Genomic DNA, 56,856 nt, shown 5'->3' with positions numbered 1-56,856 from the left:
AACTTACACAGGTTAATCGTTTATGATATGAAAGGCTGCAAACTCTAACCGGTTTTTTGATTAAAAGTAATTTTTTAGAACCTTTTATTTCTAAATAAGCCTTAGTCCCTTTTTTCTGAAAATTTTTTAGTTTTCTTCCTTTTTTAGTAGTCCCATCTCCTCCATGACAGGTTTGGCACTCGATTTCTAAAGCCTCATGCAAACTGTAGTAAAAATTCCCATCTCCCATCACCTCTTCTTTAGTATGGCAGTCTACGCAGTTTAACCCTTTTTGGAAATGAATGTCAGGAGAAACCCGATCTAACCATCTTCCGTCAACCCAAACTTCATCTCCTACCCCTCCTTGCTCATTTTCATAAAGTCCTTGGTAGGTAAAACCTATCCTCCCACTTCGGTTATGGCATCTTACACAGTTTTCCATCGGAGGATATCTAACCAGTTTAGGATGGGTTTTTCGAGAAGAATTGAGGCCCTCATCTTCCTCTTTTACCAAATGACAGGCAGTACATCCCCCTCCTTTTTCTTTCAGAAAATAGGGGAGTTTTCCCTTTTCTAACCAAAGATGACAACTGCCACAAAGTTTTCGGTAATAGTCTAAACCTAAGCTGTTTCGGGTTTTATGATAAACCTCACTCTGATAAAGTTGAGACACACTCAACTTAGGATATAAAGATAAAACCTCTTTTTCTTCAAAAACTTCAACCACTCTTTTTATCATTCCATGGTTGGTAGCCATAAGAGAATTTTTTACCTTCGATATCTCAGTAGGATGACAGCCTGGTTGTCCACAGGTAAGATTAACATATCTCAGATCCCCGGGGTTTTTTACTATGTTTTTATGGGCCTCTTTAAGGTCTAACGTATAGGGATTCCCTAAATGACAAGAAGAACAACCAACGACCTTTTTGTCGTGCACCTTTTCAGGAACTACCTCCTGATGACAAGTAATACATAACTCTACTTCACCTGAGGTTAACTTAGCAACCTCCCGTCTATCTTTTTTAGCTTCAGAATAGAACAAACAGAGTAAGATAACTAATCCTAATAAAATCCAAAATGACTTAGTCTTAGCTAAACGTTTAAGTGTGGGCATCTCTGTAGATGATAAGACTAAAAATAACATAAACTAACAACCATAATATTAAAATACCACCTACCCAGGAGCTGAACTTTCTTGCAGGCTTAAAACCTAAAAGAATAAGCCAAACAACCGCTAAAAAAAGTAAAAAAAGCACTCCCAAAGGGGGTAAAAACTTTAAAAGTCCCTGAGCTCCCCAAAAAAACCATGGACCAGTAACTATCGTTTTCCCTTTCTCTGACTCAAGAGGAACATAAAAGATGAGAGGCAAAATCAGGTTTAGGTAAAGATAAGGGGCATATTTAAGGCTTAAAACCCGTTTAATCGAGGCATGCCAAACAAAAAGCCCTATGGCTAATAAAAAAGAACCATAAATATGGGCTAAATAAACTCTATAAAGACCTCCTTTAGAGATTGGGAACAAAAGGTCTCTTAAGACTCCTCCTACATAAGGTATGCTTAAACAAAGATTTTCAGCTATGGTTCCTGCAAGCTTCCCTACCTCATCAAACCTTATCACATAACCGGTAAAGGTAATAAAAATAAGGACGATAAAGCTTAACACCAAAAACAACCAGGCAACAAAATTCTTTTTATGATGCCATCCTTTGTAAAGGCTATCTATCAGATGGAAAAAAGTTGAGATTAAAGCAAGTTGAGAAGAAAAGTAGTGAAGGCTTCTAAAAAACCTGCCAAAAGGCACCGATGACTCTAACCGAATTACGCTGTAGAGAGGTTCGGTATAAAAGTAATGATAACTAACCACCATCCCAGATAAAATGGAGATTATAAGGCTTATCAAACAGAGATTGGCTATAAACAAGTTGAGCTTAGGAGAGGTGGGAAAGCTAAAAAACCTCAACCTCTAAACCCTGAGAAGTAAGTCTGTAATTGTATGTAGTAAGGTCCTTTTTTGCAGGTCCAGAGATAAACTTTCCAGAAAGATTAAACTTACTTTGATGACAGGGGCAGACGATCAGATCCTCTTCAGGAGAATAGTTAAGCAAACAGCCTAAATGAGGACACTTCCTGGAAAAGACTTTAAAATTAGAGCCTGTTTTTATCACAATAAAGTTTTCTTTAAAAAGTATATCTTTAGCTTTTTCTATCTCCTCAAAAAGAACGATAACCTTTTTAGGTGGGGGAGAAGATAAACTAGTTAGGTTTTTAAAAGCTCCATAGGTTAAAAAACCCAAAACACCTAAAGAAAAAAGCCTTAAAAAGTTTCGTCTCTTTTTATCCATTTTTATTTAAAATAAACCGATAATTTTTTAAACTCTTCGGTTCCTGCTTTTTGTAAAAGTTGAAAAGTGATGGTTTCGGTATCAACAGGCAAAGCCCCTGCAAGTATGCTAAGCTGAAGGCCTGTCTTCCAGTTTTCCTCTTTACGGCTACATACAGCATCCTTAGGTAAAAACACAAAATATCCTTTCGAAAGAAGGCTTAAGGCAGTTTGATAGATACAAATGTGGGTTTCCATCCCTGTCAGAATTACTTTATTACGTCCATAAGATTTCAAACTCTCTAAAAATTTCTCTTCGGCACAACAATCAAAGGTTATCTTCTCAATAGGATGATATTCCGGAAGAATCTGTTTTAAATCTTCTATGGTTTGTCCTAACCCTTTAGGATATTGTTCGGTAAGGATAACAGGTATTCCTAAGACTTTAGCTACCTCAACCAAGATGGTTATGTTTTTTATTATCTTAGAAACTATCTTTTCTTCCATCGCTCTCACCAACTTTTCCTGTACATCTACCACAATCAGAATTGCCTCTTCGGGCTTGATAAAATACCTTTCCCAGTCCATCTTAATACCCCCTGTAGTTTTTAGTCAAACCTTTCTTCTTTAACACTTGGTGCAAGTTCCTTTAAAGCCCTTTTTATCAGTTCGTCTAAGGTAACCCCTTCTTCAAAAACGTTATACAAAACAGAGTCTATCTCTTTAGAACTAAATCCTAAGGATAAAAGACAGCTTTTAGCCTCTTCAAGGATCATTTCTTTTTCTGGAGGTAAGGTTATCCCTTTGAGGCTGGGTTTTAAAAATAGGTTCTTTAGTTCTAAAAACAGTTTTTCTGCCCTTTTTGGGCCAATACCTGGCACTTTTGCAAGTTCCTTCCAACGTGCTTCAAGGATTACTTGTCTTAGCTCTTCAGGAGAAAAGACAGAAAGTATGTTTAAGGCAAGTTTAGGACCAACCTTAGAAAGGGTGTTCAGTTTTATAAAAAGCTCTCTGGTTTCTTTGTCTAAAAACCCATAAAGCTCTAAAAATTCGTTTTTTCTTATAAAACTAACCAAATACATGGTTATCGGTTTATCAATAAACTTAGTTTTAAGCGGCTCTACCAAGTTTAAAGGCACAAAAACCTCTATGGAAAAAACCTGTAAAATTTCTATGATTGCCTTATTAGGAGGATTTACGGTTTTTAGAACTCCTGAGACTGCAAAAAACAAAATTAACCTCCCAATTCAAAACCAAGTAAAAGAGCCACTGCTAAGGCATCCACCTTATGAGAGTCTAACGAATCTTCCTCAAAATCTTCCACAAAAGATAAAACCCCGTGTTTTCTCAACCACTGAATTTGAGAAACCATATCCTGTTTTTCAGCATTTCCATTCTGGGTCAGAAACTTTTTTATTTCCTTAGGATTAAAAACTTTAAACCTAAGGTTATAAAGCCCACAGAGAAGCAAAACCAAGGCCTGAGCCTGCGAAAGCTTTAGGGTCGCATTTCCAACCCCTCGGGTATAAACCTCTTCTAACGCCAAATAATCTGGGGAAATTTTATTTATGATTTCTTTAAGGTTCTCAAAGATAAAAACCAGCTTTTGAGGAAGGGTTAAATGTTGAGGGGGACTGATGGTCCCCCAGGTTAACACCCTAAATCCTTGCTGAAATTTTTCCACATAGGCATAACCTAAATGATTGAGCCCAGGGTCTATCCCCAAAATTTTCATCTATTAAGTTTTTCCATGATATTTTCAGGGATATCAAAGTTAGCATATACCTGCTGAACATCGTCGTTATCATCCAGTGCTTCGATAAGTTTTAAGAGGGTGTTTGCGGTTTGTTCATCTGAGATAGGAACAAAAGTTTTTGGTACCAAAGTAAGCTTGGCAGAAAGGATTTCAATCCCAGCCTCTTCTAAGGCTTTCTTAACCTCTTCAAACTGAGAAGGCTCGGTGATGATTTCGACCTCACTTTCATACTCTTTGGTATCCTCTGCCCCTTTTTCTATAGCTATCTCTAAAACCTTCTCTTCATCCTTTTTAGGTACAACGATCAATCCTTTGTGTTCAAAGATCCAAGAAACTGCCCCTGGCTCTGCCAAATTACCCCCATGTTTACTAAAAATGTGTCTTACCTCAGAAACAGTCCTTCTCCTATTATCGGTGATAGCATGGACCAAGATGGCAACCCCGCCAGGACCATACCCTTCAAACACCGCCTCTTCATAATTAGTCCCTTCTTCTTGCCCTAAGGCTTTTTTTATGGCCCTTTCGATGTTTTCTTTGGGCATGTTAGCTGCTCTTGCCGCCTGGATAGCTGCCCTCAACCTTGGATTTAACTCAGGATCTCCGCTTCCCCCTGCCCTTACAGCAATAACGATTTCTCTTATCAGTTTAGTAAATATTTGACCTCTTTTAGCATCTTGAACAGCTTTTTTTCTCTTTATCTGTGCCCAATGGGAATGTCCAGCCATAATACCACCCCTTAAAAAAATTTTTTAATAAGTATAATAGGTCTTGCCAAAAATTCAAACTCTATTAAAATAAGTTTTGATAAATTTTTCCGCCGGGGTGGCGGAATTGGCAGACGCGGTGGACTCAAAATCCACTGGGGTTCACCCCCGTGCGGGTTCGACTCCCGCCCCCGGCATTTTCTCCTATACATAAACTATCTTTTTCCACATAAATAAACCTCTGTATAGAGCCCACAGACTGCGATATCAAGAGATTGAAATCTAAAGACCTCTACATCAAATCCTGTTCTCTTTTGAATAAGGTATGGTAAGTCATACCCGTATTTCCAGGTAACTAAGGATCCATTTTTGGGATCCTGAGGATTACCATGATATTCGGGATCACCTATTACCTTTATGGTTCCATCTGGCATTTTAAAAGCCACCTGTTTGCTCTCTAATAAACCTGGTTGGGTAGGTTAAGCAACTGCCCTCCCTCGAGTGACACAACGATTAAGAGGACAGTCAGGTGAAAACAAAACATCTCTACAAGAATAATAATCATTTTAGGTCTTCTCTAAACCGATCGACTACCCCCTCAGTTACAGGTTCTTCCGTCAATCAAAACTATCGCCTCAACCCTTTCCTCTGGCCTTTCTTCGTTAAAAACCCAACCGACTACTTTTAAAATCTATAATACCATCCAGATTCCCGTATACTTTTTTCTTAACATTCTTACCCATAAAACCTTCCCTGTGAGAGTTTATATTTAATTCCATCTTTTAGGGCATAGTCTCTTACCTTAAGAATAAAATAATCTCTAAGAAAAGCCAATATTTAAGCTACATAAATCTCCTTTAACACTTAAAAATTTATACCACTCTGTTCTCATGTCTTTTATATCCTAAAATAGAGGCTGCATTTCCCTTTTTCTAAAATTATAGTAAAATTAATAATATAAGCTTTAAGTTTATCAAGGAGGGAAACGATGGGGCTTCAAAAAATAATAACTCAATATCTTCCGCAAGGCGTTTTTATCGTTACCTCTAAAGCTAACGATAAGATAAACGGGATGACAGCAGCCTGGGTGTCTCAAGTATCTTTCAGACCAAGACTCATAGCCGTCTCGATTGCTCCTCAAAGGTATACCTATGAACTTATCAAAGAATCTGGATTTTTTTGCATCAACGTCTTAGGTAAAGGGCAACAGGACCTTGCTAAACACTTTGGGTTTAAAAGCGGAAAAACCTATAATAAGTTCGAAAACATACCTTATACCTTTTCGTTAAACGGGATGCCTGTGTTAAAAGACGCCATAGCCTACTTTGAGTGTGAGATCTACGGAGAATGTAAAGCAGGAGACCACATCATAGTAATCGGAGAAGTTGGAGATTATCAGATTTTAAAAGAAGGGCAAGAGCCTCTTATTTTTAACTGGGATGATTATTTTGGTGGACTTGAGGGATAGACCATGAACTTAGGAGACAAACTTTTATACTATACAGAACGATTGCAACATTTTTTTGACCGCTATCTAAGGCTTATCTTAGCCTGTGTGGTAATTCTTATAGGTATAGGAATTTTATGGGGTGGGGTTAAATACTATTTTGCTAAAAAAGAAAAGGAAGCTACTTTTGAACTTTTAAAAGCTGTAAGCAGCCCTAACTTGATAGCCTCATTAGAAGAGGTAACCAAAAAACATAAAAACACCTCAGCTGGATTAATATCTGCTATAATCCTCTCAGACTATTATTACCAACAAAAGAATTTTAACAAAACCCAGGAACTTTTACCTGTTTTAGAGAAAAAATATCCTGAAAAAATAAAAGGACTTGTTTGGTACTATCAAGCTAAGATATCAGAATCTCAAGGCAACTGGAACCAGGCCTTTGAACTTTACCAAAAAATCAACCAGAAATATCCTGACCTTCAAAATTTAATACTATTAGACTTAGGCCGCGCAGCAGAAAAAATCGGTAAAACTCAGATAGCAAAAGAGTCCTATCAAAAAGTTCTAAATCAAACCCAAGATGAGATTTTAAAAGGCATTGCCGAAACCAAAATAAAAAACCTAAACTAAACCATGAGCCTTCTTATTTTTAAAAAGTTGGCCGAAGAAAAAATAAGAGAAGCCATGGAAAACGGAGAGTTTGACCATCTTGAGCTTAAAGGGAAACCCCTTAAACTTGAAGAAAATCCTTTTGTTCCTGAAGACCTAAAGATAGTCTATAAAATACTTCAAAACGCAGGCTTTCTCCCTAAGGAAGTAGAGCTTCGAAAAGAGATCGCTAAATTAGAAGAACTTTTAGAAGAAGACTTGCAAGATGCTTATTCAAAGGTTAAAAAACTTTCAACCCTTCTTTTTCATCTAAACCAGATAAGAAAAGGCCCTATAAACATTCCTGACGAATATTTTTGCAAAGTAGCTGAAAAAATCAAGCTGGCTAAAGAAAGTAGCAAAGAACCTGCAGAAAAGAAAGAGATCGACTGGATGAAACTTCAAACTTTTCTATACATTTCTTCTTTAAAGCCAAGAAAAAAATAAACGATGGAAAAATTGTCTGACGAATTTTTCATGAAACTTGCTATCAAAGAGGCAGAAAAAGGGTTAGGCTACACTTCTCCTAATCCGGTGGTAGGGGCAGTTCTGGTAGATCCTGTTACTCAAGCAGTAATCTCCAAAGGTTATCATAAGCACTACGGAGGACCTCATGCAGAAGTAGTAGCCATAGAAAAAGCAAAGGGGAGAACCCAAGGGGCTATCCTTTATGTTACCTTAGAGCCTTGCAACCATCATGGGAAAACCCCTCCGTGCACTGAAAAAATTTTAGCAAGTGGTATCCAAAAGGTGGTCTGTGGAATAAGGGACCCAAACCCTGTAGCTAAAGGAGGCCTTGAGTTTCTTGCTTCAAAAGGAATAGAAGTCAACGCCGGGGTATTAGAAAGGGAAGTAAAAGTTTTAACCCGTTTTTTTCTTAGCAGAATCCTAAGAAAAAGACCCTGGGTTTTACTAAAAGTTGCGGCAAGCTTAGACGGTAAGATTGCTACTTCTACCGGTGATTCAAAATGGATAACCGGGAAAAAAGCAAGAGCATACGCCCATAAGCTAAGAGGAATGTTTGATGCCATCCTGGTTGGAAAAAACACGGTAGTTAAAGACAACCCCCTTCTTACCTGCAGGTTAAAAAAAGGAAAAAACCCTATAAGGATTATTCTTGATACCAATCTAAGTCTTGGCTTGGATTATAAGGTCTTTCAAACCTTAGATGAAGCTCAAACGATTATAGTATGCCAGGAAAAAGTGCCCGAAGAAAAAGAAAAAGCCTTTCAAAACGCAGGGGTTCTCGTTTGGAAACTTCCGTTAAAAAACAGCAAAGTAGACCTGAACTTTTTGATGGAAAAATGTTTAGAACATGGTATCAACTCTATAATGGTTGAAGGAGGCGCCAAAGTTCATGGTAGTTTTTTAGAAGAAGGTTTGGTAGATGAGGTCTGTTACATGATCGGTCCTATGATTATTGGAGATAAAAAAGGAATTTCTGCGATAGAGAGAGATCCAATACCAACTCTTAAAGAGGCTGTACGCCTTCATGAGCTAAATGTTAAAAAATTAGGAGACTCTTATATGTTTCATGGGTACACAGAGCAAGGGATTAGTCTTATCGAAACTCCTTTAAAATAGTCTTAATTTCTTCTTTAAGAACCTCTAAAGGTTTTTCTGAAGAAAAAACTCTATGAGCCCTTTTAGCTTTTTCTTCTAAGGGAAGTTGTAAGCTTGCCAGTTTTAACACCAACTCAGGACAGGTTGACCTTGTCTTAATCCTTTCTTGCTGGGTTTTTGAGGAACAAACAACCACCCAAACCTCATCAAACATCTCCTCCCATCCACATTCAAACAAAAGCGGGACCTCAACAAAAACCACCTTTTCTCCTTTTTGCCTACAGGTTTCAAAAAAGCTTTTTAATTCAGCCCTGACCGCTGGATGCAAAACCTCCTCTAAAGACTTTTTTGCCTTTTCATCTGATATGATTTTTTCTAAAATCTTTTTTTTATCCAAAGTCCCAAACAACTGGTAAATTTTTTCTCTAATCTCAGGTTGCTCATAGAGTTTTTTTACTACTTCATCACAAGAAAAGACAGGACAGCTTAATTCCCGTAAAAGGTTCAATAAGGAAGTCTTACCTGTAGCAACTCCTCCAGTAATGGCTATTTTCTTCATTTTTTAACCAGGTTTAAATAGACTTGAAAATCCTCAGGAATAGGGGCCTCAAATTCCATCTCTATGTTCGAGATAGGATGGAAAATTTTTAACCGAAAGGCATGAAGCATCAACCTTGGTGGTTTAGGAACATCAGGTTTTAACCCTCCATAGATAGGGTCTCCCAGGATTGGGTGCCCTAAAAAAGAAAAATGAACCCTTAGTTGATGAGTTCTTCCGGTAACAGGTTTGGCAACAACCAGGGACGCTTTGTTAAGATACTCTTTTATTTCATATAAAGTAATAGCCAGCCTTCCTTCTTTCAGAACTGCCATCTTTTTTCTGTGGGTAGGATGGCGTCCGATAAAGGTTTCTATTTTACCTTGCTGGGGTTTAAGATGTTTGTAGAGAATAGCTAAATAGTTTTTCTCTATCAATCTTTGTTTAAAAGCCTCTACCAGCAACTTATGAGACATGTCATTTTTGGCAACCAGCATAAGACCTGAGGTATCCTTGTCTAAACGGTGTACTATCCCAGGACGTATTTTCCCTCCGATGGCTGAGAGATTTTTAAGTCTTTTTAATAAGCCATGGACCAAAGTATCGTCCAAATGCCCTGGGGCAGGATGAACGACAATCCCGGCAGGTTTGTTGATAATAGCTATATGTTCATCCTCGTAAATTATGTCAAAAGGAACATCCTTAGGATTAAGCTCTAAAGGTTTAGGCTCAGGGATTTTAACCTGAATAAAGTCTTGTATTTTGATTTTATAACTTGGTTTTGCCGGGCTACCGTTTACTAAAACCAAAGACGTTTCGATCAGCTCTTGGACTCTGCTACGGCTTAGGTCCGAAATTCTTTCTTTTAAAAAAACATCTAACCTTTTTCCTCTATCATGTTCTTCTACCTTAAGTTCTAACACCTTTTCTTCCATAGCCACTTAACCTTAAATCTCCCAAAGTCCTTTAAAAGAAAACAAATCCTTGATTTTTCTAAAAAGCTCTAAGGCATAAGTGGAAGGGGAAACCTCATAAGAAGAATATTTTGTTTCTTCTTCTACCAGTTTTTTGATTATGGTAACCATCCCTTCTGAAAGATTGTTAAGGTCATACCCTCCTTCTAAAGAAAACAAAATTTTACCATCACAAAAATTATAGGCTATCTCTTTAAAGATCTCGGTAATCCTGAAGATTCCTTTAACAGTGACCTCGAGATCTCCTAAAGGGTCACCTACCATACAATCAAAACCTGCAGAGATAAGTATTAACTGAGGTTTATATTGAAACGCTATAGGTTTAAGAAGGTTTTGATAAAAGAAAATAAAGTCGTCGTCTCCACATCCATGCTTCAAGGGAACATTTATCGTATAGCCTCTTCCATAACCTGTTCCTATTTCATCATAGTTTCCAGTTCCTGGATAATAAGGATATTGATGGGTAGAGAAAAATAAAACTTCATCAGTATGATAAAAAGACTTTTGGGTCCCATTTCCATGATGAAGGTCAAAGTCTACTATTAAAATCCTTTTAATTCCGTAATAATTTCTTGCATAATAAGCTGCAAGAGCTATGTTGTTAAAAAGGCAAAAACCCATGGCCCGATCTCTTTCTGCATGATGTCCAGGTGGTCTAACTAAGGCCAACACGTAATTTAATCCCTCTTCAAAAAGAAGCCTTAATCCTGTTTTTTGAGCACCGACTGCATAACAAGCAGCCTCAAAAGAATGTTCATTTACCGCTGTATCTCCATCTATCTGAAAAAAAACCTTTTCTGAAGAGGTCTTTATTAAATTATACAAACCTTCTGTATGGTTCCAAAGTATTTCTTCCTTAGTGGCTCTATCAGGAGGAAAAATCTCTATCATGTGGTTTACATCTCTCTCCTTTAGTCTCTTCACTATAAATCTAAGCCTTTCAGGACTTTCAGGATGAAAATTATCAGCCCTATGTTTTAAAAAAATTTCATCAAAAATAACAGCTACCTTCTTTAACATCGTAACTCTCTACATTTTTAATTTTACTCAATTTAGTATAAAACTAATTATCTTTAAAGCAACACTCCCTATAAATTTGTGCCCTTTTTTTCATAAAAGTGCTTAAGAGGAGAGCAGCAGGCATTTTTACACCTTCTATGGATTCATTTCTTGAGTTTTCATCAAGTACTTTTTTCAGTTTTAGTTTTATGTTTTTTATTTCTAAAATATTAGCTACACTAAATATTAATATATACAATTTCTATCATAACTTTCCCTTTTAAAAAGTATCTATTTTCTGGTTGTTTTCTTTACGATTTATAGTATAATTGTATAATATAACAAAATCCTACCAGGGAGATGTAAGATGAAAAAAAGAAGCAGATTTGTTACCATAGATGATGTAAAATTTGTGTATGAAAATTATGCCAAGATGAGTGCATCTGAAATAGCGGAAAAATTAGGGATTAGTAAATTTCAAGTAAACAAAATAGTAAATGAACTGAGAAAAAGAGGTATTAATATTCCTAAAAAAATCGGTAAAAAGATGAATGTTTATGATCAGTTTGTAGAAATGTTAAAAGAAGAAAAATAAAGATTAATCGTTTAAGATTGTTTCTATCAATTCACAATCTTTACTAATTTGGGTCTTAAGTTCTTCTATAGAGCCAAATTTCCTTTCTGGTCTGATTTTTTTGACAAATTCTATCTTAAGTTGTTTTCCGTACAATTCCTGGTTAAATCCTAACAGGTGGACTTCTACAGAGAGTTCTTTTTGTTCAAAGGTAGGTTTAAAGCCGATGTTCATAGCTCCTTTAAACCTTTGATTTTGGTAGTAAACCCACACCGCGTAAACCCCTGAGGGAGGCAAAAGTTTGTTTTTAGGGGTTTCTATGTTAGCCGTAGGAAATCCAAGTTTTTTCCCTATCCCTTGACCTTTTATCACCTTTCCTATCAGAAAGTAGCGATGTCCAAGGAAAAGGTTGGCCTTTTCTATATCTCCTTTTTCGATGGTTTGTCTTATCAAAGTACTTGAAACAGTTGTATGGTCAACGGTAACAGGATTTACCATCTTTACCACAAAACCAAACCTTTCTCCTAATCTTTTTAAAAATTCTGGGTCACCCTCTCTTTTTCTGCCAAATCTAAAGTTAAAACCTATGACTATCCCTTTAGCCTTAAAGTTATCTACTAAGTATTCTTCTACAAAAAGATCTGGGGTAAGTTGAGCTACGCTAACTGAAAAAGGTATTATAGCGATATTTTCTATGTTTAGACGAAAAAAAAGGTCAAGTTTTTCTTCAAAGGTGGTTAAAAGTTTAAAGTTGGCCTCAGGGAACAAAACAGTTCGAGGATGGGGGTCAAAAGAAACTAACAAAGGGGTTACCCCTAATTCTTTACTAAGGGCAAAAGTTTCTCTAAAAAGGTTTTTGTGTCCTAAATGAATACCATCAAAACTTCCTATGGTAACAGCGGTTTCGAAAGGCAAAGGGAAATCCTTAGGGGTATATATTTTCAACCTTCCCCTCCACCAACTTTAAAAAGCTGTCAAAAAGATAGACTGAATCATGGGGCCCCGGGGCGTTTTCAGGATGGTATTGGACTGACATTGCCCTAAGGTCTGGCACAAAAATTCCTTCAAGGGTATCATCGTTAAGATTTACATGTGTAACCACCGTATCCTTAGGAAGCTCTTCTTTTTTAACGCAAAAACCGTGGTTTTGAGAGGTAATTTCTACCTTTTTGTTTATAAGGTTTAAAACAGGATGGTTTATGCCTCTATGTCCAAACTTTAGTTTATAAGTAGTAGCTCCTAAGGCTTGTCCTAAAATCTGATGACCTAAACATATACCGAAAAGGGGTTTTTTACCTAAGAGTTGTTTTACCGTTTTTACGATATGCTGTAAAGGTGCAGGGTCTCCTGGACCGTTAGAAAGGAAAATTCCGTCAGGGTTATGGGCAAGGATCTCTTCAGCTGAGGTATAGCACGGAAACACCAAACACTCGGCATCTCTTTCTACAAACAACCTTAATTGATTAAACTTTAAACCACAGTCTAACACCGCTATTTTGTACTTAGCTTCCCCCTTAAAAGTGGTTATCCTTTCCTTCCCCTGTTTTCCGTAATAATAAGGCTCTTTACAAGTAACATATTGGACTAAATCCCTACCTACATAATCAGGACTTTCTTTTATCTTTTCTAAAAATTTTTTAGGATCCAAAGTCTCGGTGGTTATTCCTCCCTTCATAGAACCGTAAAGTCTAAGGTGCCTGGTTAAAGCCCTGGTATCTATTCCCTCTACCGCCAAAATGTTATTTTCAGTCAACCACTCTCCTAAGGACTTTTCAGCCCTCCAGTTGCTGTAAAAAGGTTGATATTCTCTTACGATAAAACCTGCTACTTGAATACTTTCGCTTTCCATATCCTCAAAATTGATGCCATAGTTTCCGATAAGAGGGTAAGACATGGTTACTATCTGACCATAATAAGAGGGATCGGTGAGTATTTCTTGATAACCAGTCATCCCAGTGTTAAACACTATCTCACCATAGGTTTCCCCGGTTATGGTAAAAGACCTTCCCCAAAAGTAGGTTCCGTCTTCTAACATTACCAAGGCCTTGTGTTTATCCATAAGGCACCTCTTATTTTTAATTTTTATGGTTAAGCCTTTGTTTTGCATCCCAAAGTAAATATTCTCGGATAAAGTCGTCTATCTCTCCGTCTAAAACATCTTCTACCTTAAAAACCTCTAACTGGGTACGATGGTCTTTAATCACCCTGTAGGGATGTAAGATATAACTTCTTATTTGATTGCCCCAACCTATCTCTTTTTTCTCTCCGATCAGGCTTTCTTTTTTCTGTTCAAGTTTCTGCTTTTCTAATTGATATAACCTTGATTTTAATATCTTCAAAGCTATGGCCTTGTTAAGATGTTGGCTTCTCTCATTTTGGCAAGTAACAACTATCCCTGTAGGGATGTGAGTAATTCTAACCGCACTTTCTGTTTTGTTTACATGCTGACCTCCATGACCTCCTGCCCTCATGGTTTCGATCCTCAAGTCTTCGGGCCTTATTTCCACTTCTATGTTTTCCTCTATTTCAGGAATCACCGTTACCGAAGCAAAAGAGGTATGTCTCCTTGCGTTGGCGTCAAAAGGCGAAATCCTTACCAACCTATGAACACCTTTTTCTCCTTTAAGATATCCGTAAGCCCAAGGACCCTCTACTAAAACTACCGCGTTTTTTATACCTGCCTCTTCTCCAGGAAGGCTGTCTACCAATTTTACCGAAAATCCTTTTTTTTCAGCCCACTTAACATACATCTTTAGCAACATATAAGCCCAGTCCTGCGCGTCTGTCCCTCCTGTACCAGCATGGATGCTTAAAATAGCAGAAGAATAGTCATACTCATCGGAAAGAAGGAGCTTGCTTTCTTCTTTTTTTAGTTTTTTTTCAAACTGTTCTATCTCTTCAAAAAGGATTTCTAAGTAATCTGGACTTTTTTCCTCTTTGTAGAGTTCATACCACTCAGAAAGATTTCGAAAATCTTTTTCTAAATCTTCAAAAAGGTTTAATCTTTCTATCAGGCTTGCACGCTCTTTAAGAAGATTCTTAATAGAAGGTGATTCCCAATCGATGTCGTTATTTTGAAAAATTTCTTCTATCTGAGAAAGGCGTATTTTGATGGAATCAGGGTCAAAGGCACCCCCTTAAATCTTGAAGTTGTTCAGAAAAGTAGTTTAGCATTTTTTCTAAGTCTATGTTTTTATAAACTTGAGCTGCTGTTTTCATAGCGAGATAAATATAAAACAATTTTTAAAAAATTAAACCCTAAAAACCAAATTTTCTGAATCTTTATAACGGATATCTTGACCATCAAACATAAGAAACTGGAATCCCTCTTTCTTAAAACCTTCTAACCGTTGTTTTATTGGAGTTGGGTCTAAGTTAAGGAGAGATAAATCAGGAGAAATCTGAGAAAGAGACCATAAACTTAAAAAGCTTACCACCTTATCTGTAGATAAGATGTGATCATATAAATAAACATGTGCCTTTCTTTCTATAAGGTCTTCGGTCTTAGCTTGAGCTAATCTCCCTATCCCCCAGATTACCCCTCTCTGAGCCGGAGGGAACTCCAAGTAATTATCTGCCTTATATTTTCTTTCATCCTTTGGGTCCCAGATGTAGGAAACATAAATCGAAAGATATTCTTTTCTCAAAACCTCTGAATAAAACATCGCCTCAGCAAATCCTTCAGGAACCCCCCAAGCCATACTTCCTGACTCTTCGTTTAACATCCACATAAGTCTTCTGATTACCACCCTTGCCTTCTCTATCTCCTGATCTGCTATTTTCTTTACAACCACTCCAAAACAAGCTATAGCCTTCCATCGTACCATTTCATCTTTATGCAAAAAAGCTCCTATTAGAAAACTTACCACCTTAGAAGGGGGAAATGTTTTTATAGTTTCTATTGCCTTAAAAAGAGGATCCTCTTCCAAAGCCCTGAGGACCCTCTTTTTAAGTGAACTCCGATAAAAACTATTCAAAATTAACCTCTTCTATACCTCTTTTATCTTTTGGGCTAACATTCTTCCTAAATCTTCACAACTTTTAAGTACTTCTTGAGTAGGAGCGTATCTACATTTTATCCCTTCATGAATAACCTCAGCCTGAATCTCTTTTAAATACTCGTTTAGCTGAGCAACTGCCTCCCCACTCCATCCATAGGAACCGAAAGCAAACCCTAACTTTTTCCTCGGCCTAAGTCCTTTCATATAGGTCAAAAAAGAAGCCATAGTAGGAAGCAGGTTGTTGTTCAGGGTGGAAGAACCTAAAACTACACCTTTAGCAAGCATAACCTCAGTCATAACCTCTGTTATGTCAGAAACAGAAAGTTTAAACACCCTTGCCTCTATCCCCTCTTTTAAAATACCATCAGCGATAGCATAAGCCATCTTCTCGGTACTCTTCCACATGGTATCATAAACTATCACCACCCGATTATCTGCCTTATAAGAACTCCATTTATCATAAAGTTCTATAATCTCATTTATTTTGCTTCTCCAAACCACCCCATGGTCAGGACAAATGGTTTCTATTTCAAGACCTAAGTCTTTTATGGTTTTTAGCAGCTTTTGGACCTGAGGAGAAAAAGGTAAAACTATGTTAGCGTAATATTTGGCAGCCTCCTGTATTAAAACACAGTAGTCCACCTCGTCATCAAACCTTACACTGGTTGCATAATGCTGGCCAAAGGCATCCTGAGAAATAAGAAGTTTTTCTTCAGGAATATAACTAACCATACTATCAGGCCAGTGTATCATCGGGGTTTCTATAAACCGGATGGTCCTTTTACCGATCTTTACTTCATATCCTGTTTTTACCTCTTCAAAGGGAAAATCAGTGTTATGTAGATAGGCAGAAAGCCCTATTTTTCCGTTTTTGGTAATAAAAATCTTTTCAGGTTTTATTTTTTGAGCAATATAGCTGAAACCTCCTGCATGATCAGGTTCAATATGGTTTACCACTAAATAATCAATCTTTTCAGGGTTGATTATCTTAGAAATGCGCTCAAGCATCTCATCTTCAAACCCGTGTTTTACGGTATCAAACAGCGTAACCTTTTCATCGATCACAAGGTAACTATTGTAGGTAGTACCCTTAATGGTTGTGTAACCGTGAAAATTTCTTACATGCCAGTCTACTGCTCCTACCCAATAAATCCCTTCTTTAATCTTAACTGGCTCCATAAACTCCTCCTGGAATCATTTAATATGTTTAGAGTTAGAGTGTAATGATAGTATAACCTTTTTTTATAAAGTTTGCCATACCAGCATGCCCATACATATCTTCCAAAATCTCAAGTCCTTTTTCTTTAGCTACCTCTAAAGTTCCCATCTTTTGTGCACAAGCCTTGCAAACACCTGCTATAAGACCTTTTTCTAAACTTTTCTGAAAAAGATTGTATAGCATACTTTTTTCCGAAAATAGTTCAGGGATTAATTTAGTAGAAGCTCCCTCTAAAACTACCTTCACTTCAAGACCTTTTTCTGCCGCATCCAAAGCATTTAACAAAACATGGATAAAACACATAGGCTCTTCTTTAAAGGCAAAAAAGGCTATTTTATCCATAACATCACCTCTAAATTTTTAAAGGTAAAGAAGGGAGGATTTTCCTCCCTTCTTTTGATCAATTAATCTTCTGGTACGAAATCGCTTTTAGCTGCTCCACAAATCGGACAGGTCCAATCTTCAGGAAGACTCTCAAAAGGAGTGCCTGCAGGAATACCGTTGTCAGGATCCCCGTTGGCCGGATCATAAACATAACCACAAACACTACACTTGTACTTTTTCATAGGTAACCTCCTGGTTTAATTTTTATGGTTTAAGTAACAACTTAGAAACCGCCTTCCTCTTCCTTAAACGTGGTTTTGTTAGCTCCACAATGAGGGCAAGTCCAGCTTTCAGGTAGGTTCTCAAAACAAGTTCCTGGAGGAGAAACAAACCTCGAAGGATCCCCTTTCTCCGGGTCATAAAGGTAACCACAACATTTACACCTATATTTTTTTCCTCTTTTGTGGTTCTTTTCCATAAAACTTACTCCTGTTTATTTTACTAATTAATCTGGCAAAGGTAAAAACATATTTTTAGGGGCTCCACATCTTGGGCACTTCCAGTTATCTGGAAGTTTCTCAAAAGGTGTACCTGGGGGAATATTTCCTTTTGTATCTCCTTGCTCGGGGTCATAAATATAACCACATCTGCTACATTTATACTTTTTAGGTTTTTCAGCCATAACTTCACCTCTATCTTTAAAATTTATGCGCTTTGCCAATATCCATGAAGGTTGCACCACTCCTTAGTCACTACCTTTGCTGCTTTTACCTCAAAAACCGCCTCAGGAGCCTCCCCAGGCTTCAAAAACTTAATGTAAACCTTATCTTCATCAGCATGCAACTCAATCCACTCTATGTAATGCTCCTCTGTCATAGGATGAGGCACGCTTCCTACCTTTACCTTATAGACATCCCCTTCTTTTTCTATCACAGGAACATGTTTCTCAACGGCTGCATCCACTGTATTAGGATTTTGTAACTCCATCGGTTTCCCACAACATACTAACTGTCCCTTTCCTTCATGTATCACCAACACAATGTTTCCACAGACCTGACATTTATAAAGCCCAAGTTTTACCGCCATAACCCCTCCTTTTTATAAAAGTTTTTAAATTAAAATAATTCATCTTTAAACAAAAGTCAATCCCTAAGATAAATTTTTTGTAAGTTCAAAGTTTAAATGTCACAAAATTATATTAATCTTCCCGGTAGTGTTTCATTAGTTGTGTCTAAATTTTTGTAGTAAAGAGCTTCCCTTACCGGTAAAAATGATAAAGTTAAAATCAAAATTAAGAAGGAGGGGAAGCCTATGAAAGACTTAAAAGAGATTTTAAACCGAAAAACCTTCCCTATTAACTCTCCTGCAAGCATTAGTAGACTTATAGAGGTAGCGACTCAAAAGATAGATAAATGGAGGAATCGAGAGGTTGAAGAGGAGGTGTTAAGGAGAGGAGGTGTTAGTAAGGAGCCGGTATATGTAGTTGTGTTTGTTGGGCTTACGTGTGAGGGTAGGAGGGAGATATTGGGTTTTTGGGTTTTTGGGTTTTTGGGTTTTTGGGTTTTTGGTTCTGAGGGGGAGAGCGCGATTAATTGGAGAGAGGTATTGGTAGAGCTTAAAGGTAGGGGGCTAAAGAGGGTAGAGGTAGTAATAGGAGACGGATTGAGGGGGCTAAAGGAGGCAGAAAAATTGCCCCACAATCGGGAGGAAGTGAGGCAAAGGTTGATGAAGTTTAAGGAGAGATGGTTCAAATGAAAAAGATATTGATAAGGGCTAAGGTGGAAAGGTATTTTCGGAGGTGGATTCAGTTTACAAGGTGTTATATTTGGTATTGTTGGATGATATCTAATTTTAGGAGGGAGGCTTCTTACCCCAAATTGATAGACACAATTAAATAAACACTATGAAATAATCTTTAATCAATCTTATAAAAATTTACAATTTCTACAAGATTTTCAGATGTAAGAGTATCTATTTTAAAATATTTACCAGAAAGCCACTCTGCAATTTTTAGTGCCATATCTATTTTTATAAATTTATTTTTCTTTTCTGTATCAACGACTACAAAATCGACTTTAGGTATATTTTTCAGTGTAGAACAGATTTTCCTGACTTCTTCAAATAAAGTGATAGAGGATTTTTCAGCGATAGGAACGTTAGCTTTGCCATCTGTGACGAGAATCATCAAAAAACGGGCTTCTGGTTCTTTTAAAGATGTTCTTTTTATCAACTTATATGCTTCCATAAGCCCTGCTGAAAGTGGTGTTTTACCTCCTGTGGGAATTTGTTTTAGTCTTTTTAAAGCAAGGTCATGAGAAGAGGTTGGGGGGAGAACTACCTCTGCACGGTCTTTTCTGAAAACAATCATCGCAACTTTATCTCTTTTCTGATAGCAATCCATAAGAAGAGACAGTATTGCTCCTTTTGTTTGTATCATCCTTTGCTCAACACCCATAGAACCAGAAGCATCCACAACAAATATAACAATATGGCTCATCTTTCTCTCTTTTTCTTTATATCTTAGATCCTGATCTTTTATGATAAGCTTATCTTTTCTACCTCTTACTTTTTGAAATGGAGCTGCTGCTCTAAGTGTTGCAGAAATGGCAATATCCTCTCTTTTTTGCATAAGACTTCTAACAAATCTTCCTCCTCTACCTTTTATTTTTGTTTTTGTTCTTCTTCCATATGCTTCTCGCAAAATTCTATCCTTTTTCAATAAAATTCTTTTTACTTTAAAGCTGTCACCAACTGGAAAAACTTCCTCTTTTTCACTTGATGGCCTTTCCTGAGGACTTCCTTGCTCGGAAAATTGAGTTGATGAAGTATGTTTTGGTTTATTTTCTTTGTTTCCTCTTTCCTCTGTATTTTCCTTTCTTTTCTGCTCTTGTTCTTTCTCTTCTGTTTGAGGATTCTCAACCTGCCTTTTTCTGTGAATAAAAACAAGAGGAGCAACCCTATCAACATGTTCTTTTCGGATTTCTTTTTCTTCCTTATAAGCTGCATAGGCCTTTGAGGCATACATTAAAAATATATCAGCCCTATGTCCTGAAACAGCTTCTTTTAGCGTTAATTCGGCTATGTATTCTTTTATTTCATCTGAAAGTCTGAGTTGTTTGATAAATTCCTTTGACTTTAAAATTCTTTCTATTAACTGAAAATCCTTATTTTGATCTGCACAGTCGAGATTAAGTTTTACGATCTCTATCCTTTTATTTTTATCTTTAATTTCATCCATAATCACGCACATACCAAATCTATCAAGAAAATGAGCTGAAAAATCTCCTTCCTCTGGGTTCATCGTTGCAAGAATCTGAAATTTAGCTGGCTCTTTTAGTGTAATTCCTTCTCTTTCAATGATATTTTCCCCTCTTGATTGGACTTCAAAAATCAGGGAGAGTATATCATTAGGGAAAAGGTTTATATCTTCAATCATAAGAAATCCCCCGTGTGCCTTTGAAACAAGTCCTTTTTGATAAATTCTTCTACCTTGCTTAACTGTCTCTTCAATATCAATTCCGCCTAAAACTGCCTCTTCAGTAGAATTCATGGGAAGTTCAACAAAAGGAATATTAAGAGCCTGAACAATATTTTTGAAAGCTTTTAAGAGGGTGGACTTGCCTGTTCCTCTCTTACCAACTAATAGAAGTCCACCACAGTCTGGCAGTATTGCATTTAAAATCAGAGCAAGTTTTGCCTGTTCTTGGTCTACAAAATCTGAAAAAGTCATTCTATATTCGTGTAATAACTTCGTTAAGCTTTTCCAGTTCTGTTGAGATTTCTTCAAAAGGTAGTCTTTTAAGCCTGTGTTTTAAAGCTAAAGGCGCAATTTTTTTAATATCATCTGGAATAATCTCTTTTCTTTCATTATACGCTGCATGAGCACGGGCAGCTTTTAACATCACTATGTCTGCTCTATGACCATCAAGATTTAATTGAGAAGTAATCTCAACAACTTTAGAGAGAGCGTCTTCAGTAATTTTTACGTTTTTAAGATTCTCTTTTGCCTTTATGATCCTTGCGGCAAGGCTTTGTTGATGAGGTTCCCATTTTTTTAAAAAACCTTCAGGATCATCATCAAATTCGGCTTTTCTTTTAAGTACTTCAACTCTTAAACTCTTTTCTTTTAATGAATTAACAAAAACACACAGTCCAAATCTGTCGAGAAGTTGTGGACGGAGTTCTCCTTCTTCAGGGTTCATGGTTCCAACAAGAATAAATCTTGCAGGATGAACAAAGGAGATCCCCTCCCTTTCGACCGTGTTTACTCCCATCGCTGCAGAATCCAAGAGTAAATCCACAATGTGATCTTCTAAAAGATTCACTTCATCAATATAAAGAAAGTTTCTGTTGGCCTCTGCAAGAATACCTGGCTCAAAGCGTTTTTCGCCTTTTTTTATTGCATGCTCAATATCAAGGCTCCCAACAACCCTGTCTTCGGTTACTCCAAGTGGAAGCTCAACCACTCTCATCTTCTTTTTTTCAAACTCTAATGTTTCGTTATTTTTAATTTTTTCTAAACAATCACTGCAAAAAGGCCCTTCCGGGGAACAGTTGAATCTACAACCCTTAACCACTTCTATCTCAGGAAGTAAATCAGCCAAAGCACGAACAGTTGTTGATTTAGCAGTTCCTTTTTCACCCATAATAAGTACTCCACCGATGCTTGGGTCGATCACATTAAGAATTAATGCAAGCTTCATCTCTTCCTGATCGACAATAGCAGTAAATGGAAATATCATTTTATTACCTCTCTCATTTTATTTTTCCAGAACTCTACCTCTTCTGCTGTTATAACATCAATTGAACCTCCTTGAAAATCCCCTTTAATATCTCCCATTTTTTCTTCTATCCAGCCTTCAATTTCAAGATAAAATACCTTCAAGACCTCTTTTACATCCTCGGAAGGATTCCACAATCCGCGCTCCATCGCCTCAATAAGTCTTCTGGCAATCTCTTCCATCGCCCATGGATTATGTTCCTCAAAAAATTTTCTATTTTCCTCGTTCATGATAAATGTTCTTGCTATGTCATCAAATATCCAGTCATCAACTTCTTTAGTTGTTGCTTCCCAACCATAGACTCTTCCTATTCTTTTTGAAATATCCCCAGCACCTTTATATCCGTGTCTCTTCATTCCCTCAATCCATTTTGGATTTAGAAGCTTTGTCCTTACCACACGTCTTATCTCATCAGAAAGTGTTCTTACCTCTACATGGTCAGGATTTCTTGTATCTCCATAGTAGGTTTTTACCTCCTTACCACTTAAATGCCTTGCTGCAGCTGTCATTCCTCCATAAGTTCCAAAATAACTGCAACATCCCAAAAGATCGTACTCGTCTGATACTACTTTATTGTAAGTAATATCAACGCTTTTTAAAATCTGGGCAAACTCTTTATGCTTGCTTTCACCCCAGATTCCCTTTCCGTAGGCATATCCATTCCAGTAAAGAAATACTTCCGCAAGGTCTTTTTCTTCTTTCCATGCCGAAGCATAAACAGCAAGCTGAGTCCCTGCTTGATAGGTACCAGGCATTGAGCAGAAAACTCTTAATGTTGCTGAACGAAAGTCAACTTCATTTTGAGCAATTAACTCTAAAGTATGCTTGCGAACAAAATTCATATCCAATGGCTCATCTAAAGAGGCAACTACTTGTATGGCCTCATCTATAAGTTCGATGCACATCGGGAAATTGTCTCTTGTAATACCTGAGACCCTGATGGTGACATCAATGCGGGGTCTACCAAGCTCATTTAAAGGAATTATTTCAAACCCTTTGACCCTTCCATTGGAAAGCCATATAGGCTTTACTCCTAAAAGATACATAATCTGACCCATACCCTCTCCATCTGCCCACATGATGTCTGAGCACTGCCAATAAATAGCAACATTTTCTGGATATCTCCCCTCTTCAGTAACATGCTTTTCAATAAGTTTTTCAGTAAGTCTTTTACCAATCTCAAAGGCAGTTTTTGTAGGAACTCTGTGGGGATCAAGGCTGTAAAAGTTTCTCCCTGTAGGTAAAACATCATCCCTTCCACGGGCTATCAATCCTGAAGGACCTGGAGGAATATACCCTCCAGAAAGTCCATGAAGTAAAGATTCTATCTCACGTGATTCCTCAATCTTTCTGTTAATTTCAAGAATTTTTTCCTTTATTGCCTTCCATTCTGGTCTTTGCCAGTCAATCTTCTTTAAAATTTCCATCAGTTAACCTCCTGAAACAAAACTTTTTTTATCACTTCTTTGCCTATCCTGTCTATCTCTTCTAAAATTGCACCGTAGGATTTGCCTTTTTCAGGATCAAAACCCTGAGGATTCGAAACAAGATCTGAAAGCTCGTATCCAAGTAATTTTGCGATCTCTTTTCTCAGTGAAACTTCACTTCCTGCATCGTATCTTAGAATTGAATAAATAAAATCAATCCTTCTTTCTGCCTCTGGAACCCTGCCAAAAACATGCATACCATCCTGGATCTGGGTATTTCTAATAAGCGAAAGCTTTGCATGCGCTTCTTCCACAATTTTCTCAAAGGGTATCTGATGCAGCTCATCATGGCTTAACTCTGAAAGTGAAATCTTCTTGCCCTGCCATAAAACTTTTATCTCTCTGTCAAGCTTTGATTTGGTAATCGCATGTATTATCAAGTGTTCAAGAACATGAAGCCTTGCAGGTTCTTTTTTCTTTGCCTCTTCATACTCACCAAGGAGTCTGTCAAGCTCTAAAAGTTCATCGTAAAGTCCTCCTTCCGTAAGGACAGTCTGCATGTGATCAACAAGAACTGCCAGAGAGCGTCTCTTGGCGATGGTACCCTCAGGTGGATTGTCGGCATTGTAAATATAAAGGTGAGGCATTGTATCAATACCAATGTCAGGAAAACAGGCTTGAGAAAGGGCAACCCCTTTACCTGGCAAAAATTCAAGATTTCCATGAGTGCCTACATGAACTACTGCATGAGCTTTAAACTCACGGGAAAGCCACTTATACGTTGCCACATACTGATGAGGTGGTGGTGTATCGGGATCGTGAAGTATTCTACAGACCTGTCCATCGCATCTTGCTCCTGCACATCCTCTTTTTGGTTGAACCATAACCAAAACATTTCCAAATCTAAGCCCTGTGATTACGATTTTTCCATCGTAAACCATTGCAGGAGGTATTTCATTTTTGTGTTCCCCTGGAGGCTCTCCCCATGCCTCAATCATTTTTAAACGGGTCTTGGGAGGAAGTTCATTGAACCATTCAAGATATTTTTCCTTATCAACTAAAGCAATAACACCACCTTTTTCAACGATTTCTTCAACAGTTGTCCATCTGAACTCTGAAATTGCCTTTTTACTCATTATCTCATCTATCAAGGCTTTTCCGTTCTCAGGTGGATCAACATTGTAGCCAGATTCTTTCATCTTTTTCATAATCTCAACTACACTTTCAATGCTGTCAAGATAAGCAGCTGAGCCAACCGTTGCTTCAACAGAGGCACATGGGTTGTTGTGAAGTATAAAGGCAACCCTTCTTTCATGGGCAGGAGTTTTTTTAAGCTCAACCCATCGAGAAATCCTTTCTACAAGTTTTTTCACCCTTTCTCTTATTGGGACTTTTATCCTTTCATCTTCAGAGCCTTCTTTTTGCGCAGAAATAATAACTGGCTCAATGACTCCTTCAAACTCAGGAAGCGCAATAGACCAACCAATATCAAGATTTAAATCTTCCTTTTCCCATTCTTCAATTGTTTTATAATAAGAAGAGACGGGTGAAATAACCGGCACATTAAGCCTTTTCAGAATCTCAACTCCATCTGCGGCTACTTCAGTGTTATCTATTGTCTTTTCTCTGTTAGTTCCCAAGAAAAAGGAGATAAGCTTCACCATAATATCAATTCTTGGTGTACCATGCTCATCAAAGAACCAATCTAATATTACCTCTCCGCTACCCTTTGTTCCTAAAGCATTATCCTTTACAGAATAGGCAAACGCTGAGATTACATTAAATCCCTTTGCCTCAAGCTCTTCAATAAGCAAATCCTCAACCTCGGTATTACCGTTTATCCAGTAATGCCTCGAAAAAAGTATTCCAACTGTGGGATTTTTTCCGTATGTATGAGGTTTGTATCTTTGATACCAGCTGAGATATTCCTCAACATCAGTAAAAATGATTTCTGCCCTTGGGTGATATAGCCCTTCCCATGGAATTTCTTCGGGTTCATCATAAAGAATATTTAAACCGGTGAGCTCATTAGCAAGAAAGAGAAATAGATTTTTAATATTTTTTTCCCCATTTATCACGAGATATTTATATGCTTTATGCACAATCTTATGGTCTACATTGGAAAGCATCCAGTAAGAAGGATCATGCCCAAGGCATACTATTTTTGCTTTTAAACCCTCTTTCTTTATTGTTTTTTCTATCTCTTCCCAAACTGGTTCTGTTGAACGATAAAGAAATAAAATATCAGCATCTTTAATCTCTTTCAAGACTTCATCAAGCCTCTCAGGTTTTGAGTCAAGGACTCTTGCTGAGTAGACTTTTATCTTAAACTCTTTAATACTTTTTGATGCTCTTAAAACTGCATTGTAATAGCTCTGCCAAACGATGGAAACTATTTTGAGCATTTTAATCCTCCTACAAAACAGGACATATTATACTTCGTCCGTTAATCTGAGTTTTTCTTACCTCAACATCATAAACTCTTTTAATCAAATCCTCTGTAAGAACTTCTTCAGGACTTCCTTCTGCTACCTTGGTTCCTGAGTTAATTACAACCACCTTATCAGAAAAAATACCTGCCAGATTTGGATCGTGTAGGGTCATAACAACAGTCAATTTTCTCTGTCCTGCAATTTCCTTGATTTTTTTAAGCAGAGTTATCTGATTTCTAAAATCAAGATGTGAGGTCGGCTCATCAAGTAACATCACAGGAGCATTCTGGCAAAGAGCTCTTGCAATCAAGGTAAGCTGTCTCTCTCCACCACTTATTTTTGTGTAGGGCACATCTCTTAAATGTTCAATTCCAGCTATTTTTAAAGCCTCTTCAGCCATTTCATAATCTCTTTTACCAGGAGATGAAAAAACTCCAACATAGCTTGCTCTGCCCATCAAAACCACATCAAAAACTGAATAGGGAAAAGGAGGTTCATGCTCCTGAGGAACCACCGAAAAAATCCTTGCCCTTTTTCTGAAAGAAAGCTTATCTACAGAAACACCATCAACCATAACCTCGCCTTTATGAGGTTTCCACAGTCCGATTATGCATTTAAAAAGTGTGGTTTTCCCTGAACCATTTGGGCCAAGAATTGTGGTAATGCTACCATCCAGAGCATCAAAACTTACACCCTTTAAAACTTCCCTTCCGGTTGTTTTATGCTTGAAATAAATATTTTTTACGCTAAGCATCACTTACCCCAGGCTTCTTGACCCCCATGTTTCATAAGGTATAGGAAAAATGGTGCACCAGTAAGGGCTGTTACTATTCCTACAGGTATGTCAAAACTTGTAAGAGTTCTTGAAATAGTATCGGCAGCAATCATGAAGGCAGCACCTGCACAAAGAGAAAGTGGAACAAGGCTTCTATGGTCAGGCCCTGTAAGCATTCTTACCAGATGAGGCACGATAAGACCAACCCATCCTATGATCCCACAAAGAGATGTAGCCACAGCTACAGCAAAAGTTGAAAAGCCTATGAAAAGTAGTCTCTCCCTCTTTATGTTTACTCCCAGTGCCTTAGCCTCCTCTTCTCCCATACTCATTACATTAAGCCTCCATCGCATTAAAAAAATAGGCAAAACTCCAAAAAAAACTCCAGCTGCTCCAATTTTTACAGCTTTCCAGTCGGCAAGAGAGAAACTTCCCATAAGCCAGTAAACGATGCTCTGAAGTTTGTGAGGGTCAACAAGAAATTTGACTATTGAAACCATTGCTGTAAAAAAGGCTGAAACTATCACTCCAGAAAGAATAAGAGGGAGACGGGACACCTCCCCCTGCACCCTCGCAACTGTATAAGCAATGACTACGGCAAGCACGGCAAATAAAAAAGCCATAATCTGAACAGGAAGCACACTCAAAAATCCGATAGTCAGGGCACATCCAAAGGCAGCACCTGCTGAAATCCCGAGGATAAATGGATCAACCAGAGGATTTCTGAATATACCCTGAAGGGTTACTCCTGAAACTGAAAGTGAGGCACCTACACATCCGGCAAGGATCACTCTCGGAAGTCTTATGTCAATAATTATTGCCTTTTCAGGTATATCTCCGATTTCAAAGATATGAAATGTCTCATTCAAAAGAATCTTTAAAACCATGAATGGCGTAATCTCGTAGGCACCAAGAAAAAGAGCAATCCAAGAGACAAGTAAAGGAGAAAAAATTATCATTATCGCTTTAATACCCTTCATACCGCTTCACTTTATAGTAAGATATTCCAAACACTTTTTTGTAAAAATCATCAGCTATCTTTTCAAAGTTAATGTCCCTAAAATACTCAGGATAAATCTTCATAGCCATGTAAAGAGCAATTGGTGCTAGTCTTGGCGACCATGTTGACCACCTTGGAAGCTTGTAGACTTTACGGTTTTTTACTGCCTTTATGAACCTCCACTGGGAATTATGGTAGAGCCAGGATTCATCATATCCTGCAGAACCCCAGATGAATATTACATCCGGATTCCACTCAATTATTTTTTCTACTGAAACATCAACATTTCTTTGCATGATTGTGCCTGCAGGATTAATTGCTCCTGCAATTTTTATTAAATCATTAATAACTCCCAATACTCCTGAAACCCTTGTTGGAGTTCCTCCAAGATGGATTACCTTTTTTCTCTTATCTGAGGGTATTTTACTTACTCTGTCTTCAATAAGTTTGAATATTCTGTTCATTTCTTTTATTACTTCTTCTGTTTTCTTTTCTTTACCGAAAATCTTTCCGTGCATTCTCATATCCCGGTAAAGCTCTGTAAGACTTTCAGGATATATTCCAATTACTTTTATTCCCTTTTGTTCAAGAAATCTTATTGTATTAGGATTGTATGTCCATGTAATTACTACATCAGGATTAAGTTTCAACACAGCCTCCACATTTACATCACTTCCAGCACCAACTAAAGGTTTCTTAAGTGCAGGATTCTCATTTACAAATGCTTTATACAAACCGCAGTTTTCCTCTGCCCAGCGAGACACACCTACAACCTGATCCCATAAATTCAATGCAGGTATAAGCTCATATGAAATGACAACTACTGCTCTTTTAACAGGGACTTTAAGACTTACCTTTCTTCCAAGCTTGTCAGTTATAGTTATGGTAGAGGCATGAACTACCCCTACCATTAAAAATGTTGTTAATATTACTAAAACTTTAAAGTAAGCTCGGCGAACCATGACCTTCCCGGTGCTCTGTAGTATTGATAGTATTTTCTGTCAAATATGTTATCAACTGAGAAGCTAAGCTTTGCAAACTTAGTTATCTGATATGCAATTCTTCCATCAACGACAAAGTATGGATCATAGGAACCATAAACATTTTTTTCTTTGTCTGAATTGTCATCATTACCATACCACTTATCAACATATCTACCAATGATAAATACTTGAAAACCGGATTTCTCAAACTCAGCTCCTATATTTGCCTTCCATAATGGAGTATATGTCAATCTGCAACCTACAGTTTCTGGCTTTGCCTCATTTTCTTTGATCTCAGAATCTGTATAGGTGAAATTTACGAAAACTCTAAACCAATTTTCAAATTTCTGCTCAAGCTCAAACTCAACTCCACGAGATTCAGCTTTTCCAACATTGACATACTCCTGCCGGGTATATGATCCAATTTTAACAGTTTTACGATAAATTAAGTCTTTCATGTAGTTTTCAAAATATATCAGGGATACCTTTGCACCTTTCCAGAGTTTCTGCTCAACTCCAATATCCCATGAGGTAACTTTTTCAGGGTCTAAATCAGGATTGGAAACGTAGATGGTTGACCCAGAAGTCCATGTTCTGTAAAGCTCATATACTGTTGGTGGTCTAAATGCCTTTCCAATCGAGCCACGAAGGGTTGTAATAGCAAAGGGTTTATAAACAAGAGCAAATTTCGGACTAAAAGAAGAAGCGGTCTTTGATGGATACTCCTTTGGATATCCAGCTTTACCAACATCATTAGCATATCCATCATAGGTTTTCCACCAATCCTGCCTGAATCCAATATAAGCAGTAAGATTATTAAGAAGCATTATCTCATCCTGAATGAAGAAAGAGTAGGTCTTATCCTTCCCCTTTGATTCATATTTTAAGGTTGTTGTTAAGTTTTCGTCCTTCCAGTTTTTGAGATATTTTTCTTTTGTATTTGCATATCCGTGTCTGAAAGAACCACCAAAGGTAAGAATCTGATTGTTGAATAGTGGAACACTAAACTGCAGGTCTGCCATGTAAGCTTTTGCTGGAGTATTTGATACATAGCATGAAGTTGAAGTACAGCTACCATCCAACTTTGCACCAGAACTTGTTGTTACATACCAATCTTTTTCTGTGTCAAGGTATGAAAGATTTAGCTTCATCTTTAAGTCTTTAAAAAGAGAGGTCTCAAAACTCAGGGCATAGGTATTCTGAATTCTTCCTCCAGCACCATTAAGGAATGAGTTTTCTGTAACAGATCCGTAAGACCAAACTGGATTTCCTGCGGCATTTCTCAAGTAAGTATGAGGATCATCGTAGTTATACTCATAACGATTTCTCATAAATGAAATATTTATCTTCGTATCCTTTGTAAACTCATACTGTGCCTTAATTGTTATTCCATCATCCCACCACCTATTATCTCCCTTATCACCAATTAAATAGGCAGTTTTACCCTCTTTCGTGGAGGTTACCTCATATCCGGTAATTCCTACTGGTGGCTTTGTTGTCTGGACATTCAAAACAGTGGGATATCCATTTGTTCCCTGCCAGCCATAGCTTAAAAATATGCTAAATTTGCCCCAAAGTTTATCTCCATAAGAAATATAAACTCTTCTTAAGTCATCCATTGCCTCTCCGCGGTCCCAGCTTGAGCCATATCCTGTTTTAAAGGTAAATTCTCTCTTTTCAGGCATCTTTGTGATAAAGTTTACAACACCACCCATCGCATAACCACCATATAGAGAGGAAAAAGGTCCTTTTACAACCTCAACTCTTTCAAGGTCTTCAGGAAAGTATCCGCCCATTTTTACATTTCCAGTATAGGGATTATTTAGAACAACTCCATCAATCATAATCAAAGTTCTTTTTTGTTCAGGAATTCCTCTTAGAGTAATAAAAGAAAGTGTATCCATCAAGCCCTTGCCCCTTCTTACCATGACCCCAGGGATATCATTAAGTGTTTGATCAATTGTTTTTGGAGCTTTAAGCTCGATCTTTTCCTTTGTAACAACATTTACAGAAGCTGGAGCAGATCCCACCTCTTTCTCAGTTCTCGTTGCAGTTACCACAATCTCCTCAAGCTTTGTCTCTTTTTCTTCAGCAAAAGAAGGAATAAAAGCTGTTAAAATCCAAATCAAAACAAATAAAAACTTAACACAAAATCGAAAAATCATGTCTATACCTCCTAAAATTTTTATTTTGTAGCTACTTTTTTAAAATACTTTTGCATTTTTTATAAAATATTTTATATGTATTTTAAAAATTTTTATAAAAATGCTTATTTTTAAAACTTGTATAACATAAAATATTACCTTGTCAAGTTTAATAAAATTAAAAGAACTATAATTTTATGTTTGTTTCAAAGGATTTTTGTTTTCTTTATTATCTAAGTTTTCATATTATTTTAAAAACAACGTATAGATTGCGGAGGTTGGATATGGAGAAGGGAAAAATGATGAAGGCCTGGGTAATCGATAAGGTTGGGCTCCTCTCACCCGATTCTTTAAAGCTGGTTGAACTTCCTGTTCCAGAGGTTAAGGAGGACGAAATTTTGGTTAAGGTCTACTTTTGTGGGATTTGCCATACAGAGCTTGACGAAATTGAAGGGCGAGTCACACCAGACATTTTACCCGTTGTTCCAGGGCACCAAATAGTGGGAGAGGTGGTTGAGGTAGGGCCAAAAGTTAAAAAATTTAAGATAGGAGATAAAGTAGGAGCTGGTTGGATTTATAGTTCTTGCCAAAGGTGTGAATATTGTCAAAGAGGCTTGGAGAACCTTTGTCAAGAATTTAAAGCCACAGGTAAAGACGCTAACGGAGGGTATGCAGAATATTTTAAGATAAAAGAAACTTTTGCCTTTGCCATCCCTGAGGGATTAACGCTTATGGAGGCTGCACCTTTATTTTGTGCAGGAGCTATCGGATATAGGGCTCTTAAGCTTACTCAGCTAAAAGGTGAAGAAGGAGAAACCTTAGGGCTTTCTGGTTTTGGAGCCTCAAACCATTTAGTCCTAAAACTGGTAAAAGCCCTATTTCCTAAAGTCAAAACCTATGTTTTTGCCAGAAACCCTAAACAAAGAGAACATGCACTGAGTCTTGGTGCAGATTGGGCAGGAGACTTTGAAGAAACTCCACCTGAGGGTCTTAAAGCTATAATCGATACCACTCCAGTCTGGCGTCCTTTACTTCTCCTTAAGAACCTAAAACCAAACGGAAGGTTTATCATAAACGCCGTCCGCAAGGAAGAGCAAGACAAAGAAAAACTTCTTTTTCTTGATTATGGAAGAGACCTGTGGCTTGAAAAAGAGATAAAGTCTGTGGCTAACATTACCCGTCAAGACCTTGAAGAGTTTTTGTCTCTTGCTAAAAGGTTAAAACTTAAGCCAGACGTTATAGGTTATCCCTTTTATGAAGCTCCCAAGGCCCTTTTGGAACTTAAAGAAGGTAGGATAAAAGGAGCCAAGGTCTTAACCATGGTAAATTTTTAGTCATAAAGTATAACTTATAGCCTTTCTATGTTGTAGTTTTATTAACTTACCGTTGAAAGGTTCTTTTTAAGGTTTTAAAGTTTAAACCCAGATAAAAACAGATAGACTTTAGTTTATGATGTTTTCAGCATCAAAATCTTTATAAGTACTTTTTAATTTTAGTTTTTGTGGTATAAATAAATACATGTTTCATGGGACAACGGTTATAGCAGTCAAAAAAGACGGCAAGGTGGCTATAGCAGGTGACGGTCAAGTCACTTTTGGCAACACTATCTTAAAACACAAGGCCAAAAAAATACGAAAACTCTATAAAGGGAACGTGGTGGTTGGTTTTGCTGGTTCTACGGCAGATGCTTTAACCCTGTTTGAGAGATTAGAAAAAAAGCTTGAAGCTTATGGAGGGCAGCTCTTAAGGGCTGCGGTTGAGCTTGCTAAGGACTGGAGGACAGATAAGATCTTAAGAAGGCTTGAAGCCTTTTTAATAGCTTGTGATAAAGAGCACATCCTTCTCATCTCGGGGGCAGGAGATGTGGTAGAGCCAGACGAAGAGGTGGTGGCCATAGGTTCAGGTGGACCGATGGCTTTAGCTGCAGCCAAGGCCTTACTCAGATACTCTGAGCTTTCTGCCAAAGAAATCGCAGAAACCGCCATCAAAATCGCAGGAGAAATCTGTATCTACACCAATTTAGAAATAACGGTTGAAGAGCTATGAATGAGCCAAAAGAGTTTACTCCAAGAGAAATCGTAGCAGAGCTTAACAGGTATATCGTAGGACAAGACAGGGCAAAAAAGGCTGTTGCCATAGCTATGCGTAACCGCTGGAGAAGACAACAGTTAAAAGAAGATTTAAAAGAAGAGATCTATCCTAAAAATATCTTGATGATCGGGCCTACAGGGGTTGGAAAAACAGAGATAGCAAGAAGGTTAGCCAAACTTTCTAACGCCCCCTTTCTAAAAGTTGAGGCTACCAAGTTTACTGAAGTAGGTTATGTAGGTAGAGACGTAGAATCGATGATAAGAGATTTAGTCCACATAGCTGTTAAAATGGTAAGAGAAGAGGAAGAGAAAAAGGTTTTAGAAAAGGCAAAAACTTTAGCAGAAGAAAGGGTGGTAGATCTTCTTTTACCTTCTACCTCTCCAAAGGTAGAATATGACCCTCTTACCAGGGAAAAATTTCTTAAAATGTTAAGGGAAGGGATCTTAAATGACAGATATGTAGAAATCGAGGTTGAGGCCTCACAAAAACCTCCTACCATAGAAATCCTTGCAGCCTCAGGGTTAGAAGAAATAGAAATGCAACTTAAAGATATGCTTTCTACCCTTTTACCGTTTAAACCAAAAAAAAGAAAGGTAAAAGTAAAAGAGGCTTTAGAGATTTTAACTAAAGAAGAAGCAGCTAAGCTTATAGACATGGATAAAGTAATAAAGGAAGCCATAAGAAGGACGGAGACAAACGGCATCATCTTCATAGATGAGATAGACAAGATTGCAAGTCGAGGAGAAGGGCATGGCCCTGATGTTTCAAGAGAAGGAGTTCAAAGAGACTTACTCCCCATCGTAGAAGGAACCACGGTTAACACCAAATATGGGATGGTAAGAACAGATTATATTCTTTTCATCGGAAGTGGAGCCTTCCATATAGCAAAACCCTCAGATTTGATACCTGAACTTCAAGGTAGGTTCCCTATTAGAGTAGAATTGGATCCTTTGACCAAAGAAGATTTTATCCGAATTCTTACTGAAACTGAAAACGCAATCATCAAACAATACAAGGCCTTATTAGCTACTGAACAAGTAGAGATAGATTTTACTCCAGAAACTATCGAAGAAATAGCTAAGGTTGCCTTTGAACTTAATCAAAAAATGGAAAATATCGGTGCAAGAAGGCTCTACACCGTGATGGAAAAAGTGTTAGAAGATATCTCTTTTGAAGCACCAGACATCGCACCTACTAAAGTAGTAATTACCCCAGAATATGTAAGAGAAAAATTAGAAAGTATTATACAAGATCAAGAGTTGGCAAAGTTTATTCTATAATAGGTTCAACATATAGGTCGTAAGTGGTTGTTTTTTTTACCTTTCCTTTGATTAATTCTCCTGGCATTAATTTAAGGTTTGACCTCTTAGGTGAAAGGAGATAGGTGATACCGTCTACCTCTGGGGCTTGAGTCTTAGATATCCCCCAAAATCTTCCTTTTTCATCTTCCCCTAACAAAAGCACCTCTTCTTCCTTCCCTTTTCTTAACTTTAACCTTTTTTTAGAAATCTCTTTCTGTAGTCTCAAAACTTCCCGTCTTCTTCTTAACCTTTCTCTATAAGGAACCTTACCTGGGAGTTTTTCAGCTAAAGTACCTTCTTCAGGATAAAAAGGGAATACCCCTAAGTGATCAAACTCAACCTCTTTCAAAAAATTACAAAGGAACTCAAACTCTTTTTCTCCTTCCCCAGGAAAACCAACCATCACCGTAGTCCTGAACGCAACCTCTGGGATTACCGTTCTAAGATAAAATATAGTTTCTGCCAAAGACTCTATGTGATTAGGCCTTCTCATGGCTTTTAAAATCTCTGGATGAGCATGCTGGATAGGAAGGTCAAAATAAGGAACTACTTTAGGTATGGATAAAAGGTCTTCTAGAAATCTTCTTAGGTTAGGAACAGGATAAAGATAAAGTAGTCTTATCCTAAACTCAAAAGGAAGTTTACTCAAGGTTTTAACCAGATTTACCAAATCTACTTTTGGTTTTAGGTCTAAACCATAGGAAGTTATGTCCTGAGCTACCAGGATAAGTTCCTTTACCCCAAGGGTAAGTAAAAACTCGGCTTCCTTTAGCAATAAATCTACAGGCTTACTTTTTAGACGTCCTCTTATACGAGGGATAGTACAATAAGCACAGTTTCTATTACAACCTTCGGAGATCTTTAAAAAGGCATAAAAGGGATTTTCTGTTAGTATTCTTTCATACGGCTCTTGTTTAGCAAAATACTGATAAGGTTCTATCCCGTAAAATTCGTCTACCTCAGGTAAAAGTTCTTTTAACTTTTCTACCCCGTATCTTCCTGTTAGACAACCAGAAACTATAAGGGCTTGCCCCTGTTTTTTAATTTCCCCTAAATCAAAAATATGTTCTAACGATTCTTCTATCGCCGGTTTAATAAAAGCACAGGTATTAACCCAAAAGTGGGTTGCTTCTTCAGGAACAAGAACTATTTCTGCCCCTTGTTTAATCAACAGGGCAAGTAACTTTTCAAAATCAGCCTTGTTTTTAGCACAACCAAGGCTTACAGGATAGATCCTCAGTCTTTTTTCACTCACGAGTTTTAACAAGAAGAAACCTTTTTAAGATTTAAGACCTGATTTTTTTCGTCTAAATAAACTAAAATGGTATAAAAGCTTTCTAACTCATTTTCAGGGACCCAAGCATAAGAGGCTATGATAATCCTATCTCCAACCTCCCCTAACCTTGCGGCTGCTCCGTTTAAAACCACCTCGCCTTTTTCTCCCTCTATAAGGTAGGTTTCAAACCTGATCCCGTTGTTAATATTGTAAATCCATACAGCTTCAAAAGGTCTAAGATTAGCTTTTTTGATAAGCTCTTTATCTAAGGTTAACGAACCTTCATATAGCAAATTTTTATCAGTTATCGTGGCTAAATGAATTTTACTTTTTAGCAGTTTTATCAGCATCAACTCCCCTCGGATTTAAAGTTTTATCAGCCTATTATCTATTAATCTTGCTTTACCAACATAAGCAGCGATCGCACAAACCACAGGTTTTTCTATTACTTCTACCGGGTCCAAGGTCTCTGGGTCTACGATCTCTATATACTGAACTATTAAATAAGGATGCATTCTTAGGAATTCAAAGAGGGTTTTCTTTATTTTCTCAGGATTTTTTTCTCCTTCTTTTACTAATTTTTCGGCAAGTTCAAGCGCCCTATTTAAGCTTAACGCAGATTCTCTTTCCTTAGGAGATAGATAAATGTTTCTTGAACTCATCGCAAGTCCATCTGGCTCTCTTACAGTAGGGCTACCCACGATTTCTATATCAAGGTTTAAGTCTTTTACCATCTGTTTTATAACCAAAAGTTGTTGATAATCCTTTTCTCCAAAAACGGCTACATCAGGCTGTATGATGTTAAAAAGCTTTAACACAACCGTGGTGACTCCTTTAAAATGTCCTGGTCTAAAAGCTCCACACAACTTATCAGTCAGGTTTACAACTTCTACATAGGTTTGATAGTCCGAAGGATACATCTCTTCTTCTGAAGGCACAAATACCACGTCTACCTCTTCTTTTTCTAACAAACTTATATCTCGTTCTAAATCCCTTGGATACTCTCTAAAATCTTCTCTTGGACCAAACTGTAAAGGATTAACAAAAATGCTTACTACTACTTTATCCGCAAGAGATTTGGCCTTTCTTACCAAAGAAAGATGGCCTTCATGCAGATAACCCATCGTAGGTACAAAACCTACTTTATACCCTTGGATTTTTAATTCCTTAACCTTAGCCTTCATCTCAGGAATGGTTTTTATTACCTCAACCATAGCTAAAACTCCAAAATTTTATAAGGATTTAATAAATTTTCTAAGTTTTCTAAAAGGACGTTTTTAAGTTGGTCTTCTTGATTAACCTTGCCAAACTCGTCACTCCTTATCTGTTCTTTAAGTTCCCCTTGCACCCATTTTTTTATCTCTAAATAACGAGCTCCCTTATAGGTCTCTCTAAGGGTAAAGGTTAAAAATACATAATCATTTAATTTTAAATATAACTCACCTTCCCAAAAATCCAAAGGCTTGATCCTAACAGGATAAATTAGTTTCTTTAATATTTCATAAAGAGGCTTTTGAGAGTTTAAAATAATCACCTTTTGTCCTTCAGAAATCCTGTTTAAAAGGTCCCTCAGATCTCTATCCTCCAAAGCGATACACCCTTGGGTCCAAAAATAATCCTTCTTTCCTTTTTCTTTCCTATAGGCACCACCCCCATGTATTCCTATCTTACTTCCTAAAGGAGTTTGTTCTACTTTAGCATTGGCTAAAAAGGTTTCTAAATAAACGGCCAACTGTTCTTTAGAAATAAACCCTTTGTAATAGGCCCATCCAAGGTCGTTTAAATTAGGATAGTTTATTTCTATAAAATACCCAAAACTTTTAGACGGTCTTATTTCAGTTATCTTATAAAGGCCCTCTGGGGTTAAAAAGTCCCCCCTTTTTTCCTTAGGAAGTAGGCTGTCTAACCCCAACCCTACAGGATAAACCTTTTGTATTTTCTGATTCTCTAAAACCTTTAAGGTTCTTTCTCCCTTGTCTATCAAAAGTGTTAAAGCATAACTTGAGCTTGTGATCAATAAGTTTGCAACTAAGAATAAAAAAACTTTTAAAAACCTGTTTTTTATTCCTAAGCAAAAACATGCTTTAACCATAATCTTTAAAAGAACCTTTATTTTTTTCTAAAATTATTCTCTTTTTGGTTTTTACCAGAAACCAAAGGTTTTTAATTAAAAGATTTGACAAAAAATTTTTTATGTTTATTATATAATAAAAAGGAACTAAAGAAATACTAACTTGTTCCGATATAAAATATAAACCGTAAAAAAGCGAGGTGATATTTAATGAAAATCAACGACCTTTTAGGGGTAAACGTTGAAAATCTTAAGAACTTAAAAGAGGCTAAAAAAAGAGAAGAGGTAGTTTCTTCAGAGGTTAAACCAAAGGAAGGTGAAGCAAAGGCTAAGGAGGCTTCTCCTGCGGTGGTAGAGCTTTCTTCTCAAAACCTAATAGAAAAAGCTGTTAAAAGGGCTTCTCAACTTCCTGAGATAAGAGAAGAAAAGGTTGCTCAAATTAAAGCTCAAATCGAGGCCGGGACTTATAACGTCTCTAACAGAGAGATCGCAAGAGCTATGGTAGGTACTCTCCTTAATGAGATTGCTTAATCTTACCTATTAACCCTGTAGTAGAAACTTGATAAGAAAAATCGATACGTATAACTTTTCCTCCATAACTTTTCACAAACTTTGCTCCTATAATCTGGTCTTCTTTCCAGTCTGATCCTTTTACTAAAAAATCGGGTTTTAGCTCCTTTATAAGCCTTTCTGGGGTTTCTTCATCAAAGAGAACTATATAATCTATGCATTCAAGACCAGAGAGAACCCTGGCTCTAAATTCCTGAGGATTAACCGGCCTTGTTGGTCCTTTGATTTTTTTTACTGAAAGGTCGCTGTTTAATCCTATGACTAAAAAATCTCCTAAGGACCGTGCCTTTTCAAGATAGTCTACATGGCCGGCATGAAGAAGGTCAAAACATCCGTTGGTAAAAACCATCTTTTGACCCTTAGCCCTTCTTTTAGTCACATGTCTTTTCAGTTCTTCAAGGGTTTTAAGCTTGTTTTTTTGGGGTAAAAATGGGGTTTTAAGCGGATAGATAAGAGGATTAAACCTTTCTGGCAACACAAACTCAAAGACCTCTGGTTGTTTATCCGTAAGCTGAGTTAAAACCTCCCCTTCAGGAGAAACCACCAAAGAAAACCCACATCCGTTGACCCCAACCAGATAAGTTTGATTTTCTACAGCCCTTGCCCAGCTTAGATTCAACCAGTGTTTAATCCTTTCTAAAGGCCAAAGAGCAAACACCAAAAGAAGGTCTGCACCTGCCTTTATAAGGTCTCTGGCAAACTCAGGAGACCTAAGTTCAAAGCAAATCAATATTCCTAAAGAAAAACCTGCTAAATCAAAAATTCTCGTCCCTAAACCCGAGGCAAAAGGCTCGTCTAATCCTGGAAAAAGAAGGAGCTTTTGGGCTAAAGGTTCTACCTTATCTTTGGTTAAACGATAAACTGCGTTAAAAATTCTATCTTTATCATACCAGGGAGCTCCAAGAAGAACTACCTTATCGTTTGATAAAACCTTTGTTATTTCTAAAAGAAAAGATAGAACTTTTTCTTGGTTTAAACTTTTTAAATCTACATCATATCCAGTAAGAGCTAATTCAGGAAAAACCACTAAGTTTCCTTTAGCCTTGGTTAAAAGCTCTTTAATGGTCTCTACGTTTTGTTTTAAATCAGAGGTTGGTTTTATTTGAACTAAAGAAATGTTTAGCATCTTTTTCCCCTTTACATCAACTGATTCCTTGCTACCACCAACACGTATACCTCTTTTGCTCCCTTCATCTTTAAGGCTTTAGCTGCTTCGTTTACCGTAGCACCTGTAGTCATTACATCGTCTATAAGAAGGACTTTTTTATCTTTTACCCAATCTTTGGCTAAAAAGGCTCCTTTTACGTTTTCCCAACGTTCTTTACCGGTAAGCTCGGTTTGAGGTTTGGTACATTTAACCCTGAATATAGCTTCTGAAAAGGGTTTTCTTCCAAGAAAACCCCAGGCTAAAAGAGTACTTTGGTTGAAACCTCGTTCTCTTAATCGCTCGTTAGAAAGAGGAACAGGGATGATCATATCAACATCGCTAAGTAAGAAAGAAAAAAATGTCCTTATCAGCTTTCCCAAGGCAAAAGCCAACCTGAAATCCTGAGCAAACTTTACCCGCAACAGCCACTCAGAAATAGGTTCCTTATACTGAAAAAGGGCAAAAACTCTATCAAAATAAAAGTTTTTTTGGGAACAATAGGAGCAATATTCTATCCTATCTATACCTTTTTCAAGCAGGCTTTCAGATACCAAACTTCCACACCTTTGGCAATAAAGCTTTAAAAAAGGTAGTGTATTTAAACATCGCCTACAAACAAATACTTCTTGAGGTTTAAGATGATGGTTGCAGACTTCACAAAACTCTGGAAAGAAAAAATCGAGAACTTTATTTAAAAGACTCACCCTTGGCCTTTACGATCTCAACCACAATTTGGGTGGCTTTTACCAGATCTTTTACCCTGATGAACTCTTCTGTGGTATGAACCTTTTGCATCCCCGTACCTAAAATTACCGCTTTTTTTCCTCTCTCGTTAAAAATGTTAGCGTCTGACCCTCCCTCCTTCTTTATAAAGAAAAAATTTATTCCTAACCTTTCCCCGGCTTGTTTTATAGGTTGCAAAATAGGGTCATCAGGAGAGATTAAAAAAGCTTGATATAGTTTTTCAAACCTTACAGAAACCTTAGGTAAATCCTCTATTTTAGGTTGATAACCTTTTTCTACCTTTGCACCAAGGTCTTCTATCTGTTGGATCATACTTTCTAAGGTTTTTGAGTTATGACTTCTTATCTCTCCTTCTGCCTCTGCACTTTCTGGTACGATGTTAACGTATTTACCCCCTGAGATAATACCTATGTTCATCGTACTTTCTTGGTCTATTCTCCCGGGATTTAACTCAGCTATCAGTTTTGATAACACGTGAATAGCATTTACCCCTTTTTCTGGTTCAAGACCTGCATGGGCAGCTTTCCCTTTAACCTTAATCTTAAACTTGTAAGAAGACGGGGCACCGATGGTTACTACCTCTGGATTTTCACTGTCTAAAACATATCCTTCTTTAGCATCTATCAATTCTAAATCAAGAAACTTAGCCCCTAACAACCCTATCTCTTCGCAGGTGGTAAAAATAAACTCTAAAGGCGGATGGGGAAATCGGTTTTCTCTAAGAACTCTGGCTAATTCTACCAAGATAGCTATACCTGATTTATCGTCAGCCCCGAGGATGGTCCTTCCGTCAGTTTTAAAAACCCCGTTTTCAAAAATAATCTTAAGATTTTCACAAGGTCCCACTGTATCAAGGTGAGCACAAAAAAATATAGGAGGAGCTGGGATCATTCCAGGGATTTTAACGATAAGATTTCCTACCTCTGAACCGGTATTTTCTGCAGATTTATCAAAAAAACAACGATATCCAAGGGCCTCAAAGATGTCTGCCAGATAATGAGCAAGTTTTCCTTCTTTTTTCGAAGGACTTTCTATAGAAAGAAGGGTTTGAAATTCTAAAACTAATCTGTCTATATCGATCATTAACGTCTTATCCTAAAGTCGTTAAATTCACCTTTATAAGGCTCTTCTATCGCCTCTACGTGAGTCACCTTAGCATAAGGAGAGCCTCGATGACACCAGGCTACCATCTGATCGACTGCCTCATCTTCGCCTTCAAATACCGCCTCAACCCTTCCGTCAGGAAGATTTCTCACCCAACCTTTTACCCCAAGTCTTAAAGCTTCTTCTTCTGTATAAGCTCTAAAATAAACTCCTTGTACCTTACCAGAGATATAAACATGGACCCTTTTCATAAGGGCTCCCCCATCGATCTTTAGTTATAAGCTATGTTTAGAAGTATAATAAACCTTCAACAAAAGTCAAGGCTAAAGGGGGCTTTCGCATAATCTAACTTATAGCTGAGGATTTTCTTTAGCTTTAGCAAGTTTTTCCAACTCCTCTTCTATTTCCTTTATACGCTTTATAGTCTTAGCCATATATTCTTTTTGTGTAACTACAGCCTTAAAGTATAGATCTAAGTTCTTTTCAAATTCTTTCATCTTCTTCCAATGAATAAAGATCGTGGTTACATCATACCCAGTATTAACCAAATGATATAAAGTTTTGGTCAATTTCTTGGTGTAATCTCCTATACCAGGAAGGGCATTTACTGCTTTAACCAATCCTTCTGCTATATCTTCCCAGGTTTTGGGATCCATCGAGGCCCAATCTGTAAAATCTTTAGTATCCAAAAGTTGTTGAAATTTTTCAATTTCTCTCAACCGATCTGGATATTTAGAAAATTCATGTTTTATATTTTCAAAAATGTTTTCCTGGATCATATCTAACATAACTTCTTTAAATCTGGCTTCACTGCTTGAAATAGCCCGTTCAGTCTTTTCCCTCCAACTTTCAAACTCTTTAGTATTTTCCATGATAATCTTAGTTAACTGGTCTAAGTTGGTTTTCGCAAGTTCAAGTTTATGCCTTAGGTCTGTCAATTCTTCTCTAAGTTTACGCTCATCAGGCAAAAAACCTTCTTTTTTGACTTTTTTATCCTTTTCAGTCTTAGGTTTTAAATCCTCAGGTTTAGGCTTTAAAGCTGCTACATCTATGAAAGAAGGTTTTTTGGGGTTTAATTGAACCAATTCCTGTTCTATTCTCTTGTAATCTAACGGGTTATTTCTATAACTGTTTAAAAGTTCGTTAAGTTTTTGCAAGGACTCTTTTATCTTAGCTTCTTTAACCTTAGCCTCAGTTAAAATTTGCTGGTACTTTTCTGGGTCAACGTCTTTATAACCTTCTGCTACCTTTAAATCTTTTTTCAATTTCACATATTCATCAAGATTAGCCCCGACGACTTCTAAAGTTTTTTGAGTAAAAACTCCTTGAGAGCCTGCTGGTAAAGAACTAAGTTTAGGATTAACTGTAGGAGGTATTTTAATCCCTAAGCTCCCAAGGTCGATATGACCAACCATAGCTTGAGCACTTTTTTCAGCAAGGGCTCTGGCAGCCTCAAGGTCGCCTGCAAGGGCTGAAGCTACAGCCTTTTCAGCTAAAACTGAGCTTGATTCCAGCTGATGAAGTGCATCTTTAGTTTCTATATATTTTTCCTGTATCCAAGCATTATTCTTTTCAGCATAGTCTACACCTCCTCCATGATTTTCAACAAAAAAGGAAAAGGTATCTCTTGTTTTTGAAGAATAAAAAGTAGCTACCGTAGTTCCTGTTACCCCAGTAAGACTTTCTAACTGCACTTTTTGATATTCAGGTATAAACACCTTAAGGTGGTTAGAATGAATCCATCTGGCTAAAGCTATTATCTTCTGAACCTCTCGCATAGTATGAAGAGAAGGAAATATCTGAGCGAATTCTTCATATCTTCCTGTTAACGTTTGTGAATATTCTTTTAAGATCTCGTTATACCAAGAAGGCATCCCTGAATATAGACTTTCACTACCGATTTTAACCTCAGATTTCCCAAAATAAATCGCTGATTTATCTTGACTTACCTTTAACTCAATTCTCCCAGGAAAAAGCCAGTATCTATCAAAACCACTTTGCATCATCTGAAACTCTCTGAGTTTTCCCTTTTCCTCAGCCTTTTTACTGAGATAAGCCACAAAAGGATCAAAATCTTTAAAAGTCGCTGTCTCAGGATTTATTGTAGTTAAATATTTTAAAGTATAGTCTGCATAAAAGAAAATTTTAGCCATATATGTGTCAGAGGGGAGGTTATAGTAAGTAGGCTTAACTTCAATTACCGGCAGTCTAAAACGCTTTTTTAGAAAAGTATCACTTAAAACAAGGTTATTTATTAAAAAATCTATAAGAAACTCTGATTGGATTTTTCCCACCCTTTTATTAGTAATTTCGCTTAGTTCTAAGTCTATTTTGCCTGTTTTTGGGGCTCTTCTTAATAGATCATTTATGGTATGTTCGTCTACCCCAATACCTTTAAAAAGATTTCCGTAAAAAAGAAATAGCAATCTCCGAGTGGCTTCCCAATTATCTATCTGACCGGCATTAAACAAAGTCCTTATTTTTTCAAAATCCTCTATAAGTCCCATTGTTTCGTAAACTTGTCTAAACCAGTGTCCCGCATTTTCCATACCATACGCTTCTGCAAACTTCTGAAATCCCCACCATTCCACCACAGCCTGCCCATACTTACCCTCAAATCCTAACGCCTTAAAAACTTTAATGAAAAAACTTTGCAGATTAAAATACATCTCAAGCTGCTCTTTGCTGTCAAACCTCCATTTTTTTGATTTTGGATCCCACCTAAGATAAGCATTAAATTCCTCTGGGGTTATAGAAAATTTCTTAAGCCTTGCTAAAAGTATCTGTTTTTCTAGCAGCTGGTTATCTGCATATAAAATTTCTTTTAAAATACCTGATAACCAATCAGCCCCATAACTGAGATCTCTGTTAACTTTTGTCATCTTTCGGTCAAAGATATCTTTTATCTCTTTTAAAGCTCTTTCTGTGTTTGGGGTTGGCTCTAAAGAAAAAGATGGATAGGGATATTTCAAAGCCTCGTCTAACATCTGAAAATAAGGTAGAGGACCAGTTTTATACCTGTCATCATAATGTCCAACAAACGTGATCTCTCCGGTGTTTTTATCGATAAAAACTGCGTCTAAAACGTTGATAGAAAGAAGCTTGGTAGATAAACTATCTTTTTCAGAAACCTCTACTCTTTTGTTTGCCTTTTCTATCAACCTCTGCCCTGAATAACTATCAGAAGAAACTCTTTTTATTTCCTGAGGAGCTCTAACCACAACCCCTAAGTTTGGATTTTCCGGGTGTACATGGGTAGAAACATTAAAAATCTTGCCGTTCCTTAAAACTGACATCACGATGTTGGGGTTGTTCCTGCTGAGAGTCCCTGATAAGACAAGTGTTTTTATGTTTTCTAAAGAAACTGGCTGGTTGTTAATCGTTAAAATGATATCTCCTGGGTTTAATCCTGCTTTAGCGGCTGGAGATCCCGTTTCCACGTTGATTACATAAACCCCTTCAGTTTTTAACAATTCTGACCTTACCTCCCTCTTAGCAAGAGCCCATGATACAAAAATCGAGTTTATCAAGATTAGGAGAACCAAAACCCTGATCCCTCTTTTAAACATCTCTGCACCCCTCTATTTTGATGTTAAATTTTTATCACGGGAAAACTGACGTAGATGGAAAAGGTCAAAATAGAGAATAAAAAAACCATAACAAACAGAATTGAAATATCAGAATAAAAACCTCACAAAATGTCATTAAAAATTTTTTTAACATTAAATTAACATTACTGCTAAAAAAATTTTAGACAAGAGGGCGATAGGCCAAACTTAGGTTTGTATTTTTTCAAAAATCAGTTATATTTAAGATAACTGCTTGGGGGTGGAATAAGCCTTCCCCAGGCTTAAAAATACAAAAAGGAGGTTGAGTGTATGCCTTTAGACCCAGAGTTAAAACAAGAGATCATCCAAACTTTCCAGCGTCACCCCAACGACACAGGTTCTCCAGAGGTTCAGATTGCCTTGCTAACCGCAAGGATAAAACAACTGGAGGAACACCTAAAAACTCATCGCAAAGACTTTCATTCAAGAAGAGGTCTTATGAAGCTGATCGGTCAGAGAAGGGCTCTTCTAAACTATCTTAAAAGAACAGATTTTAACAGATATCAGGCTTTGCTTCAGAAAATAGGACTTAAAAAGTAAGCTCAAAAATTCAATCCTTTAAAAACAAATAAAAAAGGGAGGGTTTTTGAAACCCTCCCTTTTTTATTTAAAGTCTATTTGGTCTTACAGCCATCCTTTTTCTTCGTAAACAATCCTTCCTGTCCCTGCAGGAATTAACCTTCCGATGATTACGTTTTCTTTTAGTCCCTTTAGATAGTCTACCTTACCGGCAATAGAGGCCTCGGTAAGAACTCTCGTAGTTTCCTGGAAGGAGGCAGCAGACAACCAAGAATCAGTAAGCAAGGCTACTTTTGTGATGCCAAGGATTACAGGTTCAGCTACTGCTGGTTTTCCTCCAGTAGCTATGATCTTTTCGTTTTCCTCCTCAAACCTAACTTTATCCACATACTCACCGATCATAAAGTTGGTATCACCTGGGTCTTTTATCTTAACCTTTTTAAGCATCTGTTTTACGATAACCTCAAAGTGTTTATCGTTTATCTTAACACCCTGAAGCCTGTAAACTTCCTGAATCTCTTCAACCAAGAATCTTGCAACCCCTTTAACTCCTTTAACCTTTAAGATATCATGAGGATTAGGAGAACCCTCTACCAGAGGATCTCCAGCTTTAACCACATCACCTTCTCTTACCAAGATATGTTTACCTTTAGAAATATAATACTCTAAAGGTTCTCCTACCTCAGGTTGAATAACAACCTTTTTCTTACCTCTGGCTTCTTTTTCAAACACCACCGTTCCATCGATTTCAGTGATGGTGGCATACTCTTTAGGTTTACGTGCTTCAAATAAATCGGTAACTTTTGGAAGACCTCCGGTGATGTCTTTAGCTTTCAAAGTTTCTCGAGGAATTCTTGCGATGATATCTCCTGCCTTTACCATATCTCCTTCCTGAACGCTGATGATAGCTCCTACCGGTAACTCATACCTGGCTTTACCTCTCCCATCTGGAAGGTCGATGGTTCTTCCTTTCTCATCTTTGATAGAAATCCTTGGTCTATAGTCGGTAAGTTTGTAGTCTCTTACGATAATACTTGCTCTACCGGTGGTTACGTCTATCTTTTCATCAACCGTTACCCCGTCTATGATATCTCCAAACTTTACCCTTCCAGAAACTTCGGCGATGATAGGTGTGGTATAAGGATCCCATTCTACCAAGAGGTCTCCAGGTTTTACCTCTTGACCTTCTTCTACTTTAATCTTAGCACCATAGGTGACTGGATATTTTTCTAAAATCCTACCGTCAGGAGACACGATAGCAATCTCTCCTTGTCTGTTTAAAGCCACTAAAGTACCATCTTCCCTTCTAACCAGTCTTAAATTAAGAAACTTTATCAAACCTCTTGACTGAGCTCTGTGTTCGCTTTGTTCTAAAGCCTTACCTACCGCACCTCCGATGTGGAAGGTTCTCATCGTAAGCTGAGTTCCAGGTTCTCCAATAGACTGAGCGGCAATAATCCCTACGGCTTCTCCTATCTCTACCAACTTTCCAGTAGCAAGGTCTCTTCCATAACACTTTCTACAAACTCCATGCTTTGCCTCACAGGTAAGCACAGACCTTATCATGACCTTCTCTATTCCTGCTTCTTTAAGCTTTTTAACCCCTTCTTCATCTATTTCTTGATTAGCTTCGATCAATACCTCTCCTGTAATAGGGTCTAAAATATCTTCTAAGGCAACCCTTCCCAACACTCTATCCCAAACAGGTTCGATAATCTCACCTGCCTCAATAAGATGACCTACTTCTATACCATCTATGGTTCCACAATCTTCTTCAGTTACCACACAGTCTTGAGCAACATCTACTAATTTTCTTGTTAAATATCCGGCATTAGCGGTTTTTAAAGCTGTGTCTGCAAGTCCTTTACGGGCTCCATGGGTAGACACAAAGTATTCCAAAACCGAAAGTCCTTCTCTGAAGTTACTTTTAATCGGGGTTTCAATAATTTCTCCCGAGGGCTTAGCCATTAAACCTCTCATACCAGCAAGCTGCCTTATCTGATCTTTAGAACCACGAGCTCCAGAAAAGGCCATGATGTAGACTGGGTTAAAGCTGGGACCTATCACTTTCTCTCCGTTAGGCCCGATATATTCCTTGGTTTCCATTTCTTTAATCATCTCTTCAGTAACACGCTCAGTAGCATTAGACCATATATCTATTGCTTTGTTATACCTTTCACTCTCGGTGATCAAACCTTCTCTATACTGCTCCCAGATCTCTGCAATCTTTCTATCTGCCTCAGCCAAAATTTCCGCTTTTTTCTTAGGAATGGTAAGATAATCCACAGAAATAGAAAGAGCAGCTTCAGTAGCTTGTGCAAACCCCAAATCTTTTAATTTATCCGCAAAAATTACTGTTTTCTTAATACCTGCTCTACGATAAGAAATGTCTATCAACTTTTGAAGCTCTTTTTTGGTCAATGGTTTATTATACTCTTCAAAAGGAATCTCTTCGGGAACGATGGTCGAAAACAGGACTCTACCTACCGTTGTATCTAAAAGTTTACCATCAATCCTTACCTTTATCTTCGCTTGTAGATGGACAGCTCCTGTCTGATATGCAAGGATCACCTCATCTTTATCTCTAAAAACTTTACCTTCTCCCTTCGCAAAAGGACGTTCTAACGTCATGTAGTAAATTCCTAAAACCATATCTTGGGTAGGATAAACTACAGGAATACCGTTGTCAGGAAGAAGGATGTTGTTGGTTGAAAGAATAAGAACTCTATTTTCTATCTGCGCCTCTACTGAAAGGGGAACATGGACAGCCATCTGGTCTCCGTCAAAGTCAGCGTTGTAAGCTACACAGACCAGTGGATGTAGCTGGATAGCCTTGGTGTCTATCAACACTGGTTCAAAGGCCTGAATACCTAACCTGTGCAAGGTAGGGGCACGGTTTAACATAACCGGATATTCTTTTACGATCTCATCAAGGGCATCCCAAACCGCAGGATGTTCCTCTTCCACCAACCTTTTAGCAGTTTTGATGTTGGTAGCATATCCATGCTTTTCTAACCAACCATAAATATAGGGTTTAAAAAGTTCCAAGGCCATTTTCTTAGGCAAACCACACTGATACATCCTTAACTCAGGGCCTGCGGTAATAACAGACCTACCTGAAAAATCCACTCTTTTACCCAAAAGATTCTGTCTAAACCTACCTTGTTTACCCTTAAGGATGTCAGAAAGACTTTTTAAAGGCCTTCTGTTAGGCCCCATCACAGGACGCCCTCTTCTACCGTTATCAAAAAGGGCATCAACAGCCTCTTGTAACATCCTTTTTTCGTTTTTTAAAATAATTTCAGGGGCATCAAGGTCTATCAACTTTTTAAGTCTCACGTTACGGTTGATAACCCTTCTATAAAGGTCGTTTAAGTCTGAGGTAGCAAACCTCCCCCCCTCTAAAGGAACTAAAGGTCTCAATTCAGGAGGAATAACCGGTATAACCTTTAAAATCATCCATTCAGGTTTATTACCTGACTGTTTAAATGCCCTGGCTATCTGAAGCCTTTTGCCAAGTTTCTTTTTACGAGCCTCGCTGTGGGTGGTTTGAAGTTCTATCTGGATGTCCTGAATAAGTTTGTCAAGGTCTATGTTTCTTAAAAGTTCATAAATAGCCGAAGCCCCTGTATCAGCTATTATCTGGTCTCCATACATCTCTCTTAAGGTGTAGTATTTATCTTCGGTAAGAATGGTGCCCACAGGAAATTCTTCAACCTGGCTTTCTATAACTACATATCTTTCTAAATAAAGAATAGACTCTACTTCTTTAAGGGTCATGTTGAGTAAAATACCTATTTTCGAGGGAATACTCCTCAGATACCAAATATGAGCTACCGGCGCAGCCAACTCAATATGTCCCATCCTCTCTCTTCTAACCTTGCTCTGGATAACCTCAACCCCGCACTTTTCACAGATAACTCCTCTATGTTTCATCCCACGATATTTACCACAGATACATTCATAATCCCTAACAGGACCAAAAATTTTAGCACAAAATAGACCGTCCTTTTCAGGCCTCAAAGTCCTATAGTTAATCGTCTCCGGTTTTTTAACCTCTCCGTAACTCCATTCTCTTATCTTTTCAGGAGAGGCTAACCCTATCTTTAATGCCTTTATTTTCATCACATCCTTAGGTTTCTCTAAAATAGAAAGGAGTTCTTTCATTATATAAACACCCCCTTTGTTTTTTTATTCTTCTATAGGTTCTATATCAAGGCAGAGACCTTGCAACTCTTTGGTTAACACTTTAAAACTTTCAGGCATACCTCCTTCTAAAAAGTTCTTACCCTTAACCAGTTTTTCATACATCTTGGTACGTCCTTCTACATCGTCACTTTTAACCGTAAGGAACTCATGGAGGGTATAAGCAGCTCCATAAGCCTCTATCGCCCACACTTCCATCTCTCCTAATCTCTGTCCACCGAACTGAGACTTTCCACCAAGAGGTTGCTGGGTTATCAGTGAGTAAGGCCCAGTAGAACGAGCATGGATCTTATCGTCAACCAAGTGATGAAGTTTTAACATATGCATATAACCTACGGTTACCGGTTCGTAAAAAGGTTCTCCTGTCATACCATTATAAAGAACAGTAGTTCCACTTTCACTTAACCCAGCTAAAGACAGCCACTTTTTGATCTCTGCCTCCTTAGCTCCTGAAAAAACAGGGGTAGCAATAGGAATTCCATCAGCAAAACCCTTAGCAAGTTCTAATATTTCCTCATCGGTCTTACCTTCTACCAACTTCTCATATTCGTCTTCATAAAAAATCTCTTTTAAAAGTGCCTTCACACTCTCTACCTGGTATTCCTGTGCCAACTTACTTAACTTTTTACCTAACTCCTTACAAGCCCACCCCAGATGGGTTTCAAGAAGCTGACCTATGTTCATACGAGAAGGAACACCTAAAGGTGAAAGGATCATGTCTACCGGTGTTCCGTCAGGTAAATAAGGCATGTCCTCGATAGGAACGATTTTAGAGACCACACCTTTGTTTCCGTGCCTTCCTGCCATCTTATCTCCTGGTTGAAGCTTTCTCTTCATGGCTACATAAACCTTCACTACCTTCAAAACACCAGGGGGTAGTTCATCACCTTTCTTTATCCTGTTGATATGGGCCTCATACTCTTCCATAATCTCTTTTCTCTTCTTTTCATAGGCCTTTATGATCTCCGAAACTACTTCTTTTTTAGCAGAAGAAACTACCTCTTTCAACTTAGACAAAAGAGAAGTGGGTAAAGTCTTAAGTTTCTCTAAAGTTAAAGCCTCTCCTTTGTTGATAAAAACCTGCCCCTCTCTTTCCAGATCAGTAGTAGCTACCTCTCCATTTAAAACATAGGCCAATCTGTTTACCGTATGTCTAAAAAGAACCTCTAAAACAGCTGCTTGGTTTCTCAAAAGCTTAGCTATGGTTTCATCTTCCTTTTGTTTAGCCCTTGCATCTTTTTCTATACCTTTTCGGGTAAGGATCTTGGTATCTATCACAATACCTTCTATACCTGCAGGAACTTTTAAAGAGGTATCTTTTACATCTTTTGCCTTTTCTCCAAAAATGGCTCTTAAAAGTTTTTCCTCAGGGGTAAGAGTAGTCTCTCCTTTAGGGGTTACCTTCCCTACCAAAATATCTCCAGGCTTTACATAACTTCCTATTTTTATTATACCACTTTCGTCAAGATTGGTTAAAAGTTCTTCACTTACATTAGGGAGATCTCTTGTAATTTCTTCTCTTCCAAGCTTAGTCTCTCTGGCAACACATTCAAACTCTTCTATATGGATAGAGGTAAAAACGTCATCCTTTACCAACCTCTCAGAGATGATGATAGAGTCCTCAAAGTTATAACCTCTCCAAGGCATAAACGCAACCAAAACATCTTTACCCAGCGCCAACTCTCCTTGGCTAATCGAAGGACCGTCTGCTAAAATCTCTCCTTTTTTGACCCTCTGCCCTGGTTTCACTATAGGTCTTTGTAAAAAGCAAGTATTCTGGTTAGATTTTTTCCATTTTATCAACTCATAAATCTTTACCTCAGGAAGCTCTCCCTCCTTAGCGTCATACCTTACCACTATCCGTGTGCTGTCTACATCCTCAACCACACCATCATTTTCTGCCACTACCACCATACCTGAGTTTAAAACCACCACCCTTTCCATACCAGAACCAACCAGAGGAGCTTTGGTTTTTATCAAAGGTACAGCCTGTCGTTGCATGTTAGATCCCATAAGTGCACGGTTAGCGTCATCGTGTTCAAGGAAAGGTATCAAAGAGCTGGAAACACTGACTACTTGAGCAGGCACAAGGTCTATCAAATCAACCTCGTCCCTATGGGCTATAACAAACTCTCCGTTTTTTCTGGCAGGAACATATTCATCCAAAATATTTCCTTGTTTATCCAGTCTAATGGTAGATTGAGCTATAACCAAATCTTTTTCTTCAGCAGCATTCAAGTAAATTACTTGATCTGTAACCCTACCATCTTTAACCATCCTATAGGGGGTCTCTAAAAATCCATAAGGATTGGTCTGGGCAAAGGTGGTAGGAGAAACAATCAAACCGATGTTTGGACCTTCAGGTGTTTCGATAGGACAGATCCTTCCATAATGGCTGGGATGAACGTCTCTGACCTCAAAACCTGCCCTTTCTCTGGTCAAACCACCTGGTCCTAAAGCAGAAAGTCTTCTTTTATGGGTAAGCATGGAGAGAACGTTAGTTTGGTCCATAAACTGAGAAAGCTGTCCCTGGGCAAAAAATTCTTTTACCGCACCCACAACAGGCTTGCTGTTTATAAGCTCTACAGGGGTTATCTCCTCAAGTTCCTGAAGCTGAAGTTTTTCTTTTATCGACCTCTCCATTCTCATAAGACCGATAAGGAACTGATTTTCTACCAACTCGCCTACTGCTCTAACCCTTCTGTTGGAAAGACTGTCTATATCGTCTCCTTCCTCCTCTCTTTCTCTGAGTCTTATCAATTCCTTTAAAATGGCTATGACATCCTGCTTGGTAAGCACCCTTTGAGTAATCGGGATATCTAAGTTTAAACGTAGGTTGATTTTATAGCGTCCTATTTCAGAAAGGTCATAAGTCTCAGGGTCAAAAAAGAGGGACCTAAAGTAAGCCTCTGCCACTTCATAACTTACAGGACTCGAAGGACGCATTTTTCTATAGATTTCGATAAGGGCCTCTTCTGTATTTCTTACTTTATCGCTTTTTAAAGCTTCTCTTACAGAAGAAGTATAGTAATGAAGGTCTACAAAAAGGACTTTTACCTCTTTTATACCTTTTTCTCTCAGCAAATCTAATTTTTCTTTGGTTATTTCGTGGTTGGCTTCTAAAAGGACCTCCCCAGTGCCTTCTGGGTCTACTATATCTTTAGCACAAATCTTCCCTATCAAAGCCTCGTCAGAAAGTTTTATAGAGCCAATCCCTAACCTTTTTAACCTTTTTATTAGACCTGCCGTGATAACCTTACCTTTTTTAACGATAACCTCTCCGGTCTCAGGATTAACGATGTCAGAAACCGCCTTTTGTCCTGCTAAAAGTTCATAGTCTAAGAGTTTTTCAACCCCTTCTTCCAAGATTAAATAGGTCTCAGAAGGATAAAAAAGAGAAAGAATTTCTTCTTCACTCATCCCCATAGCCTTAAGGAAAATAGTAGCTAAAATATTCTTTCTCTTATCTATCCTTACGAAAAACCTACCTTTATAATCATAAATAAAATCCAACCAAGACCCTTTAACCGGAATAACCCTGGCAATATAGGTTAACCTACCTGCTTTAGCATGAGTTTTCTCTTTTTCAAAGATAACACCAGGAGACCGTTGAAGCTGATTGACAATAGCACGTTCTGTCCCATTTATGATAAACCTTCCGTCTTCAGTCATCAAAGGAATGGTGCCAAAATATACCTCCTGCTCTTTAACATCTTTAATACTCTTTATACCAGTTTCTGGGTCTAAGTCATAGGTTACCAGCCTTACCTTTAATTTCATCGGGGCTTCATAAGTTAAACCTTTATCTTTAGCCTCTTCTGGGGCATACTTTGGTTCTAAAATCTTATAATCTATATATTCTAAAACCGCTGTCTCAGAATAGTCTCTTATCGGAAATACAGACTTTAAACACCTATGGATACCTATGTCTATTCTGTTTTCTGGAGGGGTTTTGGCCTGTAAAAATTTATCATAGGATTCCTTAGGTATTTTTAAAAGATTGGGTACTTCTTGGATCTGTTTTACTTTAGAAAAACTTTTACGAACAGATAAGTTTCTTTGGTTGTTTAGCATTTTTATGATCCCCTCCCTGGATTTTTATAAATGACGAAAAGGGTTTCCCCAGGGACAGGGGAAACCCTTTGAAAAAGTAGATTTTAGAAAATAAAATTTTAAACTATACAAGGCTTACTTGATTTCTACTTTGGCACCTACTTCTTCTAATTTTTTCTTAATCTCTTCTGCTTCATTCTTGCTAACACCAGTTTTTACTGGCTTGGGTACACCTTCAACCAAATCCTTAGCCTCTTTTAACCCTAAGCCTGTAATTTCTCTTACCACCTTAATCACGTTGATCTTGTTACCTCCTACATCAGTCAAAACCACATCAAACTCTGTCTTTTCCTCAGCCTGAGCAGCTTCAGCAGGAGCACCAGCCACAGCACCCACAGCTGCCACGGCAGCTACAGGAGCAGCCGCAGTTACACCAAACTTCTCCTCTAACTCTTTGATAAACTGAGAAAGTTCTAACACACTCATGTTGGCGATAAACTCGATGACTTCCTCTTTGGTTACTGGCATTTCCTAATCCCTCCTTTTGCTTTTTTTCTGTTTTTTAAATTTTACTCACCCTTTGACTTCTTTTCTTCAATAGCCTTAAGCACATAAAGGAAATTCCTGATAATAGCCGCCAATACCCCAACAAAGTTGGATACCGGTGCCTGAATGGTACCAAGTACCTGAGCCAACAAAACCTCTCTTGGAGGAAGTTTAACCAGATCCTCAATAAATTCAGGCTTATAGCCCTTACCCTGAATAACAAAACCCTTTATCTGTAAAGCCGGATGTTTTTTAACAAAATCATTTAAAACCTTAGCAATCTCTACAGGGTCTTGATATGCAAAAACCAAAGCTGTAGGCCCTTCGATGTAATCACTTACAGGTTTAAAATCTGTGTTTTCAGAGGCAATCCTTATAAGGGTATTTTTAATAACCCTAAACTCTCCTCCCTTTTCCCTAACAAGCTTCCTTATTTCATTACTTTCAGCTACCGTAAAACCTCTAAAAGAAGTAACAAAAACCCCTTGTGACTTAACAAACTTCTCATTTACATCTTTGATGATTTCTGCCTTACGAGCTCGGGTAAGCAAGTCTATACCTCCTTATAAATTTTAACCACATGAAAGGGTACCCTTTCGCCTATAGTAGGCTGAGGAAGCTTCCTCATTTAAGCCAAAATGGCACCTACTAATCTCTGGCCCCAAGAGACACCCTGCTTTTGAAGGACCTCAAGGGGCTCAAACCTCTAATTTAATCTCCAGAATATCTCTGGATTAAATTTTTTACCTCGTTAGGGTCAACCTTAATTCCAGGACCCATCGTAGTAGATATAGCAACACTTCTTATATATTGTCCTTTGGCTGCAGAGGGCTTAGCCTTTAATAAAGCTTCAAAAAACGCAGCCATGTTTTCTAAAATCTTCTTTTCACCAAAAGAAACCTTACCTACAGGAACATGCACCACCGCACCTCTATCAACTCTAAAATCAACCTTACCTGCCTTAATATCTTTTACCGCTTTAGCCACATCAAAAGTTACTGTCCCTGTCTTAGAGCTTGGCATAAGACCTCTTGGCCCTAAGATTTTACCTAACTTACTAACAGCTGGCATCATATCTGGAGTGGCTATTACCTTATCAAACTCAAGCCAATTCTCTTTCTGAATCTTTTCAATAAGGTCCTCGTCCCCTACATAATCTGCACCAGCCTCTAAAGCTTCTTTAGCCTTCTCTCCTTTAGCAAAAACCAACACTCGCGCAGTCTTTCCAGTTCCATGAGGTAAAACCACAGACCCCCTAACCATTTGGTCTGCATGTCTTGGATCAACCCCCAATTTTACCGCCACCTCTACCGTTTCGTCAAACTTAGCATGAGCTGTCTCTAAAGCAAGCTTAACTGCCTCTTCAAAAGAATATTTTTTTGTTCTATCAACTTTAGCCAAAGCCTCTCTATACTTCTTACCGTGCTTAGCCATACCACCTCTCCTTAATCTACAATTTGAACGCCCATACTTCTGGCTGTACCCTCTATAGTCCTAATAGCAGCCTCTAAAGATGCCGCCGTAAGATCCTGCATCTTCATCTTTACTATCTCTTCCAACTGTTTTCGAGTAATTTTGCCCACCACCTCTTTACCAGGAGCATGTGCTCCTGTCTCAATACCAATCGCCTTTTTAATAAGCACCGAAGCAGGTGGAGTCTTCAACTCAAAAGTAAAAGACCGGTCTGCATAAACGGTAATCACCACAGGAATGATATAACCTTCCTGTCCACGGGTCTTCTCGTTAAACGCCTTAACAAACTCCATGATGTTAACACCATGCTGACCCAAAGCCGGACCAACAGGAGGTGCCGGAGTAGCCTGCCCTGCAGGAAGCTGTAACTTTATTTGTGCTATTACCTTTTTAGCCATACCTCCCTATCCCCCTTAAATCTTCTGTAAATAAGCAAACTCTATTTCTACAGGAGTCTCTCTACCAAATATACTTACCAACACCTTAACCTTACCTTTATCAGGCTTAACCTCATCTACCACCCCTATAAAGTTGGCAAAAGGTCCCTCTGTAATCCTAACTCTGTCACCTTGAGCAAATTGATAACGAGGTTTAGGCTTTATTTCTTCTACTACCAACTGAGAAATAAGTTTGTCAACCTCCTCGGTTCTAAAGACATAAAGCCTGTCTCCACCAATCACGTCAAGAACACCTTCCAGCCTTTTTATCTCTTCCTTCAACTCTTCATCAATCTCACCTAACATCAAAAAATATCCAGAATAAAAAAGCTTAACAAATTGCTTTTCTGGAGAAAAATTAACCTCTATCTCCTTTGGAGGAGGCACAAAAAAACGTTCTACCTTATCAGAGACCCCCTTGCGGGACAAAAGCTCTTCTACCAGAGCCTTAACTTTTTCTTCCCAACCAGACCAAACCTGGACTGAATACCAAACTTTAGCCACCTTATCCCACCAAAATAGAGATTATAAAATTATATATTATATCCAAAATTCCTAAATATGCACCTATAAATAGACTAAAAACAACCACCATCAACGTTCCCATTAAAACTTGCTTCTTAGGAGCCCATGTAATCTTTTTGGCTTCTATTTTAACCTCTTTTAAAAATCTTACCACCCTATCTTTAAAATTTTCTTTATTTAAATCTTGATCTTTTAAAGCCATACAATCCCTACCTTAAAAAAATAAAAAATGGCAGGCCAGGAGGGACTTGAACCCCCAGCCTTCGGATTTGGAGTCCGACGCTCTGCCAAGTTGAGCTACTGGCCTACCATTTATTTTTTAACTTCTTTATGTACGGTATGTTTTTTATCCCAGGGGCAATATTTCTTAAGCTCTAACCTATCAGGTGTATTTCTCCTGTTTTTGGTAGTGGTATAATTATTTCTTTTACACTCTGTACACTGTAAATGAATGATAACCCTTGCTTCTCCCTTTTTAGCCATCCCTAAAAACCCCTATTATTCTATTATTTTAGTTACTACGCCAGCACCAACTGTCCTTCCACCTTCTCTAATCGCAAACCTCAAACCCTCTTCCAACGCAACAGGCTTGA

The 56,856-nt window shown here is 37.8% G+C and carries 59 protein-coding genes and 2 tRNA genes (1 of these 61 only partly in view); 12 read left to right on the top strand and 49 right to left on the bottom strand.

Annotated elements, in window-relative coordinates; genetic code table 11:
* The 7 genes in view from H529_RS0104385 to H529_RS0104355 are tightly spaced (at most 20 nt apart) and all read right to left on the bottom strand, a layout consistent with a single transcriptional unit that may run on beyond the window.
* Nucleotides 1-1,123: the 5' portion of a hypothetical protein gene (locus H529_RS0104385; RefSeq protein WP_022855330.1), read on the bottom strand. The gene continues 191 nt to the left of window position 1, outside the view; only the first 1,123 of its 1,314 coding nucleotides appear in the window; the start codon lies at nt 1,121-1,123; the stop codon falls past the left edge of the window.
* Nucleotides 1,080-1,940: a cytochrome b N-terminal domain-containing protein gene (locus H529_RS0104380; RefSeq protein ID WP_022855329.1), complete on the bottom strand. Its 861-nt coding sequence runs from the start codon at nt 1,938-1,940 to the stop codon at nt 1,080-1,082. Before H529_RS0104380 ends, H529_RS0104385 begins: the two co-directional genes overlap by 44 nt.
* The gene (locus H529_RS0104375) at nt 1,927-2,322 is read right to left on the bottom strand and encodes a QcrA and Rieske domain-containing protein (RefSeq protein WP_022855328.1); all 396 of its coding nucleotides are present in this window, start codon (nt 2,320-2,322) and stop codon (nt 1,927-1,929) included. The genes H529_RS0104380 and H529_RS0104375 overlap by 14 nt, the downstream gene beginning before the upstream one ends.
* Before the next feature lie 2 nt (nt 2,323-2,324).
* Entirely contained in the window at nt 2,325-2,888 is a 564-nt protein-coding gene (locus H529_RS0104370; RefSeq protein ID WP_022855327.1) for a hydrolase, read from the bottom strand.
* A 20-nt stretch (nt 2,889-2,908) separates the two neighbouring features.
* The gene (ruvA, locus tag H529_RS10115) at nt 2,909-3,532 is read right to left on the bottom strand and encodes a Holliday junction branch migration protein RuvA (RefSeq protein WP_022855326.1); all 624 of its coding nucleotides are present in this window, start codon (nt 3,530-3,532) and stop codon (nt 2,909-2,911) included.
* 2 nt (nt 3,533-3,534) lie between these two features.
* On the bottom strand, nt 3,535-4,035 hold the full coding sequence (locus H529_RS11190; RefSeq protein WP_022855325.1) for a crossover junction endodeoxyribonuclease RuvC: 501 nt from the start codon (nt 4,033-4,035) through the stop codon (nt 3,535-3,537).
* Nucleotides 4,032-4,781 (bottom strand): YebC/PmpR family DNA-binding transcriptional regulator, encoded by a 750-nt coding sequence (locus H529_RS0104355; RefSeq protein ID WP_022855324.1) that lies wholly within the window; start codon nt 4,779-4,781, stop codon nt 4,032-4,034. Before H529_RS0104355 ends, H529_RS11190 begins: the two co-directional genes overlap by 4 nt.
* 91 nt (nt 4,782-4,872) lie before the next feature.
* Between H529_RS0104355 and H529_RS0104350 the strand changes: the two genes are divergently transcribed.
* Nucleotides 4,873-4,957 (top strand) — tRNA-Leu (locus tag H529_RS0104350).
* A gap of 18 nt (nt 4,958-4,975) precedes the next feature.
* Here H529_RS0104350 and H529_RS0104345 read toward each other — a convergent pair.
* Nucleotides 4,976-5,194, bottom strand: a complete 219-nt coding sequence (locus H529_RS0104345) for a hypothetical protein (RefSeq protein ID WP_022855323.1) — start codon at nt 5,192-5,194, stop codon at nt 4,976-4,978.
* A gap of 554 nt (nt 5,195-5,748) precedes the next feature.
* Here H529_RS0104345 and H529_RS0104330 point away from each other — a divergent pair.
* From H529_RS0104330 to ribD, 4 genes are read left to right on the top strand one after another with little or no spacing between them, the layout of a single operon-like run.
* On the top strand, nt 5,749-6,228 hold the full coding sequence (locus H529_RS0104330; RefSeq protein ID WP_022855321.1) for a flavin reductase family protein: 480 nt from the start codon (nt 5,749-5,751) through the stop codon (nt 6,226-6,228).
* A gap of 3 nt (nt 6,229-6,231) precedes the next feature.
* Nucleotides 6,232-6,840: a tetratricopeptide repeat protein gene (locus tag H529_RS0104325; protein ID WP_022855320.1), complete on the top strand. Its 609-nt coding sequence runs from the start codon at nt 6,232-6,234 to the stop codon at nt 6,838-6,840.
* 3 nt (nt 6,841-6,843) lie between these two features.
* Entirely contained in the window at nt 6,844-7,305 is a 462-nt protein-coding gene (locus H529_RS10105; RefSeq protein WP_022855319.1) for a DnaJ family domain-containing protein, read from the top strand.
* A 3-nt stretch (nt 7,306-7,308) separates the two neighbouring features.
* Nucleotides 7,309-8,442, top strand: a complete 1,134-nt coding sequence (gene ribD / locus H529_RS0104315) for a bifunctional diaminohydroxyphosphoribosylaminopyrimidine deaminase/5-amino-6-(5-phosphoribosylamino)uracil reductase RibD (RefSeq protein ID WP_022855318.1) — start codon at nt 7,309-7,311, stop codon at nt 8,440-8,442.
* Here ribD and coaE read toward each other — a convergent pair.
* From coaE to H529_RS10100, 3 genes are read right to left on the bottom strand one after another with little or no spacing between them, the layout of a single operon-like run.
* On the bottom strand, nt 8,420-8,980 hold the full coding sequence (gene coaE / locus H529_RS0104310; protein ID WP_028843047.1) for a dephospho-CoA kinase: 561 nt from the start codon (nt 8,978-8,980) through the stop codon (nt 8,420-8,422). The genes ribD and coaE overlap by 23 nt on opposite strands.
* Nucleotides 8,977-9,894 (bottom strand): RluA family pseudouridine synthase, encoded by a 918-nt coding sequence (locus H529_RS0104305; protein ID WP_211209640.1) that lies wholly within the window; start codon nt 9,892-9,894, stop codon nt 8,977-8,979. Before H529_RS0104305 ends, coaE begins: the two co-directional genes overlap by 4 nt.
* Nucleotides 9,895-9,906: 12 nt before the next feature.
* Nucleotides 9,907-10,953 (bottom strand): histone deacetylase family protein, encoded by a 1,047-nt coding sequence (locus H529_RS10100; protein ID WP_022855316.1) that lies wholly within the window; start codon nt 10,951-10,953, stop codon nt 9,907-9,909.
* A gap of 346 nt (nt 10,954-11,299) precedes the next feature.
* Here H529_RS10100 and H529_RS0104290 point away from each other — a divergent pair, with 346 nt between their 5' ends.
* Nucleotides 11,300-11,527: a winged helix-turn-helix transcriptional regulator gene (locus tag H529_RS0104290; RefSeq protein ID WP_022855314.1), complete on the top strand. Its 228-nt coding sequence runs from the start codon at nt 11,300-11,302 to the stop codon at nt 11,525-11,527.
* A 3-nt stretch (nt 11,528-11,530) separates the two neighbouring features.
* Here H529_RS0104290 and H529_RS0104285 read toward each other — a convergent pair whose 3' ends face one another.
* The 10 genes from H529_RS0104285 to H529_RS0104235 form a co-directional block, all read right to left on the bottom strand.
* Nucleotides 11,531-12,451, bottom strand: a complete 921-nt coding sequence (locus H529_RS0104285; RefSeq protein ID WP_022855313.1) for a bifunctional riboflavin kinase/FAD synthetase — start codon at nt 12,449-12,451, stop codon at nt 11,531-11,533.
* Nucleotides 12,432-13,565 carry a glutamine-hydrolyzing carbamoyl-phosphate synthase small subunit gene (gene carA, locus H529_RS0104280; protein ID WP_022855312.1) on the bottom strand — a complete coding sequence of 378 codons (1,134 nt, stop codon included), beginning with the start codon at nt 13,563-13,565 and terminating at the stop codon, nt 12,432-12,434. Before carA ends, H529_RS0104285 begins: the two co-directional genes overlap by 20 nt.
* Before the next feature lie 16 nt (nt 13,566-13,581).
* A protein-coding gene (gene prfB, locus H529_RS10095; protein ID WP_169342980.1) for a peptide chain release factor 2 occupies nt 13,582-14,725 on the bottom strand; the annotation gives its coding sequence in 2 pieces (ribosomal slippage) (nt 13,582-14,631 and nt 14,633-14,725; 1,143 coding nt in all).
* A 32-nt stretch (nt 14,726-14,757) separates the two neighbouring features.
* Complete coding sequence (locus H529_RS10090; RefSeq protein WP_155984463.1) at nt 14,758-15,435, bottom strand: DVU0298 family protein; 678 nt, start codon at nt 15,433-15,435, stop codon at nt 14,758-14,760.
* A 60-nt stretch (nt 15,436-15,495) separates the two neighbouring features.
* Complete coding sequence (locus H529_RS0104260; RefSeq protein ID WP_022855309.1) at nt 15,496-16,686, bottom strand: FprA family A-type flavoprotein; 1,191 nt, start codon at nt 16,684-16,686, stop codon at nt 15,496-15,498.
* Between the two features lie 34 nt (nt 16,687-16,720).
* Nucleotides 16,721-17,068 (bottom strand): hypothetical protein, encoded by a 348-nt coding sequence (locus H529_RS0104255; protein ID WP_022855308.1) that lies wholly within the window; start codon nt 17,066-17,068, stop codon nt 16,721-16,723.
* Between the two features lie 62 nt (nt 17,069-17,130).
* Nucleotides 17,131-17,292, bottom strand: a complete 162-nt coding sequence (gene rd / locus H529_RS11450) for a rubredoxin (RefSeq protein ID WP_022855307.1) — start codon at nt 17,290-17,292, stop codon at nt 17,131-17,133.
* A 41-nt stretch (nt 17,293-17,333) separates the two neighbouring features.
* A complete protein-coding gene (locus H529_RS0104245) occupies nt 17,334-17,528 on the bottom strand; it encodes a rubredoxin (protein ID WP_022855306.1) in 195 nt (64 codons plus the stop codon).
* A gap of 27 nt (nt 17,529-17,555) precedes the next feature.
* Nucleotides 17,556-17,732, bottom strand: a complete 177-nt coding sequence (locus H529_RS11445) for a rubredoxin (protein WP_022855305.1) — start codon at nt 17,730-17,732, stop codon at nt 17,556-17,558.
* Between the two features lie 23 nt (nt 17,733-17,755).
* Nucleotides 17,756-18,136 (bottom strand): desulfoferrodoxin, encoded by a 381-nt coding sequence (locus H529_RS0104235; protein ID WP_022855304.1) that lies wholly within the window; start codon nt 18,134-18,136, stop codon nt 17,756-17,758.
* A 225-nt stretch (nt 18,137-18,361) separates the two neighbouring features.
* Here H529_RS0104235 and H529_RS0104230 point away from each other — a divergent pair, with 225 nt between their 5' ends.
* Nucleotides 18,362-18,805, top strand: a complete 444-nt coding sequence (locus H529_RS0104230; RefSeq protein ID WP_022855303.1) for a transposase — start codon at nt 18,362-18,364, stop codon at nt 18,803-18,805.
* Nucleotides 18,806-18,965: 160 nt separating this feature from the next.
* Here H529_RS0104230 and H529_RS0104220 read toward each other — a convergent pair whose 3' ends face one another.
* Genes H529_RS0104220 through H529_RS11440 form a run of 8 tightly spaced genes read right to left on the bottom strand, consistent with a single transcriptional unit; the run spans nt 18,966 to nt 30,613 of the window.
* Entirely contained in the window at nt 18,966-20,837 is a 1,872-nt protein-coding gene (locus H529_RS0104220; protein ID WP_162138230.1) for a VWA domain-containing protein, read from the bottom strand.
* Nucleotides 20,782-21,792, bottom strand: coding sequence for a magnesium chelatase ATPase subunit I (locus H529_RS0104215; protein WP_022855300.1), 1,011 nt, complete (start codon nt 21,790-21,792; stop codon nt 20,782-20,784). The genes H529_RS0104220 and H529_RS0104215 overlap by 56 nt, the downstream gene beginning before the upstream one ends.
* On the bottom strand, nt 21,789-23,258 hold the full coding sequence (locus H529_RS12085; RefSeq protein ID WP_200870706.1) for a cobaltochelatase subunit CobN: 1,470 nt from the start codon (nt 23,256-23,258) through the stop codon (nt 21,789-21,791). Before H529_RS12085 ends, H529_RS0104215 begins: the two co-directional genes overlap by 4 nt.
* Nucleotides 23,258-25,663, bottom strand: coding sequence for a cobaltochelatase subunit CobN (locus tag H529_RS12080; protein WP_200870705.1), 2,406 nt, complete (start codon nt 25,661-25,663; stop codon nt 23,258-23,260). Before H529_RS12080 ends, H529_RS12085 begins: the two co-directional genes overlap by 1 nt.
* Nucleotides 25,664-25,673: 10 nt before the next feature.
* Nucleotides 25,674-26,444: an ABC transporter ATP-binding protein gene (locus H529_RS0104205; protein WP_022855299.1), complete on the bottom strand. Its 771-nt coding sequence runs from the start codon at nt 26,442-26,444 to the stop codon at nt 25,674-25,676.
* A complete protein-coding gene (locus H529_RS0104200) occupies nt 26,444-27,445 on the bottom strand; it encodes a FecCD family ABC transporter permease (protein ID WP_028843044.1) in 1,002 nt (333 codons plus the stop codon). The genes H529_RS0104205 and H529_RS0104200 overlap by 1 nt, the downstream gene beginning before the upstream one ends.
* On the bottom strand, nt 27,432-28,376 hold the full coding sequence (locus H529_RS0104195; protein WP_200870704.1) for an ABC transporter substrate-binding protein: 945 nt from the start codon (nt 28,374-28,376) through the stop codon (nt 27,432-27,434). Before H529_RS0104195 ends, H529_RS0104200 begins: the two co-directional genes overlap by 14 nt.
* A 20-nt stretch (nt 28,377-28,396) precedes the next feature.
* Nucleotides 28,397-30,613, bottom strand: a complete 2,217-nt coding sequence (locus H529_RS11440) for a TonB-dependent receptor (RefSeq protein ID WP_022855297.1) — start codon at nt 30,611-30,613, stop codon at nt 28,397-28,399.
* A 281-nt stretch (nt 30,614-30,894) separates the two neighbouring features.
* On the opposite strand from H529_RS11440, the gene H529_RS0104185 reads away from it, so the two are divergent.
* The 3 genes from H529_RS0104185 (at nt 30,895) to hslU (ending at nt 33,963) form a co-directional block, all read left to right on the top strand.
* A complete protein-coding gene (locus H529_RS0104185) occupies nt 30,895-31,926 on the top strand; it encodes an alcohol dehydrogenase catalytic domain-containing protein (protein ID WP_028843043.1) in 1,032 nt (343 codons plus the stop codon).
* A gap of 184 nt (nt 31,927-32,110) precedes the next feature.
* Entirely contained in the window at nt 32,111-32,638 is a 528-nt protein-coding gene (hslV, locus tag H529_RS0104180) for an ATP-dependent protease subunit HslV (RefSeq protein ID WP_022855295.1), read from the top strand.
* Nucleotides 32,635-33,963 (top strand): ATP-dependent protease ATPase subunit HslU, encoded by a 1,329-nt coding sequence (gene hslU / locus H529_RS0104175; protein ID WP_022855294.1) that lies wholly within the window; start codon nt 32,635-32,637, stop codon nt 33,961-33,963. Before hslV ends, hslU begins: the two co-directional genes overlap by 4 nt.
* Here the strand turns inward: hslU and rimO are convergent.
* Genes rimO through H529_RS0104155 form a run of 4 tightly spaced genes read right to left on the bottom strand, consistent with a single transcriptional unit; the run spans nt 33,953 to nt 37,352 of the window.
* Entirely contained in the window at nt 33,953-35,251 is a 1,299-nt protein-coding gene (gene rimO, locus H529_RS0104170; protein ID WP_022855293.1) for a 30S ribosomal protein S12 methylthiotransferase RimO, read from the bottom strand. The two genes, hslU and rimO, sit on opposite strands and share 11 nt — an antisense overlap.
* On the bottom strand, nt 35,245-35,610 hold the full coding sequence (gene panD, locus H529_RS0104165) for an aspartate 1-decarboxylase (RefSeq protein ID WP_022855292.1): 366 nt from the start codon (nt 35,608-35,610) through the stop codon (nt 35,245-35,247). The genes rimO and panD overlap by 7 nt, the downstream gene beginning before the upstream one ends.
* Before the next feature lie 15 nt (nt 35,611-35,625).
* Nucleotides 35,626-36,474, bottom strand: a complete 849-nt coding sequence (panC, locus tag H529_RS0104160) for a pantoate--beta-alanine ligase (protein WP_022855291.1) — start codon at nt 36,472-36,474, stop codon at nt 35,626-35,628.
* Between the two features lie 2 nt (nt 36,475-36,476).
* A complete protein-coding gene (locus H529_RS0104155) occupies nt 36,477-37,352 on the bottom strand; it encodes a L,D-transpeptidase family protein (RefSeq protein WP_022855290.1) in 876 nt (291 codons plus the stop codon).
* Nucleotides 37,353-37,541: 189 nt separating this feature from the next.
* Between H529_RS0104155 and flgM the strand changes: the two genes are divergently transcribed.
* A complete protein-coding gene (gene flgM / locus H529_RS10075) occupies nt 37,542-37,862 on the top strand; it encodes a flagellar biosynthesis anti-sigma factor FlgM (protein WP_022855288.1) in 321 nt (106 codons plus the stop codon).
* On the opposite strand, the gene rfaE2 is transcribed toward flgM, so the two are convergent.
* The 5 genes from rfaE2 to H529_RS0104120 form a co-directional block, all read right to left on the bottom strand.
* Nucleotides 37,846-39,027, bottom strand: a complete 1,182-nt coding sequence (gene rfaE2, locus H529_RS11435) for a D-glycero-beta-D-manno-heptose 1-phosphate adenylyltransferase (protein WP_022855287.1) — start codon at nt 39,025-39,027, stop codon at nt 37,846-37,848. The genes flgM and rfaE2 overlap by 17 nt on opposite strands.
* Nucleotides 39,028-39,038: 11 nt before the next feature.
* The gene (locus H529_RS11180; protein WP_022855286.1) at nt 39,039-39,752 is read right to left on the bottom strand and encodes a ComF family protein; all 714 of its coding nucleotides are present in this window, start codon (nt 39,750-39,752) and stop codon (nt 39,039-39,041) included.
* Complete coding sequence (locus H529_RS0104130; RefSeq protein WP_022855285.1) at nt 39,736-40,875, bottom strand: M20/M25/M40 family metallo-hydrolase; 1,140 nt, start codon at nt 40,873-40,875, stop codon at nt 39,736-39,738. The genes H529_RS11180 and H529_RS0104130 overlap by 17 nt, the downstream gene beginning before the upstream one ends.
* Nucleotides 40,875-41,147 carry an acylphosphatase gene (locus H529_RS0104125; RefSeq protein ID WP_022855284.1) on the bottom strand — a complete coding sequence of 91 codons (273 nt, stop codon included), beginning with the start codon at nt 41,145-41,147 and terminating at the stop codon, nt 40,875-40,877. The genes H529_RS0104130 and H529_RS0104125 overlap by 1 nt, the downstream gene beginning before the upstream one ends.
* Before the next feature lie 99 nt (nt 41,148-41,246).
* Nucleotides 41,247-44,465 carry a PDZ domain-containing protein gene (locus tag H529_RS0104120; protein WP_022855283.1) on the bottom strand — a complete coding sequence of 1,073 codons (3,219 nt, stop codon included), beginning with the start codon at nt 44,463-44,465 and terminating at the stop codon, nt 41,247-41,249.
* A gap of 309 nt (nt 44,466-44,774) precedes the next feature.
* On the opposite strand from H529_RS0104120, the gene rpsO reads away from it, so the two are divergent.
* Complete coding sequence (rpsO, locus tag H529_RS0104115; RefSeq protein WP_022855282.1) at nt 44,775-45,044, top strand: 30S ribosomal protein S15; 270 nt, start codon at nt 44,775-44,777, stop codon at nt 45,042-45,044.
* An 84-nt stretch (nt 45,045-45,128) separates the two neighbouring features.
* Here rpsO and rpoC read toward each other — a convergent pair whose 3' ends face one another.
* From rpoC to H529_RS11430, 11 genes are all read right to left on the bottom strand, one after another.
* Nucleotides 45,129-49,190, bottom strand: coding sequence for a DNA-directed RNA polymerase subunit beta' (rpoC, locus tag H529_RS0104110; RefSeq protein ID WP_022855281.1), 4,062 nt, complete (start codon nt 49,188-49,190; stop codon nt 45,129-45,131).
* A 24-nt stretch (nt 49,191-49,214) separates the two neighbouring features.
* Nucleotides 49,215-53,303 carry a DNA-directed RNA polymerase subunit beta gene (gene rpoB, locus H529_RS0104105; RefSeq protein ID WP_022855280.1) on the bottom strand — a complete coding sequence of 1,363 codons (4,089 nt, stop codon included), beginning with the start codon at nt 53,301-53,303 and terminating at the stop codon, nt 49,215-49,217.
* 114 nt (nt 53,304-53,417) lie between these two features.
* Nucleotides 53,418-53,810 carry a 50S ribosomal protein L7/L12 gene (gene rplL, locus H529_RS0104100; protein ID WP_022855279.1) on the bottom strand — a complete coding sequence of 131 codons (393 nt, stop codon included), beginning with the start codon at nt 53,808-53,810 and terminating at the stop codon, nt 53,418-53,420.
* 41 nt (nt 53,811-53,851) lie between these two features.
* On the bottom strand, nt 53,852-54,379 hold the full coding sequence (gene rplJ / locus H529_RS0104095) for a 50S ribosomal protein L10 (protein WP_022855278.1): 528 nt from the start codon (nt 54,377-54,379) through the stop codon (nt 53,852-53,854).
* Nucleotides 54,380-54,539: 160 nt separating this feature from the next.
* Nucleotides 54,540-55,262 carry a 50S ribosomal protein L1 gene (gene rplA / locus H529_RS0104090; protein ID WP_022855277.1) on the bottom strand — a complete coding sequence of 241 codons (723 nt, stop codon included), beginning with the start codon at nt 55,260-55,262 and terminating at the stop codon, nt 54,540-54,542.
* A gap of 11 nt (nt 55,263-55,273) precedes the next feature.
* Complete coding sequence (rplK, locus tag H529_RS0104085; protein ID WP_022855276.1) at nt 55,274-55,699, bottom strand: 50S ribosomal protein L11; 426 nt, start codon at nt 55,697-55,699, stop codon at nt 55,274-55,276.
* 15 nt (nt 55,700-55,714) lie between these two features.
* The gene (gene nusG / locus H529_RS0104080) at nt 55,715-56,242 is read right to left on the bottom strand and encodes a transcription termination/antitermination protein NusG (RefSeq protein WP_022855275.1); all 528 of its coding nucleotides are present in this window, start codon (nt 56,240-56,242) and stop codon (nt 55,715-55,717) included.
* Nucleotide 56,243: 1 nt separating this feature from the next.
* Entirely contained in the window at nt 56,244-56,465 is a 222-nt protein-coding gene (gene secE / locus H529_RS10065) for a preprotein translocase subunit SecE (RefSeq protein WP_022855274.1), read from the bottom strand.
* Between the two features lie 28 nt (nt 56,466-56,493).
* Nucleotides 56,494-56,570: transfer RNA gene (locus H529_RS0104070), tRNA-Trp, on the bottom strand.
* A gap of 5 nt (nt 56,571-56,575) precedes the next feature.
* Complete coding sequence (gene rpmG / locus H529_RS0104065) at nt 56,576-56,746, bottom strand: 50S ribosomal protein L33 (protein ID WP_022855273.1); 171 nt, start codon at nt 56,744-56,746, stop codon at nt 56,576-56,578.
* A 15-nt stretch (nt 56,747-56,761) separates the two neighbouring features.
* The coding region (locus tag H529_RS11430; protein ID WP_022855272.1) for an EF-Tu C-terminal domain-related protein at nt 56,762-56,856 on the bottom strand (95 nt) is incomplete at its 5' end.

Origin of the sequence: Thermodesulfobacterium thermophilum DSM 1276 (assembly GCF_000421605.1) — a bacterium.
Classification (GTDB): Bacteria; Desulfobacterota; Thermodesulfobacteria; order Thermodesulfobacteriales; family Thermodesulfobacteriaceae; genus Thermodesulfobacterium; species Thermodesulfobacterium thermophilum.
This window is presented reverse-complemented; position numbering and strand designations above follow the sequence as displayed.

Coding starts and splice junctions, on each gene's coding strand:
- H529_RS0104330 (WP_022855321.1), top strand. CDS start 5,749: ATGGGGCTTCAAAAAATAATAACTCAATATCTTCCGCAAGGCGTTTTT.
- H529_RS0104355 (WP_022855324.1), bottom strand. CDS start 4,781: ATGGCTGGACATTCCCATTGGGCACAGATAAAGAGAAAAAAAGCTGTT.
- H529_RS11190 (WP_022855325.1), bottom strand. CDS start 4,035: ATGAAAATTTTGGGGATAGACCCTGGGCTCAATCATTTAGGTTATGCC.
- H529_RS0104120 (WP_022855283.1), bottom strand. CDS start 44,465: ATGTTTAAAAGAGGGATCAGGGTTTTGGTTCTCCTAATCTTGATAAAC.
- H529_RS0104230 (WP_022855303.1), top strand. CDS start 18,362: ATGAAAGACTTAAAAGAGATTTTAAACCGAAAAACCTTCCCTATTAAC.
- H529_RS12080 (WP_200870705.1), bottom strand. CDS start 25,663: ATGCTCAAAATAGTTTCCATCGTTTGGCAGAGCTATTACAATGCAGTT.
- H529_RS0104200 (WP_028843044.1), bottom strand. CDS start 27,445: ATGAAGGGTATTAAAGCGATAATGATAATTTTTTCTCCTTTACTTGTC.
- H529_RS10105 (WP_022855319.1), top strand. CDS start 6,844: ATGAGCCTTCTTATTTTTAAAAAGTTGGCCGAAGAAAAAATAAGAGAA.
- H529_RS0104325 (WP_022855320.1), top strand. CDS start 6,232: ATGAACTTAGGAGACAAACTTTTATACTATACAGAACGATTGCAACAT.
- hslV (WP_022855295.1), top strand. CDS start 32,111: ATGTTTCATGGGACAACGGTTATAGCAGTCAAAAAAGACGGCAAGGTG.
- rpsO (WP_022855282.1), top strand. CDS start 44,775: ATGCCTTTAGACCCAGAGTTAAAACAAGAGATCATCCAAACTTTCCAG.
- H529_RS0104155 (WP_022855290.1), bottom strand. CDS start 37,352: ATGGTTAAAGCATGTTTTTGCTTAGGAATAAAAAACAGGTTTTTAAAA.
- rpoC (WP_022855281.1), bottom strand. CDS start 49,190: ATGAAAGAACTCCTTTCTATTTTAGAGAAACCTAAGGATGTGATGAAA.
- H529_RS0104260 (WP_022855309.1), bottom strand. CDS start 16,686: ATGGAGCCAGTTAAGATTAAAGAAGGGATTTATTGGGTAGGAGCAGTA.
- H529_RS0104305 (WP_211209640.1), bottom strand. CDS start 9,894: ATGGAAGAAAAGGTGTTAGAACTTAAGGTAGAAGAACATGATAGAGGA.
- H529_RS0104235 (WP_022855304.1), bottom strand. CDS start 18,136: ATGGCGGTAAAACTTGGGCTTTATAAATGTCAGGTCTGTGGAAACATT.
- rplA (WP_022855277.1), bottom strand. CDS start 55,262: ATGGCTAAGCACGGTAAGAAGTATAGAGAGGCTTTGGCTAAAGTTGAT.
- rplK (WP_022855276.1), bottom strand. CDS start 55,699: ATGGCTAAAAAGGTAATAGCACAAATAAAGTTACAGCTTCCTGCAGGG.
- secE (WP_022855274.1), bottom strand. CDS start 56,465: ATGGCTTTAAAAGATCAAGATTTAAATAAAGAAAATTTTAAAGATAGG.
- H529_RS0104185 (WP_028843043.1), top strand. CDS start 30,895: ATGAAGGCCTGGGTAATCGATAAGGTTGGGCTCCTCTCACCCGATTCT.
- H529_RS0104205 (WP_022855299.1), bottom strand. CDS start 26,444: ATGCTTAGCGTAAAAAATATTTATTTCAAGCATAAAACAACCGGAAGG.
- rpmG (WP_022855273.1), bottom strand. CDS start 56,746: ATGGCTAAAAAGGGAGAAGCAAGGGTTATCATTCATTTACAGTGTACA.
- H529_RS12085 (WP_200870706.1), bottom strand. CDS start 23,258: ATGGAAATTTTAAAGAAGATTGACTGGCAAAGACCAGAATGGAAGGCA.
- H529_RS0104370 (WP_022855327.1), bottom strand. CDS start 2,888: ATGGACTGGGAAAGGTATTTTATCAAGCCCGAAGAGGCAATTCTGATT.
- rfaE2 (WP_022855287.1), bottom strand. CDS start 39,027: ATGCTAAACATTTCTTTAGTTCAAATAAAACCAACCTCTGATTTAAAA.
- H529_RS0104375 (WP_022855328.1), bottom strand. CDS start 2,322: ATGGATAAAAAGAGACGAAACTTTTTAAGGCTTTTTTCTTTAGGTGTT.
- H529_RS11445 (WP_022855305.1), bottom strand. CDS start 17,732: ATGGCTGAAAAACCTAAAAAGTATAAATGTAGCAGATGTGGTTATATT.
- hslU (WP_022855294.1), top strand. CDS start 32,635: ATGAATGAGCCAAAAGAGTTTACTCCAAGAGAAATCGTAGCAGAGCTT.
- flgM (WP_022855288.1), top strand. CDS start 37,542: ATGAAAATCAACGACCTTTTAGGGGTAAACGTTGAAAATCTTAAGAAC.
- rpoB (WP_022855280.1), bottom strand. CDS start 53,303: ATGCTAAACAACCAAAGAAACTTATCTGTTCGTAAAAGTTTTTCTAAA.
- panC (WP_022855291.1), bottom strand. CDS start 36,474: ATGGTTGAGGTAATAAAAACCATTCCTGAGATGAAGGCTAAGGTTAAG.
- ribD (WP_022855318.1), top strand. CDS start 7,309: ATGGAAAAATTGTCTGACGAATTTTTCATGAAACTTGCTATCAAAGAG.
- H529_RS0104195 (WP_200870704.1), bottom strand. CDS start 28,376: ATGGTAGGGGTAGTTCATGCCTCTACCATAACTATAACTGACAAGCTT.
- H529_RS0104245 (WP_022855306.1), bottom strand. CDS start 17,528: ATGGAAAAGAACCACAAAAGAGGAAAAAAATATAGGTGTAAATGTTGT.
- H529_RS0104125 (WP_022855284.1), bottom strand. CDS start 41,147: ATGAAAAGGGTCCATGTTTATATCTCTGGTAAGGTACAAGGAGTTTAT.
- carA (WP_022855312.1), bottom strand. CDS start 13,565: ATGGATAAACACAAGGCCTTGGTAATGTTAGAAGACGGAACCTACTTT.
- rd (WP_022855307.1), bottom strand. CDS start 17,292: ATGAAAAAGTACAAGTGTAGTGTTTGTGGTTATGTTTATGATCCGGCC.
- H529_RS0104290 (WP_022855314.1), top strand. CDS start 11,300: ATGAAAAAAAGAAGCAGATTTGTTACCATAGATGATGTAAAATTTGTG.
- H529_RS11440 (WP_022855297.1), bottom strand. CDS start 30,613: ATGATTTTTCGATTTTGTGTTAAGTTTTTATTTGTTTTGATTTGGATT.
- H529_RS0104345 (WP_022855323.1), bottom strand. CDS start 5,194: ATGCCAGATGGAACCATAAAGGTAATAGGTGATCCCGAATATCATGGT.
- H529_RS0104215 (WP_022855300.1), bottom strand. CDS start 21,792: ATGATATTTCCATTTACTGCTATTGTCGATCAGGAAGAGATGAAGCTT.
- coaE (WP_028843047.1), bottom strand. CDS start 8,980: ATGAAGAAAATAGCCATTACTGGAGGAGTTGCTACAGGTAAGACTTCC.
- H529_RS10100 (WP_022855316.1), bottom strand. CDS start 10,953: ATGTTAAAGAAGGTAGCTGTTATTTTTGATGAAATTTTTTTAAAACAT.
- panD (WP_022855292.1), bottom strand. CDS start 35,610: ATGCTGATAAAACTGCTAAAAAGTAAAATTCATTTAGCCACGATAACT.
- H529_RS0104255 (WP_022855308.1), bottom strand. CDS start 17,068: ATGGATAAAATAGCCTTTTTTGCCTTTAAAGAAGAGCCTATGTGTTTT.
- rplL (WP_022855279.1), bottom strand. CDS start 53,810: ATGCCAGTAACCAAAGAGGAAGTCATCGAGTTTATCGCCAACATGAGT.
- H529_RS0104130 (WP_022855285.1), bottom strand. CDS start 40,875: ATGATCGATATAGACAGATTAGTTTTAGAATTTCAAACCCTTCTTTCT.